Origin of the sequence: Flavobacterium undicola, from assembly GCF_009909155.2 — a bacterium.
Lineage (GTDB): Bacteria > Bacteroidota > Bacteroidia > Flavobacteriales > Flavobacteriaceae > Flavobacterium > Flavobacterium undicola.
Window position 1 is genome coordinate 1 of record NZ_JAAAPM020000017.1, and the last position, 57671, is coordinate 57671.

55 protein-coding genes and 1 pseudogene (1 of these 56 running past the window's edge) are annotated in these 57671 nt (G+C 33.1%); 32 read left to right on the forward strand and 24 right to left on the reverse strand.

The genetic code is table 11. The annotated features are described in order from the left end of the window. The 3 genes and pseudogenes from GTZ96_RS10930 to GTZ96_RS18325 all read right to left on the reverse strand — a co-directional run. A pseudogene (locus GTZ96_RS10930) lies at positions 1-1104 on the reverse strand (hypothetical protein); the annotation flags it as partial. Between the two features lie 674 nt (positions 1105-1778). Beyond that, positions 1779-2504 carry a sensor histidine kinase gene (locus tag GTZ96_RS10935; RefSeq protein WP_235972962.1) on the reverse strand — a complete coding sequence of 242 codons (726 nt, stop codon included), beginning with the start codon at positions 2502-2504 and terminating at the stop codon, positions 1779-1781. Continuing rightward, a complete protein-coding gene (locus tag GTZ96_RS18325; protein ID WP_235972964.1) occupies positions 2501-2755 on the reverse strand; it encodes a hypothetical protein in 255 nt (84 codons plus the stop codon). The genes GTZ96_RS10935 and GTZ96_RS18325 overlap by 4 nt, the downstream gene beginning before the upstream one ends. Positions 2756-2903: 148 nt before the next feature. Here GTZ96_RS18325 and GTZ96_RS10940 point away from each other — a divergent pair, with 148 nt between their 5' ends. Beyond that, positions 2904-3548: an SGNH/GDSL hydrolase family protein gene (locus GTZ96_RS10940; protein ID WP_161643977.1), complete on the forward strand. Its 645-nt coding sequence runs from the start codon at positions 2904-2906 to the stop codon at positions 3546-3548. Positions 3549-3558: 10 nt separating this feature from the next. After that, on the forward strand, positions 3559-4545 hold the full coding sequence (locus tag GTZ96_RS10945; RefSeq protein WP_161643978.1) for an aldo/keto reductase: 987 nt from the start codon (positions 3559-3561) through the stop codon (positions 4543-4545). 88 nt (positions 4546-4633) lie between these two features. Here the strand turns inward: GTZ96_RS10945 and GTZ96_RS10950 are convergent, their stop codons facing one another. From GTZ96_RS10950 to GTZ96_RS10960, 3 genes are all read right to left on the reverse strand, one after another. Beyond that, entirely contained in the window at positions 4634-5638 is a 1005-nt protein-coding gene (locus GTZ96_RS10950; protein WP_161643979.1) for a PorP/SprF family type IX secretion system membrane protein, read from the reverse strand. A 5-nt stretch (positions 5639-5643) separates the two neighbouring features. Further along, on the reverse strand, positions 5644-11511 hold the full coding sequence (locus GTZ96_RS10955) for a PKD domain-containing protein (protein ID WP_161643980.1): 5868 nt from the start codon (positions 11509-11511) through the stop codon (positions 5644-5646). 203 nt (positions 11512-11714) lie between these two features. After that, entirely contained in the window at positions 11715-12164 is a 450-nt protein-coding gene (locus tag GTZ96_RS10960; protein WP_207720178.1) for a hypothetical protein, read from the reverse strand. A 110-nt stretch (positions 12165-12274) separates the two neighbouring features. On the opposite strand from GTZ96_RS10960, the gene GTZ96_RS10965 reads away from it, so the two are divergent. The 5 genes from GTZ96_RS10965 to GTZ96_RS10985 all read left to right on the forward strand — a co-directional run bounded on the left by GTZ96_RS10965 (position 12275) and on the right by GTZ96_RS10985 (position 16669). Then, on the forward strand, positions 12275-12772 hold the full coding sequence (locus GTZ96_RS10965; RefSeq protein WP_161643981.1) for a YdeI/OmpD-associated family protein: 498 nt from the start codon (positions 12275-12277) through the stop codon (positions 12770-12772). Between the two features lie 100 nt (positions 12773-12872). Beyond that, positions 12873-13565: a hypothetical protein gene (locus GTZ96_RS10970; RefSeq protein WP_161643982.1), complete on the forward strand. Its 693-nt coding sequence runs from the start codon at positions 12873-12875 to the stop codon at positions 13563-13565. 264 nt (positions 13566-13829) lie between these two features. Beyond that, positions 13830-15242 carry a 23S rRNA (uracil(1939)-C(5))-methyltransferase RlmD gene (gene rlmD / locus GTZ96_RS10975; protein WP_161643983.1) on the forward strand — a complete coding sequence of 471 codons (1413 nt, stop codon included), beginning with the start codon at positions 13830-13832 and terminating at the stop codon, positions 15240-15242. Between the two features lie 79 nt (positions 15243-15321). After that, entirely contained in the window at positions 15322-15858 is a 537-nt protein-coding gene (locus tag GTZ96_RS10980) for a DUF6452 family protein (protein ID WP_161643984.1), read from the forward strand. Next, positions 15830-16669 carry a DUF6048 family protein gene (locus tag GTZ96_RS10985; RefSeq protein ID WP_161643985.1) on the forward strand — a complete coding sequence of 280 codons (840 nt, stop codon included), beginning with the start codon at positions 15830-15832 and terminating at the stop codon, positions 16667-16669. Before GTZ96_RS10980 ends, GTZ96_RS10985 begins: the two co-directional genes overlap by 29 nt. 159 nt (positions 16670-16828) lie before the next feature. On the opposite strand, the gene GTZ96_RS10990 is transcribed toward GTZ96_RS10985, so the two are convergent. Then, positions 16829-17065 (reverse strand): hypothetical protein, encoded by a 237-nt coding sequence (locus tag GTZ96_RS10990; RefSeq protein WP_161643986.1) that lies wholly within the window; start codon positions 17063-17065, stop codon positions 16829-16831. Between the two features lie 132 nt (positions 17066-17197). Continuing rightward, positions 17198-18355: a THUMP domain-containing class I SAM-dependent RNA methyltransferase gene (locus tag GTZ96_RS10995; protein ID WP_161643987.1), complete on the reverse strand. Its 1158-nt coding sequence runs from the start codon at positions 18353-18355 to the stop codon at positions 17198-17200. 136 nt (positions 18356-18491) lie between these two features. Between GTZ96_RS10995 and GTZ96_RS11000 the strand changes: the two genes are divergently transcribed. From GTZ96_RS11000 to GTZ96_RS11055, 12 genes are all read left to right on the forward strand, one after another. Next, entirely contained in the window at positions 18492-19256 is a 765-nt protein-coding gene (locus GTZ96_RS11000) for a class I SAM-dependent methyltransferase (RefSeq protein WP_161643988.1), read from the forward strand. Next, positions 19256-19951, forward strand: a complete 696-nt coding sequence (locus tag GTZ96_RS11005; RefSeq protein ID WP_161643989.1) for a ZIP family metal transporter — start codon at positions 19256-19258, stop codon at positions 19949-19951. Before GTZ96_RS11000 ends, GTZ96_RS11005 begins: the two co-directional genes overlap by 1 nt. 130 nt (positions 19952-20081) lie before the next feature. Beyond that, on the forward strand, positions 20082-21230 hold the full coding sequence (locus GTZ96_RS11010; RefSeq protein ID WP_161643990.1) for a PDDEXK nuclease domain-containing protein: 1149 nt from the start codon (positions 20082-20084) through the stop codon (positions 21228-21230). A 1-nt stretch (position 21231) separates the two neighbouring features. Beyond that, positions 21232-22053, forward strand: coding sequence for an N-acetylmuramic acid 6-phosphate etherase (gene murQ / locus GTZ96_RS11015; protein ID WP_161643991.1), 822 nt, complete (start codon positions 21232-21234; stop codon positions 22051-22053). A 70-nt stretch (positions 22054-22123) separates the two neighbouring features. Then, positions 22124-22345 carry a DUF6095 family protein gene (locus GTZ96_RS11020; RefSeq protein WP_161643992.1) on the forward strand — a complete coding sequence of 74 codons (222 nt, stop codon included), beginning with the start codon at positions 22124-22126 and terminating at the stop codon, positions 22343-22345. A gap of 27 nt (positions 22346-22372) precedes the next feature. Then, positions 22373-22606 carry a hypothetical protein gene (locus GTZ96_RS11025; protein ID WP_161643993.1) on the forward strand — a complete coding sequence of 78 codons (234 nt, stop codon included), beginning with the start codon at positions 22373-22375 and terminating at the stop codon, positions 22604-22606. Further along, positions 22591-22893, forward strand: coding sequence for a type II toxin-antitoxin system RelE/ParE family toxin (locus GTZ96_RS11030; RefSeq protein ID WP_161643994.1), 303 nt, complete (start codon positions 22591-22593; stop codon positions 22891-22893). Before GTZ96_RS11025 ends, GTZ96_RS11030 begins: the two co-directional genes overlap by 16 nt. After that, positions 22893-23465, forward strand: a complete 573-nt coding sequence (locus GTZ96_RS11035; RefSeq protein WP_161643995.1) for a pentapeptide repeat-containing protein — start codon at positions 22893-22895, stop codon at positions 23463-23465. Before GTZ96_RS11030 ends, GTZ96_RS11035 begins: the two co-directional genes overlap by 1 nt. A 215-nt stretch (positions 23466-23680) precedes the next feature. Beyond that, complete coding sequence (locus GTZ96_RS11040) at positions 23681-24058, forward strand: DNA topoisomerase IV (RefSeq protein WP_161643996.1); 378 nt, start codon at positions 23681-23683, stop codon at positions 24056-24058. 35 nt (positions 24059-24093) lie between these two features. Beyond that, entirely contained in the window at positions 24094-24864 is a 771-nt protein-coding gene (locus GTZ96_RS11045; RefSeq protein WP_161643997.1) for a TerC family protein, read from the forward strand. A 152-nt stretch (positions 24865-25016) separates the two neighbouring features. Next, on the forward strand, positions 25017-26954 hold the full coding sequence (locus tag GTZ96_RS11050; RefSeq protein WP_161643998.1) for a DUF294 nucleotidyltransferase-like domain-containing protein: 1938 nt from the start codon (positions 25017-25019) through the stop codon (positions 26952-26954). Further along, positions 26954-27607 (forward strand): 3'-5' exonuclease, encoded by a 654-nt coding sequence (locus GTZ96_RS11055; RefSeq protein ID WP_161643999.1) that lies wholly within the window; start codon positions 26954-26956, stop codon positions 27605-27607. Before GTZ96_RS11050 ends, GTZ96_RS11055 begins: the two co-directional genes overlap by 1 nt. 59 nt (positions 27608-27666) lie before the next feature. On the opposite strand, the gene GTZ96_RS11060 is transcribed toward GTZ96_RS11055, so the two are convergent. The 13 genes from GTZ96_RS11060 to ychF all read right to left on the reverse strand — a co-directional run bounded on the left by GTZ96_RS11060 (position 27667) and on the right by ychF (position 43973). Then, entirely contained in the window at positions 27667-29604 is a 1938-nt protein-coding gene (locus GTZ96_RS11060) for a KUP/HAK/KT family potassium transporter (protein ID WP_161644000.1), read from the reverse strand. Positions 29605-29718: 114 nt separating this feature from the next. Beyond that, positions 29719-30405: a response regulator gene (locus tag GTZ96_RS11065; RefSeq protein ID WP_161644001.1), complete on the reverse strand. Its 687-nt coding sequence runs from the start codon at positions 30403-30405 to the stop codon at positions 29719-29721. Beyond that, entirely contained in the window at positions 30398-31510 is a 1113-nt protein-coding gene (locus GTZ96_RS11070) for a sensor histidine kinase (RefSeq protein WP_161644002.1), read from the reverse strand. The genes GTZ96_RS11065 and GTZ96_RS11070 overlap by 8 nt, the downstream gene beginning before the upstream one ends. 155 nt (positions 31511-31665) lie before the next feature. Continuing rightward, positions 31666-34401 (reverse strand): DNA gyrase/topoisomerase IV subunit A, encoded by a 2736-nt coding sequence (locus GTZ96_RS11075; protein WP_161644003.1) that lies wholly within the window; start codon positions 34399-34401, stop codon positions 31666-31668. Positions 34402-34417: 16 nt separating this feature from the next. After that, positions 34418-34720, reverse strand: coding sequence for a nucleotidyltransferase family protein (locus tag GTZ96_RS11080; protein ID WP_161644004.1), 303 nt, complete (start codon positions 34718-34720; stop codon positions 34418-34420). After that, entirely contained in the window at positions 34720-35130 is a 411-nt protein-coding gene (locus GTZ96_RS11085; RefSeq protein ID WP_161644005.1) for a nucleotidyltransferase substrate binding protein, read from the reverse strand. Before GTZ96_RS11085 ends, GTZ96_RS11080 begins: the two co-directional genes overlap by 1 nt. 5 nt (positions 35131-35135) lie before the next feature. Then, positions 35136-36998 carry a DNA topoisomerase IV subunit B gene (locus GTZ96_RS11090; RefSeq protein WP_161644006.1) on the reverse strand — a complete coding sequence of 621 codons (1863 nt, stop codon included), beginning with the start codon at positions 36996-36998 and terminating at the stop codon, positions 35136-35138. A gap of 113 nt (positions 36999-37111) precedes the next feature. Continuing rightward, the gene (locus tag GTZ96_RS11095) at positions 37112-38155 is read right to left on the reverse strand and encodes an MBL fold metallo-hydrolase (protein ID WP_161644007.1); all 1044 of its coding nucleotides are present in this window, start codon (positions 38153-38155) and stop codon (positions 37112-37114) included. A 41-nt stretch (positions 38156-38196) separates the two neighbouring features. Then, positions 38197-38718, reverse strand: a complete 522-nt coding sequence (locus GTZ96_RS11100) for an NADPH-dependent FMN reductase (RefSeq protein WP_161644008.1) — start codon at positions 38716-38718, stop codon at positions 38197-38199. A gap of 70 nt (positions 38719-38788) precedes the next feature. Further along, positions 38789-40303, reverse strand: a complete 1515-nt coding sequence (locus GTZ96_RS11105; protein WP_161644009.1) for a response regulator — start codon at positions 40301-40303, stop codon at positions 38789-38791. Positions 40304-40306: 3 nt separating this feature from the next. Next, positions 40307-41449 carry an FIST signal transduction protein gene (locus GTZ96_RS11110; RefSeq protein ID WP_161644010.1) on the reverse strand — a complete coding sequence of 381 codons (1143 nt, stop codon included), beginning with the start codon at positions 41447-41449 and terminating at the stop codon, positions 40307-40309. Between the two features lie 300 nt (positions 41450-41749). Next, the gene (locus GTZ96_RS11115; protein ID WP_161644011.1) at positions 41750-42688 is read right to left on the reverse strand and encodes a YihY/virulence factor BrkB family protein; all 939 of its coding nucleotides are present in this window, start codon (positions 42686-42688) and stop codon (positions 41750-41752) included. Positions 42689-42878: 190 nt separating this feature from the next. Continuing rightward, positions 42879-43973, reverse strand: a complete 1095-nt coding sequence (gene ychF / locus GTZ96_RS11120; RefSeq protein ID WP_161644012.1) for a redox-regulated ATPase YchF — start codon at positions 43971-43973, stop codon at positions 42879-42881. A 314-nt stretch (positions 43974-44287) separates the two neighbouring features. On the opposite strand from ychF, the gene GTZ96_RS11125 reads away from it, so the two are divergent. Continuing rightward, positions 44288-45031 carry a class I SAM-dependent DNA methyltransferase gene (locus tag GTZ96_RS11125; RefSeq protein ID WP_161644013.1) on the forward strand — a complete coding sequence of 248 codons (744 nt, stop codon included), beginning with the start codon at positions 44288-44290 and terminating at the stop codon, positions 45029-45031. A gap of 38 nt (positions 45032-45069) precedes the next feature. On the opposite strand, the gene GTZ96_RS11130 is transcribed toward GTZ96_RS11125, so the two are convergent. Then, positions 45070-45420, reverse strand: a complete 351-nt coding sequence (locus tag GTZ96_RS11130; protein WP_161644014.1) for a 4Fe-4S dicluster domain-containing protein — start codon at positions 45418-45420, stop codon at positions 45070-45072. A gap of 136 nt (positions 45421-45556) precedes the next feature. Here GTZ96_RS11130 and GTZ96_RS11135 point away from each other — a divergent pair, with 136 nt between their 5' ends. The 6 genes from GTZ96_RS11135 (at position 45557) to GTZ96_RS11160 (ending at position 50380) form a co-directional block, all read left to right on the forward strand. Next, positions 45557-46615 (forward strand): acyl-CoA reductase, encoded by a 1059-nt coding sequence (locus GTZ96_RS11135; RefSeq protein ID WP_161644015.1) that lies wholly within the window; start codon positions 45557-45559, stop codon positions 46613-46615. 93 nt (positions 46616-46708) lie between these two features. Then, complete coding sequence (gene serC / locus GTZ96_RS11140) at positions 46709-47779, forward strand: 3-phosphoserine/phosphohydroxythreonine transaminase (protein WP_161644016.1); 1071 nt, start codon at positions 46709-46711, stop codon at positions 47777-47779. A gap of 101 nt (positions 47780-47880) precedes the next feature. After that, positions 47881-48831 (forward strand): D-2-hydroxyacid dehydrogenase, encoded by a 951-nt coding sequence (locus GTZ96_RS11145; RefSeq protein WP_161644017.1) that lies wholly within the window; start codon positions 47881-47883, stop codon positions 48829-48831. Between the two features lie 99 nt (positions 48832-48930). Beyond that, entirely contained in the window at positions 48931-49488 is a 558-nt protein-coding gene (locus tag GTZ96_RS11150) for a hypothetical protein (protein WP_161644018.1), read from the forward strand. 116 nt (positions 49489-49604) lie between these two features. After that, a complete protein-coding gene (locus GTZ96_RS11155; RefSeq protein WP_161644019.1) occupies positions 49605-50042 on the forward strand; it encodes a DUF6146 family protein in 438 nt (145 codons plus the stop codon). A gap of 32 nt (positions 50043-50074) precedes the next feature. After that, positions 50075-50380 (forward strand): DUF6787 family protein, encoded by a 306-nt coding sequence (locus tag GTZ96_RS11160; protein WP_161644020.1) that lies wholly within the window; start codon positions 50075-50077, stop codon positions 50378-50380. 1 nt (position 50381) lies between these two features. On the opposite strand, the gene GTZ96_RS11165 is transcribed toward GTZ96_RS11160, so the two are convergent. Together GTZ96_RS11165 and msrA are read right to left on the reverse strand one after the other, a co-directional pair. Then, on the reverse strand, positions 50382-50648 hold the full coding sequence (locus GTZ96_RS11165) for a hypothetical protein (protein ID WP_181033178.1): 267 nt from the start codon (positions 50646-50648) through the stop codon (positions 50382-50384). A 53-nt stretch (positions 50649-50701) separates the two neighbouring features. Further along, complete coding sequence (gene msrA, locus GTZ96_RS11170) at positions 50702-51247, reverse strand: peptide-methionine (S)-S-oxide reductase MsrA (protein ID WP_161644022.1); 546 nt, start codon at positions 51245-51247, stop codon at positions 50702-50704. Positions 51248-51374: 127 nt separating this feature from the next. Here msrA and GTZ96_RS11175 point away from each other — a divergent pair, with 127 nt between their 5' ends. The 6 genes from GTZ96_RS11175 to GTZ96_RS11200 form a co-directional block, all read left to right on the forward strand. Continuing rightward, complete coding sequence (locus GTZ96_RS11175) at positions 51375-52037, forward strand: ABC transporter ATP-binding protein (protein ID WP_161644023.1); 663 nt, start codon at positions 51375-51377, stop codon at positions 52035-52037. Positions 52038-52159: 122 nt separating this feature from the next. Continuing rightward, positions 52160-52924, forward strand: a complete 765-nt coding sequence (locus GTZ96_RS11180; RefSeq protein ID WP_181033179.1) for a TIGR02757 family protein — start codon at positions 52160-52162, stop codon at positions 52922-52924. Between the two features lie 180 nt (positions 52925-53104). Beyond that, complete coding sequence (locus GTZ96_RS11185; RefSeq protein WP_161644024.1) at positions 53105-53473, forward strand: response regulator transcription factor; 369 nt, start codon at positions 53105-53107, stop codon at positions 53471-53473. Between the two features lie 17 nt (positions 53474-53490). Then, positions 53491-54594, forward strand: coding sequence for a hypothetical protein (locus tag GTZ96_RS11190; RefSeq protein ID WP_161644025.1), 1104 nt, complete (start codon positions 53491-53493; stop codon positions 54592-54594). A 128-nt stretch (positions 54595-54722) separates the two neighbouring features. After that, on the forward strand, positions 54723-56027 hold the full coding sequence (locus tag GTZ96_RS11195) for a glycosyltransferase family 2 protein (RefSeq protein ID WP_161644054.1): 1305 nt from the start codon (positions 54723-54725) through the stop codon (positions 56025-56027). Between the two features lie 26 nt (positions 56028-56053). Further along, on the forward strand, positions 56054-57671 hold the 5' portion of the coding sequence (locus GTZ96_RS11200) for an LTA synthase family protein (RefSeq protein ID WP_161644026.1). 812 nt of this gene lie beyond the right edge of the window; the window shows 1618 of its 2430 coding nt (coding positions 1-1618); its start codon is at positions 56054-56056; its stop codon lies beyond the right edge, outside the window.

Consider the following 57671-nt stretch of genomic DNA (forward strand, 5'->3'; position numbering starts at 1 on the left):
AACATAAGTTTTATCTGCTTTTGTAGCGTCTTGTGAATCAACATAAGTTTTATCTGCTTTTGTAGCGTCTTGTGAATCAACATAAGTTATATCTGCTTTTGTAGCGTCTTGTGAATCAACATAAGTTTTATCTGCTTTTGTAGCGTCTTGTGAATCAACATAAGTTTTTACCGATTTCACACTTGGATATTTGGTATTGGAACCTCCATCTGCAGTAACATCAATTGATTTGTTGGCTGAATCTTCAGCAGTATAACCTAATGCGTTTTGTTTTCCATTCCAAATCGATTTTTCTGCATCTGTGGTAAATCTATGTGTAGCATCTTCTGTTATATTTACTGGGTTTGATGTATCCAAATTAACAACATTTCCTAAGCCAACCATTGCTTTATTAATACCTGATACCGTTCCTGTAAATGCTGGAGATGCTAATGGAGCTGCTCCAAGACTTGCTAAAGTTGGTAAAACTTGATCTCCTGTATTTGTTCCACTTAAATTAGTTGCAGAAATGGCTCCTGTAAATACTTGACCTGATATATTCGCTTTTAAATTGTCTGCATTGCTACGATTTGTAATTTCTGTAGCTAAATTGGTTGTAAGTGTTCCTTCCGCTGTCGTAGCTCTTGTAATTTCTGCTGCTAAAGCAGATGAAACTGTAGCTGCATTTTCGGCATATAAGGCATAAGGTACACTATTCAATTGTGTGGTACCCATATTTACAAAAGCTGCATCACCTGGTGCCATCATTTCAACTTGGATAAACTTAGTACCAGTACCCCAGCTTATAGCTGCTAAAGTGCCTGTAACTGCTGTGCCTGAACCAATATTTACATTAAATAATCCAAGATTGGTAGTCATAACAGTATGTGTTTCTTGAAACACAGTTGCACCTGTTGAAGTACTATTATGAATAGTAAATCGTAAACTGATGTTTTGTAAAGCTCGTATATCTCCACTGGCATTACGGGCTACTCCTTGATAGGGAATCGCTTGAGGGGCTTGAGCATAGGCTTTGTCTATTGTACCTATAAAACTAAACACACACACTATTATTAATGCTATTGTATGTAATAATTTTTCTTTTTTAGTAAAAATATTTTCCATAAAATTTATTTTTTATAAATGCAATTTGAATTCTTAAAATATTAAAGACTTCTCACTTCCCTAAAGAGGAAAGTTGTTGTACAAAAAAATTAATAAAATAGTACTGTAAAGAAGTACTAAAAATTTAAGATTTTGTTCAGTGGGGCACTCATACTGAACCAGTACTGCTATATTTGAGTTAATAGCAATAAGTTCTGCATTCTAAATACTATGGTAAAGAAATCTAATTTAATTGCTATCCGCTTAGAAAACTACTTTCATTAAAAATAGACATAGAGAATTTACTATAATCCAATTTGGGTATAGTTAATATCTTGCGAAAAATTTTATTTGTAATCAAAAAAACAAATACTAAAAAACGAGATTGGGGTATAATTGTTTTCATACGCAAAAGATTTAAATAAAAGATGTATACCAAACTGAAATATTTGAAATCAATAGAATTAGGTTTCTATTTATCTGAAAAACAATAGCGTTTTTCCCTGAATTTCATTTAACTCATTACTAATTTATATACAATAATCTTATTTATTTCACATTTCCGATGAAAGTGTTAAAAAAAACTATAAACTACATAAACCGCTGTTTTTAATCAATTTGAAGAATGTTTTTAAAAAACAATTGTAAAAACAGCCCCTTTATTTGTCCCTTCACTATTGGAAATTAACATCCCGTCATGTCTTTCTATGATTTGTCTGCTTAAATACAGCTATCCCTGTTGAGCCTTCGCTATTAGTCCCCAACCTACTCATTTTAGTAAATTTGGCAAACATCTTTTCGTTGTCATGCTGTTCAAAACCAATCCCTTGGTCAATTACGTCTATGTATGTTTTTTCCTTATCACTATAAACCTTTAAATAAATTTCAGAGTCTGCTAACGAAAACTTTATCGCATTATAAACTAAATTAAAAATCACCCGGGTCAATAATTCCTGATCTATTTTTAAATGGACTGTTGTAGTTTCTATATTTTTAATCAACTTAATTTTTTTCGAAATTACAGCCTGATTTACCTGATTTTCTATTGATTCAACTATCTCATCTAAGGCAATTATCTTAAATTCTAAATTGGCATTTAACATCTCATCCTGCTCTTTTAGCATTCTTCTGAAATTTTCAATATATCGAAATTGCTCCGCGGAAGAATCATAAATCAACTTTGCCAATTCTTTTACTTCATCTGATGGATTAGCATCCAAAATCATTTTAGCTAAGGATTGTGGATTTGAGGTAAAGGTTTTTAAATCATGCGAAAGCAAATAAATTAAATCTTTCTTTTCGGTAATAAATTTTTCACTTTCCAAAATCGAATCGTGAATATTAAACAATAACAAACCTGCTTCGTCTGAAAAATGATGCGGCAAACTCGTAATTATTCTATTTAATTTATAATCACTCATGCTTTCGAAGCCAATTCGATGGAATGAATTAATTTTTTTAAAACTACCAAAGTCACCACTGTGGCTATTAAAGTCATAACCAACGAAAAAAGCAATAAGCTTGCTGTTGAAAAATTCATTTTGGCATAAAGCACAAAAAGCAAAATTCCTATTAAAGGAATATGGATTCCTATAAAAGCAACAAAAAGAAACTTAAAAACATAGCTGCCTCTTAGAAAACTAATAGCCGATAATTTTTCATAAAATTTCATGATCTAAAATATTTAGAGGTTGAAAAATATACGAAAAAACTTTTCTTTCAAACCAACAAATTATCTCTTAAAACAAAAAACTTAAAGACTAACTTCAAAATAATTTTGCTAGTTTTGTTCCTAAGATACACAACATCAAAAACAGTTTATGGGAGGAAGCATAACAATGCAAGACTGGACTTATTTATCAAAATACCAAGAAGAAAACACAACACTTCCGCCTCCTGAACCCGATGAAAATAGAGTGGTATTTTTAGGCGATTCTATAACTGAATTTTGGAGTAAAGAACAGCCTATTTTTTTTCAAAATAAGTCCTATATCAATCGCGGGATTAGTGGTCAAACCACTCCTCAAATGCTGCTGCGTTTTCGCTCTGATGTAATTGCATTAAATCCTAAAATAGTAGTTATTTTAGCTGGCGGAAATGATATCGCGGGAAACACAGGACCTGCAACCACCGAAATGATTACCAATAACCTTTTTTCGATGATAGAACTGGCTCAAGTACATCATATCAAAGTGATTCTTTGCTCTGTTCTTCCTGCTAATTTTTTCTATTGGAATCCAAAAGAAAAACCTGCAGACCGAATTATTGAATTAAATACAATACTTAAGGAATATGCTCTTTTGAAAGAAATTCTCTTTGTGGATTATTATTCGGCAATGGTAGACGATCAAAAAGGTTTAAAAACAGTATTTTCAGAAGATAGGGTGCATCCCAATACGGTGGGTTACCAAATCATGAGTCCACTAATTGAAAAAGCTATTCAACTTACAATAAATAATCTATAAAACAAACAAAATGAACTATCGTAAACTAGGAAAAACGAACTTTGAAATATCCGAAATCGCTCTTGGCACCTGGCAAGTAGGCGGAAAATGGGGTTCTCCTTTTAATGACAAAACTGCCGATGAACTTCTAAATACAGCTATTGACAAAGGCATCAATTTTATTGACACTGCCGATGTCTACGAAAATGGTTTAAGCGAAACTGCTGTGGGTAGAGTAATTCGTTCCCGTTCAGAACGCATTTATGTTGCAACCAAATGTGGACGTCATATCAATCCGCATGTTAACGAAGGTTACCAACCTAAAGTTTTACAAAAATACGTTGAAGACAGTTTGAAACGCCTTCAATTAGACACTATAGATCTTATTCAACTGCACTGTCCTCCTACTGAGGTTTTTTATCGCCCAGAAATTTTTGAACTTTTTGACAAATTAAAACAAGAAGGAAAGATTCAGAATTTAGGTGTAAGTGTCGAAAAAGTAGAAGAAGGATTGAAGGCTATTGAGTTTCCAAATGTAACTTCGGTTCAAATAATTTTCAACCTTTTTAGACAACGTCCGTCTGAATTATTTTTCAAAGAAGCTAAGAAAAAAGATGTGGGAATTATAGCTCGCGTTCCATTAGCCAGTGGATTGTTGACAGGGAAATTTTCTTCAAAAACTATTTTTGACAGTCAGGATCACCGCTTTTTTAATCGCGAAGGAGCAGCATTTGACAAAGGCGAAACCTTCTCCGGAATTAATTACGAATTGGGATTAATAGCCGTAAACAAACTAAAAGAATTATTCCCTGAAGTTCAAAATTTGGCTCCTATTGCCTTACAATGGATTTTGAGTTTTAGCGAAGTAAGTTGTATTATTCCGGGTGCATCAACTGAAAGTCATGTTTTGTCTAATCTTTCAACTCTTGATTTACCGGCATTAACTCCTGAAAAAATTGCTGCTATGAATGCCATTTATGAGCAATACATCAAAAAAGAAGTACATCATTTGTGGTAATTTAATTCCTATAAATACTAAAATTCAACATAGGCATCTCATTTGTCTATGTTGAATTTCAATTTTAGCTTTCTAAAAAAACCACATTCTAATACTTACTTTCATAATTTGGACATCCAAAACATTTGACTCCAAAATCAAATTGATAGGTTAAAGACAATTCATAAATCCCACCTGTTTTCCCCATTTTAGATGTAGTGAAATCATGAGAAATACCAAATTTCAGATTTTCATATTGCAAACCTCCGTAAAAATTAACAGAGCTAACCAAATGACTATCTTGCGCTTTTGCCAGAGGATTCAAAGCGGTAGAAACTCCCAAAAAAAGCGTTCTAAACATAATAGAAGAACCTAAATCCAATCTGTTAAACTCTCCTTGATTCATATAATTGGCTGAGACCATAAACTTTGTTTCATAAGGAAAACTAAGAACATCCAAATAATCAACTACTAAAAATTCATATCCTACACTTGCCGAAAAAAACATATTCAGCGGTAGATTTTTTTCGTCAACCAAAGAAATATTAGGCTTATTAATGTGCTTTAATGACAATCCAATCCAAGCTTCATCACTATTGAATAACATTCCCGCTGAAAAATCGAAAAAACTGAATTTATCATGAAAATTCGAAGGGTCATTAGTTATTGGATTAATTGTTCCCGAATCAATATTAATTTGGTCTCCTAAAATTAAATTCTGAAACCCAAAAGACTTTGTTCCAAAACCTATCTCTATTGCAGGTCTAAAATCCCATCTGTCATTTAAAGCTACTTTGTAAGCATAATTAAGATTGAATTGAGTGAAATTGTAATGGGTATTATTTTCCCTATGACTTAATATACTTCCTCCAAAACCGCTATTACTACGTTCACTCCAAGTGTTGAGAAAAGCATAATCGGTATCAATTTTTAAATCTAAATCAGGCCATTGTGAACGATGAATAATACCTGCTGACGTAGTTTCTAAAAAACCGGAATAAGCCGGATTTAAGGTTTCAGGTACAATAAAATATTGTGTAAATATGGGATCTTGCGCTTTAACTTTTGAGAAAAAGAAACAAATACATATTGTAAATAGTATTTTAAACTTCATTTTTATTATTTTATAAGTACAAATGCGCCTTGATCTTTAATTGTTGCTCCATAAAATGTTTTAGCGGTAACTTTAAAATAATAATTACCATTTTCAGCATTTTGATCCTTAATTCTTCCATCCCAACCCTTAATTGTTTCTCCTGTTTCTGAATAAACTAATCCTCCCCAGGTATCATAAACATCAAATACAATAGTGGTTAAGCCTTTAAAAAAGGGTGCGAAATAATCGTTAACACCATCATTATTAGGAGTAAAAGCTGTTGGATGAATTAAATTATATCCTTTTTTTATTTCTAATTTCACCATATAATTATAAACACACCCCAAAGGATAAGTCACTCTTTGATTGACTATATAACTTCCTTCTTTTTTGAAAATATGAACCGGATTAATTTCATTTGAAAAAGAACCATCACTAAAATCCCATGAAATAGCTATAAAACCATCTGTTGCTGTATTGGTAAATTGAACCGGGTCTTCAATAGAATAAAAGCCATAGGTACTAAAACCAAAAGAATTGGTCGTAAACGAAGGACTCCCTAATGATGGTATATTTACATTAAAACTATAATTGGCTTTACAGCCTAAAGCATCCGTAACATCGAGTACAATAGTTCCATTTTGGTTGGTACTCATCATTTCATTATTGGCTCCACTTACAACACCACTGGACCAACTCAATTGGTATGGAGGTAAGCCTCCTGAAACCTGAGCTGTAAAGTTTTGTTTTACCTCTTTAGTATCACAATTAACATCTGTTTTTGTGGTAACGCCAATAACAATCGGCGGTGGTCTGTTTAGGGAATACTGAGCCGTTTTCACACAACCTCTTGCATCGGTTACTGTCACTAAATAATTTCCAGCCGGTACGTTAACTAAATCTTCGGTTGTTGCACCATTAGACCATGAATAAGTAAATGGTGCTGTTCCTCCTGAAACTAAAAGATTTATAGCCCCGCTATTGGCAATATCACAATCAAATGCATTAGTAACATTTGCTGAAAGCACTAAAAGTTGGGGTTCCTGAATGACAAATGTTCTAACAATTTGGCAAGGTGTTCCATCAGAAATTGTAGCGGTATAAGTTCCTGCTCCTAAATTATTTCTGGTTAATCCTGAGGTACTACCATCGCTCCAAACTAAAGTAATCGGTGCTTTTCCGCCAACCAAATTCAAAGCGATACTTCCATCGTGAGCACCAAAACAGCTGATATCTTTTTTTATTGGGTTAACCGTAAAAATAGGTGCATCAGGAATAGTAATGGTTTGTGACTTTTTACATCCTGCATTATCTGTTACCAAAATAGTATAATCTCCGGCTGATAAATTAGTCTGATTTAAAGTCGTTGCTAAGTTACTCCACGTATATTGATATGGAGGAATTCCGCCTGAAATAGTAGCTGTAATCGAAGCATTATTAGCTCCATAACACAATATGGCTGTCGTGCTATATGTAATTTTAATTTCAGTTGATTGCGAAATGGTAACAGTCAAATTTTTAGAACAAGATTGGCTATCAGTTACAACTACATTATAGGTTCCAGCTACAATACCGGATAAATTTTGAGTACTACTTGTAAATCCATTAGGCCCTGTCCAGGCAAAATTATATCCGGAAACTGAAGGTACTCCTCCTGAAACATTCACGTTAATGGCTGCTGTTGCATCTCCAAAACAAATAACATCTGTTTTATTAATCAAACTCACAACCAAAAGTGGCGGTTCAGTTATTGTAGAAGAGGCTGTTTTAGGTCCACAATTATTCGCATCTGTAACGGAAACAGTATAATTCCCCGGGCCTAAATTTGAAATATCTTGCGATACAGCAAAAGCAGCTCCGTTTTTTGTCCAATTATAAGTGTAATTTCCAGTTCCTCCTGTTACGTTGATATCAACACTACCATTATTACTGCCCAAACAACTGATGTCTTTTTTGCTAATCACTGCAATAACAATGTCAGTTGGTTCAGTAATAGTATAGGTTTTTAAAAAAGGACAATTTCCATTATCAGTAACTGTTAAATCATAATTTCCCGGTTTCAAATTCGAAATGCTTGTTGCCGAAGAATTGAATCCACTAGGTCCTGACCAAGATATAGTGTATGGAGAACCTGATGAAAAAGGAATTCCTCCTGTAATATTAGTCGAAATAGAAGCGGTATTTGTTCCAAAACAACTATTGTCATTTACAACTACATTTGGATTAATAGCAGGATTTACGGTTACAGCTACGGTAAAAGTGTTTCCTACACAAGTTCCCGAAGTTGGAGTAACAGTATAAGTAACCACCGAAGGATTTACAGATGTATTGATTAATGTTTGGCTAATATTCGTTTGTGGAGTCAATTGTGAGCTAGCTCCTGTAATGGTTCCAGCAGGGCTAATCGTTGGATTTGTCCAGATATAAGTGGTACCTATTGGAATAATATTTGTTCTCGAATTAGTCGGAGTAACTGTAAACGTAGCTGAACTACAGATTGTGGTACTTTCTGGAGCGATACTCGGTTTTTCATTTACAATTACAGCAGTGACATTTGTTGTCACAACAGAGCAACCTCCGGATAAAGAAGGGAAATTAATTACACAATAATAATACACTGTACCAGAAGTAGCAGCAGCAGGAAGATAAGTAGCGCTCGTTTTCCCTGTCAAAATAGTTCCTCCTGTATTTGAATTTGTAGTATTGGAATACCATTGATAAGCAGGAGCTCCTACTCCATTACTCACTGTAAAAGATAAGGTTGTTGGAGTACCTCCTACACAAACTGTACTTGAAACAGGTTGCGTTGTAATTGTTGGCGACACACTTACTTGAACCGATGCTGTAGCACTTGTAACACTACAACCCGCACCAGTTTGCGACAACACACAATAATAATATTGAGTTCCTGCAGTAGTTGTTAATGGTGAATAAGTTGCACTCGTTGCACTCGGAATTGCCGTACCTGAAGTTGTATTATTTACATTATTCTTATACCATTGGTATGAAAACGCACCATTTCCTCCTGTACCAGCAACTACCAATTGGGCAGCTGTTTCACCCTGACACAGTACTTGATTAACTATTAGCTGTGTTGTTACTGTAGGAGTACCTAAAACAGTTACTTGAGCAACATTACTTGTAATAGAACCACAACCACTTCCACTTATACTAACCTCAACATAGTAATAATAATCTCCTGCAACAGTATAAGCAGCTGGTGTGTAATTATTAGTTGTCACCCCCGAAATTAGAGTCCCTCCTGAATTAGAATTAGTAGTATTCGAATACCATTTATAACTTGCCGTTCCTGTCCCTCCGGAAGGAGTAACCGATAAAGGAATACTAATTGTTGCTCCTGTACATAAAGTTTGTGAAGCCACCGGTTGAGATATGCTAGGCAGTGGTGTAACCGTTATTGCTACAATAGAAGAAGTCAAATTAGAACAACCTCCTGAAGTTAAAGTAACCACACAATAATAATATAAAGTTCCTATCGTATTTGTTGGTGGATCAAAAGTGCTATTCGTAGCACTGGGAATCGAAGTACTCCCTGTAGTTGAATTACTAATGTTAGAATACCATTGATAAGTTGGCGTTCCAGCACTTCCTCCAAGCACTACTGCTAATTGAGTTGGTGTACCGTTTAAACAAACGCTACTCGGTACGGGTTGTGTAGTAAAACCAGGTGCTGGATTAACATTGATTATAAAATTTACCGGAGTACCCGTACAACTACCTATTTTAGGCGTTACCACATAAGTAATTGTTCCTGCCGATGAATTAGTAGTCGTAATAACTCCAGCGGGTATTGTACTGCCACTTCCTGTTGGCGCAAAACCTGAAATCCCTGCTGTTGCTAAAACCGTCCAGGAAAATGTTGTTGAAGCATCATCTGAAGTTAAACTAATAGCTGTAGATGATGTCCCTGAACATAGTGTCTGACTTAAATCGGTATTGGTAATTGTTGGGGTTTTGTTCACCGAAAAAGTTTGTGTTGCAGTTGTCGAAGCACCACATTCATTAGTAACCACCAATGAAACCGTATAATTACCTGTGGTACTATAAGTGATTGTTCCGGGATTAGCCGTAGTTGCTGTAGCAGGTGAGCCGTTAGGAAAACTCCAGGCATAGGTTAAAGTACTTGATGCCGGAGCACAACTAGTAACTGTTGCTGTTGGATTTATAGCGGCAGTACCACAAGTATTTGCAATTGCTGCAATAGTTGCCGTTGGTGGTTTTTTCACCTCAACTGTTTGTGATGTTACAACATTTCCACAAGAATTTGAAGCTGTTAATTTAATGGTATAAATCCCCGGTGTTGTAAAGTTATACGAAGCATTTTTAGTAGACTGATTTGGAATTGCTACAGCTGTTCCGCAATAAGCTGCTGCGTAAGTAACCGTCCATGAATAAGTAGGCGGCGAACAAGAGCTCGCTTCACTGGTAGTATTTGTAGTTGTAATTGCTAAAGGCGCACAACCTGAACTATTACTCAAGGTAAACGACGGCGTTAAAGGAGGTTCAATACATATTTGTTGTTGCTTAGTCACAACTGCTCCACATCTATTAGCGGTTTTAATTGTAATAGTATAAGTCCCTGCTTGTGAAAATTTCAAACATAAAGGACTTGAACCTGACAACCATAAATTAGGATCTGTACTCCCAAAATCATTTCCAAGAGATCCGCTCACAACAGTATACCCTGTAGATGGTGAAATTGTCCAAACAAATTTTGGATTTGTATTACATGAATTACTACTACCATTATTTTCAAAACCTCCCGTTGTTGTATTATTTATACAAATATTTGTATTGACACAACCATTTGATGGAATTGTAAAATCAGCCACAGGTGGTGTTGAAACATATATTGGAACAACACCTACAGCAGAAGTACCGCAAGGATTTTGTGCAACAATATTAGCTCTAAATGAATTAGGGTATGAATTAGTACCGTCCGAACTAGTAACACCACATGAAGATTTTAAAAAAGTATGCGATATACTTGATGGAGGTGGATGATTGTATACAATTGGTGATGAACCGTCATTAAATGTTATAGTATAAGTTGTTCCAGAAGGATTATTCTCTGTTCCTGTAATTGGAAATGTTAATTGTTCTGAATTACATATATCTGTATTTCCTGGATTTCCCAAAGAGACAGCTGGATTTGACCCAACAAAAACAACATATTTTTTTGATATAGGACAGCCATTAGTACTTTGAATTGTATAAGTTAAATTCCAATAACCAACAGCATAAGTATGAGTAGTTGAATTCCATGTAGTCGAAGAAAAATTAGAACTTCCATCTCCCCAATCTATTGTATAATTAGTATTTAAAGTTGATGATGTTGAAGAAGTATTAGTAAAAGTAAATATTGGTGTTGAATTACTACAAACTCTAAATGCAGGTATTCCATTAAATGTAGTTCCTGAACCAGTTCCTCCTAAAGAAGCGTCTGGTTGTGGAATAATAGTAACAGTTGCTGTCCCGGTTTGTGTAATTTCGCTAACAGGAGTTGTTGCATCGTGAAAACTCACTAAACTATAACTAAATGCCCCCGCAGTTGCAGTATCAACTGTTAGGGTCACAGAATCATCCGTTCCCGAAGTAACAATTGTTTGTGGCGCACCACCATTCAATGTATAAGTAAAAGTATATGGTGCGGTTCCACCAATTCCCTTAAAAGTAATTACGGGACTTGTTGCACCTTGGCAAACTGCTGTAGTACCAGATATGGTTGCTGTTGGTGAAACTAAATTAGCAGCTTTTTTATATTCCGTATTATGATGAGAATCTAAAGCAGGGATTTTATTTTCAGCATTTAATTTATTAATCGAAGTAAATAAAATTAAAAATAAAATAATCGTGTAGAGCTGTTTCATAATGCTTCCTTTTAAATTTCTGGGGAAAAATATTCAAAGTGCACAAATATACTCTAATCCTTTTTTACTGTTTACAGTTTATATAGTTAAAAAACTATTTTTAAATCTTTTAGACAGAAAATTACGACTCAAAACCGATATTCTAATTTTCAAAAAAATACTTATCAAACAAAGTCTGTCGATAGTTAAAACTTTTATTTAGCTTATTTTTTGATTTCTTCAAAAACAAACTCCGGATTAGAATAATCAATTGGATCTCCTTTTAAGTATGAAGGAATCCCCATATAAACTGAAATTACACCTTTGCCTAATAACAATTGATTATTTCGCTTTAACAAAGCAATAGGATATCTTTTTAAAACACCTCCACCATAAGGCTGGTAATAAAAACTCCCTTTTATGGTATCGCCAGAAATGATACCTCTTACTTCACCGGAATCTTTTCTTGATTGTCCATAACGAATTTCATATTGACCATAAAACCGATTGTCCTCCAGTTTTATAAAATTAAGAAGTGCTGTATCCTTGTCTTTTATCGCTCGATAATAGAATTGTTTCTCTTTTTTGTTGCCATCAGCACAACTAAAAACTATAACAGCAAAGAGAATACAAACACCTACTAAGCCTTTGCTTTTTTCCAATATCAGATTCATTATTTTTATTGCTTTAACAGCAAAGATAAAATTTCTATTTTAAGCTCAATTTATCAACTGAAAAGGGTGAATTAAATTCTTATTTTAGCAAATAGATAAAAGCCTGCTTTATGACATTGGAAACAAGCTATACTTTTTCGGCTACCATTGAAATTATAGGTATCAATCCTTTTGTTTATGTGCCTGAAGAAATCTTAAAATATATTTTTGAAAAAGCAGGAAAACCCAAAGGTCCTATTCCTATCAAAGGAACTGTCAATTCCATTCCTTACACCCAAACTTTAATGAAATTTAGAGGCGAATGGCGCCTGTACATCAATACCAAAATGCTTAAAAACTCTCCTAAAAGAATTGGAGAACAAATAGAAATAAGCATTAGCTATGATCCAGAAAAAAGAGAAATTCCCATTCATCCTAAACTATTACAAGCTTTAAACGAAAACATAGCGGCAAATACTGTTTTCCTAAATTTACGCCCTTCGTTACAGCATGAAATCATCCGCTACATTTCACATTTAAAAACCGAAGAAAGCATCGACAAAAATGTACCAAAAGCCATTGCATTTTTATTAGGCAAAGGAAAGTTTGTAGGGAGAGAAAAGCCTTAAAATTTGTAGCAGAAAACAGGAAAGAACTCTAATAAAAAACGAGCCTTTTAAGTTAAATATATAAGATTTTTCAATGTTTTTACAAAAATCAAAATACTAGATGGTAAAAAAAGATGACCTCAAAAAATTAATTATTGAAAACAAAAAAAGTACTTTAAAAAACCATTGGAAAGATGCTTTCTTTTGTAATACAATAAAATACAGTGGAGAAATTAGGCCTAATGAAATTTTACTTTGGTGTTCATCCGAATATTTAAGGGGAGCTTACCCAATTTTTATTTTAAACTTTGATCAAAACAAAAATTTAATAGAAATAAAAACAGAAAAAAATCCATATCATAAATTTAGGAATAAACAATCTACAGTTATTTTTTCTATTTTAATTTTGTTATTAGCTTATAATACAGATTTACGAGAAACATTAATTTTCACATTTGCGATCTCAATATTTGGATTCTTACTACATATCGTTTTATCTAAAGCAAGAAAGTACGAAACAAAACTTCTAACTAACGAACTCAGAGAAACTATTGAAAATATTGAAAGAATTAATAATCCTGAGTTAATTATAGAATCAAAAAAAGAAGAGGAAGAAGAATGGACGTCTTCAAAATTCATAACCAGATTACTACTATATCCTTTTTGTATCTTTCTTTTGGGGTTCTTCTTAATTATCATTTCATCCAAAGAAATCAACTTCAAAATAATTGCTGGTATAGCTATCGTTTTAACTTATTTAATTACTGATATACTTTTAATAATAAGAAAAAAAAATAACCAACATCATCATTAATTAATCTAAATCTTTCCACAACTCCCCTGCCCCCGATTACAGCGAAAAACCCGCAGTGTTGCTGGCAATATAACACTTGCCGTTAAAGAGCGACCAACGAAAGCTCCTTTAATGGCTTAGTGTTACTGCCAGCAAAGCGAGGATTTGTAGCGGAAAGCGGGAATTGGCTCAAATAGCAAGTCGAATAGAGATAAAAATCAAGACTTTTTAAAAATATTTCCCAATTTGAATTTATAAAAGCGAACAAACACTTATTTTTGCGCCATGGGTAAAAAAAATACAGACAAAGTTGTCTTTCATCAGATAAAAGTCCTTGATGCAGGTGCAAAAGGCGTTTCGGTAGCAAAGGCTCCCGATGGAAAAGTAGTGTTTATTCCGAATGTGGTTCCGGGTGATGTAGTTGATGTACAAACTTTCAAAAAACGCAAAGCATATTACGAAGGAAAAGCAGTAAAATTCCACGAGTTTTCAGAACATCGTGTAGATCCTATTTGTGAGCATTTTGGAGTTTGTGGTGGTTGCAAATGGCAAAACATGAACTACGACCAACAGTTATTTTACAAACACAACGAGGTAAAAAATCACTTGCAACGCATTGGAAAAATTGAACTTCCTGAATTCGACCCAATTTTAGGTTCGGAGAAAAAGTTTTTCTACAGAAATAAAATGGAATTTTCGTTCTCTAACAGCCGTTGGTTAACGGAAGCCGAAATAGATAGTACCGAAGATTTAGGAAATAGAAACGCTCTTGGTTTTCATATTCCAAAAATGTGGGACAAAATCCTGGACATCAAAAAATGTCATTTACAGGAAGATCCTTCAAACGCTATTAGAAATGAAGTCCGTGATTTTGCTAATGCAAATAATTTGACTTTCTTTAATCCTAGAGAACATTCCGGTTTGTTGAGAACCCTGATGTTACGTACGGCTTCGACTGGCGAAATCATGCTTTTGATTCAATTTTTCGAAAATGATAAAGCCAACAGAGAATTGTTGCTCGATCATCTTTACGAAAAGTTTCCTCAAATTACTTCGTTGCAATATGTGGTGAACAATAAGGCGAATGATACGCTTTACGACCAGGACATCAAATTGTACAAAGGACGTGATTACATTCTGGAAGAAATGGAAGGTTTAAAATTTAGCATCAATGCCAAATCGTTTTACCAAACCAACTCCGATCAAGCTTACGAATTATACAAAATAACGAGAGATTTTGCCGGATTAACAGGAAATGAAACCGTTTATGATTTATACACCGGAACGGGAACCATTGCGCAGTTTGTTTCTAAAAAAGCAAAAAAAGTAATTGGTATCGAAAGTGTTCCTGATGCAATCAAAGATGCTAAGGCCAATGCCGAACGCAATAACATTGGCAATTGCGAGTTCTTTGTAGGAGACATGAAAGTAGTTTTCAACGACGCTTTTATTGCACAACACGGTCAACCAGATGTAATTATCACTGATCCACCACGTGATGGAATGCACAAAGACGTAATTGAACAAATTATGAAAATTGCTCCTGAAAAAGTAGTTTATGTAAGTTGTAACTCGGCTACACAAGCACGCGATTTGGCTTTAATGGACGAGAAATACAAAGTAACCCGCGTACGTCCTGTAGATATGTTTCCGCAAACGCATCACGTGGAAAATGTAGTACTGTTAGAAAGAAGATAATTAGTTCTTGTACTAGTCCTTAGTTCTTTTTTCATAACTAACTAAGGACTGAGGACTATGGACTATGTACTAAAAAAATATGAAAAAAACGATACTGCTTTTATTAATTCTCTGTTTCTCCTTCTCCAGTTGTGAGAAAGACGATATCTGTGATGCTAATACCGTTACTACGCCTCGACTAGTGATTACCTTTTATGATTTCAACAATTCTACAATTGAGAAAAATGTAAGCAATCTAACCATTATTGGAGATGGTATGGAAAAAGGAATTACTTATTCAGGTAGTACCTTAATAAACGGAAGTACGGTTTCTATTCCGTTGAAAACAGATGCTGATGTAACTAAATTTCATTTTATTTTGAATTATGGAAGTACCAATGTAGCCGCATTACCTAATGAAGATATTATCCAATTCAATTACCGCACCGACAACATTTTTGTATCCCGTGCCTGCGGATTCAAAACCAATTTTACTCTGAATCCAAGCACACCAACAAGCTCACCTTTTGAACATACAGATGCAGCGACACCTGACTTAAAATGGATGCAATATGTTGCAGTTAAAAACAGTATTATAGCTAACGAAAATGAAACACATCTTGAAATATATTTTTAGTAGCTTACTTCTTTTGTCGTTGCTTTTTGCAAATGCACAAGACACCAAAGCTCCAACGCCAAAGTCAAAAAAGGATACCATTACAACTGGAGTTATTTCTGCTAAAACTGCTGTGGCTAGTAAAACAACTAAAGTTCCAAAAACCGATTCTATTGCTGCGCCAATAAAAACCAATCGTTATGGTGTGCGTGTGGGAGTAGATTTGTTTAAATTAAGTCGTAGTATTTATGATAAAGACTATAAAGGTTTGGAACTGGTAGGTGATTATCGTTGGGATAAAAAACACTATATCGCTGCCGAAGTAGGTAACGAAAACAAAACTACTGATGACGAACGCTTGAATTTTACCACCAAAGGTTCTTACCTAAAAGTAGGATTTGACTATAATGGCTACGAAAACTGGCTTGATATGGAAAATATCATTTCTATTGGTTTGCGTTATGGTTTTAGTACTTTTAGCCAAGAATTGAATAGCTATAAAATTTACAATTCTAATCCTTATTTTGGAGAAGTTCCTCCTATTGCCTCCGGTCAAAAATTCAATGGTCTTACGGCAAGTTGGATTGAAGTAGTGGCAGGAATGAAAGCTAAAGTATTCAACAATGTCTTTTTAGGTTTCAGCCTTCGTTTTAACCGATTGATTAGTAACAAACAACCTGGTAATTTTGAGAACTTATACATTCCAGGATTCAACCGAACGTATAACGGTGATTTTGGAGTTGGCTTTAATTATAGCGTGACTTATTTTGTTCCTATTTTCAAAAAGAAAGTCGTTCCTGTGGAAACAAAAAAAGATAAAAAGAAGAAATAAAACAGTCTGTAGATTTCAGAATGCAGAAAGCAGATTTGGCATTAACAAAAAAACCGCAAATTCGCAAATTATAATTTTTATAATTGCAAATTTGCGGTTTTTTACATTTCACTATTTCCATAGCAAACTGAACACTGCTATCTGAAAACTGAATACTTTTTACCCTATTTCTTTAATTCCTTTTATAAAGATCCATTTCATAAACAACTTTTCGCCATCCTTAGTTTTTACTGCTTGGAATTTTGGTGCTAAAAATGTTCCTAAAACAAAAGCAACAAATGGAACCCAAAAACCAGTTAAACCAGAATATCTTTCCACTAAATAGCGAAACAATACGAATAATATAGCAAAACAACCCAGCTGGTATAAAAATGCTCTTAATTGTAATTTTGTCATTTTTTTTAAAGTTGCTAAAGTTCTAAGAATGTAAGTTACTGAGAATTTAATCTTAGCTACTTAATTTTATCGAACCCTAAATTATTATTTTTTAATTATAAATCTTTCTTAGTCCCTCAGAGACTTAGTAACTTATTGCTGAAACTTAGTACGCTTACTTCCTTCGTACATCTCGTATTTTACTAAACGTGCTTCAAGTCCGGCGTTGAATAATTTGATTTTTCTAGATGGTCGCAAACCTACAAATTTCAAAGCTTCCAGATTTCCTGTGATAAACCAAGCATTCGTTCCCGGATAACTTTGCTTTAAAGTATCGCCAATACTTTTATAAAATTCTTCCATGTGAATATCCAAACGCTCATCATAAGGTGGATTAAACACAATATGCAATTTCCCTTCCGATGTTTTCTCGCTGTCAAAGAAATTGTCTTCTGTAATAGTTACATATTCATCTAAATTAGCATTTCTGATATTGTCTTTGGCTTTACTAACCGCAGATGGCGCTTTGTCATACCCTTTTATCGTATGATGAAACTCACGTACTTTCGCTAATAAACTATCGCTGATTTTGTCAAACAATTCATTATCCCAATCTTTCCATTTTTCGAAAGCAAATTCCTTACGGTTGATGTTTGCCGGAATATTACAAGCAATCATCGCTGCTTCGGAAAGAAAAGTTCCTGAACCACACATTGGATCCAAGAAATCCGTTTGTCCGTCCCAACCCGATAGCAACAAAATTCCCGCAGCCAAAACTTCGTTTATTGGCGCAATATTAGTAGCGGTTCTATAGCCACGCTGATTTAACGCATTTCCTGAAGTATCTAAGGCAACCGAAACTTGGTCTTTATCAATATGAATATTAATTCGTAAATCGGGATGGATTTTATCCACACTTGGACGTTGTCCTGTTCTTTCTCTAAATTGATCCACAATGGCATCTTTACATTTTTGAGAAACAAATTCGGAGTGATTAAAATATTCCGAATGTACCGTAGCATCAATCACAAAAGTTTGATTGGCATTGATAAACTTAGACCAGTTCACTCCCGTAACTCCTTTGTACAAAGCTTTTTCATTATTCGCTCTAAAAGAATAAATCGGTTTTAAGATTTTTAATGCGGTACGCAAAGACAAATTGGCCTTGTACATAAAGCCTTTATCTCCTTTAAAACTCACCATTCTTACTCCCTGCTCTACGTCTTGTGCACCTAAATTTTTCAATTCGGTTGCTAATATTTCTTCAAAACCAAAAAAGGTTTTGGCAATCATCTTAAAATTTTCTTCCATTTCTCTTTTAAATTCCAATAATTAAATTGCTATGCCAGTTCGCTTTCGCTCGTGTCCAAATTCCAAACAACCTGAAATAGTATATTTCCGCAAAAATACACTAAATTTGCGGGATAGAATTAATCGAAAAGAATAAATGTCCGAAGCATCAAAAACAACTAATACAAATCAAGACCAACCAAATCAAACTTGGTTCAGCTCTTGGTTTGATACTCCCTATTATCACATTCTGTACAAAGAACGAAATGACAAAGAAGCACAGCTTTTCATGGATAATTTAACGCATTATTTAAATCTTCCTGAAAAAGCTAGAGTCTTGGATTTAGCCTGCGGTAAAGGGCGTCACGCTATTTATTTGAACCAATTGGGGTATGATGTCATTGGCGCTGATTTGTCTGAAAACAGCATAGCCGAAGCCAGCAAAAATTCAAATGAAACACTGCATTTTAAAGTTCACGACATGCGTGAATCTTTCGAAGAAAAATACGATGCCATTTTTAATCTGTTTACCAGTTTTGGTTATTTCGAAAATGACGATGACAATTTAGCTACTTTAAAAGCAATCAAAAACAGTTTATCTGACTATGGTTTTGCCGTAATTGATTTTATGAATGTCAATCAGGTAATTGAAACATTGGTTCCTGAAGAAGTAAAAACGGTAGACGGAATCGATTTTCACCTGAAACGTTATGTTGCCAACGGGCATATTTTTAAAGAAATTGATTTTGAAGACCAAGGACAAAAATTCCATTTTACCGAAAAAGTAAAAGCCTTGACCTTACAAGATTTTGAATCCATGATGGAAGAAGCAGGTATTTATCTTTTGGACATTTTTGGAGACTATAAGTTGAAAAAATTCCACAAAACCGAAAGCGAACGACTCATCCTTATTTTTAAATAATGAATTACCTTTTACCATTACTTTCTGTACTTCTGGGGTATATTATTGCATTGATTTTAAAACCAAAAAACAAAAGCAATCTAAAGCTACTATTGGCTTTTAGTGGTTCGTTTTTGCTTTCTTTGACGGTAATGCACTTATTACCCGAAATCTATGAAAGTCATGAGCATATTATTGGTGAAAGTCACAATCACAATGCGGGAATTTTTATTATGCTTGGAATTTTGTTCCAAATTATCCTCGAATTTTTCTCTAAAGGTGCTGAACACGGTCACGTTCACGGACATCCTAATATGTCTCATATTCCGTGGTTGTTGTTTATCAGTCTTTGTATTCATGCTTTTCTGGAAGGATTTCCTGTGGGACATAATCACGATAATTTAGCGCTGGGAATTGCTATTCATCACCTTCCTATTGCTATTATTTTGACCACTTTTTTCATCAATTCACATTTAAATAAACAAGCAATTTTTGCCTTCATGCTTACTTTTGCATTGATGACACCACTAGGAACATTCGCTTCTGATTATCTTACTGGCTTAAACGAATACCATAACGAAATTACAGCAATCGTAATCGGGATATTATTTCATATTTCCTCAACTATTATTTTCGAAAGTAGCGAAGGACACAAATTTAATATTGCCAAAGTTTCGATGATTGTTTTAGGAATTGCCTTGGCTTATTTTTTATAGATTTTAATTTGTAAAAGAACTAAATAATCGAGCAATCATCAAAACACAAACATTTAGAAAAACAAATCTTAACATTCGTTAAAATCGTATTTTAGAGGTTTTTAAAATTAGTTGTTAGAGAAAAGTAATTATGCAAGAAATTCAAAATTTAGTAACCGTAATCAGTGAAACCCAAACCTATTTTAGGCAACAAGCTCAAAAACAGGTGAATATTGGGCTTACGTTGCGCAACTGGTTTTTTGGATTTTATATTGTAGAATACGAACAAAAAGGCAAAGACAGAGCGGTTTATGGCGAGAATTTGATTCAAAATTTATCAAAATTATTGGGAGAAAAGCAACTAAAAGGTTTTTCGGCAGTAAACTTAAGAATGTATAGGAGTTTCTATTTATGCTATCCTGAAATTCAACAGTCACTGACTGTTAAATTATACCTTAATGATTTTCAACAAAATACAATTTTGCAGTCAGTGTCTGCAAAATTGATAGCAGACCAAAATCAAGTAGAAAACAATGAAATTGTAATTTTCCAGTCAGTGTCTGGAAAATCTATATCAGATATTGAAAAAATGATTAATCATTTGAGTTTTACCCATATTGTAGAATTGATAAAACAAGACAATGAAACCAAACGCAGTTTTTATCAGTGGCAAAGTATTGATAATAACTGGTCAGTTCGTGAATTACAACGAGCAGTAAACAGTATGTTCTATGAGCGAACTGGCTTGAGTTTTGACAAAGACAAAGTAATTGAAAATCAAAAGAAACAGTTACCGATTCTTCCCGAAGATTTTTTTAAAAACCCATATATATTAGAGTTTTTAGAACTCAAACAAGAAACTTCCTATTCAGAAAACGATCTGGAACAGGCGATTATCAATCATTTACAAACATTTTTGATTGAATTAGGCAAAGGATTTTGTTTTGAAGCCCGTCAAAAACGAATTACTTTTGACAATACACATTATTTTATAGATTTGGTTTTTTACCATCGTATTTTAAAATGCAATATTCTAATTGACTTAAAATTGGGTGAATTCACACACGCCGATTCAGGGCAAATGAATGTGTATTTGAATTATTACAATGAAAATGAAAGACAAGAAAATGATAATCCACCCATTGGATTAATTTTGTGTGCAGGTAAAAACGAAAATCTGGTAAAATACGCCACAGCTAATTTAAGCCAACAAGTTTTCGTATCTAAATATCTGATCAACTTACCCAACGAAAACGATTTGAAAAAAATCATTGAAGAAGAACAAAAGAAATTTATTTAAAATGACATTCATAAAAACCACCGAACAATCCTCAAAATACGAACATTTAGAAAAGATGTCAGTTTCTGACTTACTTTCAAATATCAATAACGAAGATAAAACTGTTCCGCTAGCTGTTGAAAAAGCGCTGCCTAAAATTGAAATTTTAGTAACTCAAATTGTTGCTAAAATGAAATTGGGCGGACGTTTATTTTACATTGGCGCTGGAACTTCAGGACGTTTGGGTGTGGTTGATGCTTCTGAATGTCCGCCAACTTTTGGTGTTCCATTTGATTTGGTCGTGGGAATTATTGCAGGTGGTGACAAAGCCATTCGTAAAGCAGTAGAAAACGCCGAAGACAATGCAACCCAGGCCTGGATTGATTTACAGGAATTCAACATCAACGAGAATGATGTGGTAGTAGGAATTGCCGCTTCGGGCACAACGCCTTATGTTATTGGCGGTTTAGAAACTTGCAACAAAAACAATATCATCACAGGAAGTATTTCTTGCAATGCTGGAAGTCCGCTTTCGCAAACGGCACAATTTCCTATTGATGTTGTGGTAGGTCCAGAATTTGTTACTGGAAGTTCTAGAATGAAAGCAGGAACAGCTCAAAAGCTGGTTCTGAATATGATTTCGACTGCCACAATGATTCAATTGGGAAAAGTAAAAGGCAACAAAATGGTCGATATGCAATTGAGTAACAACAAACTAGTTGATCGCGGTACTAAAATGATTATGGGCGAAATTCCTGTAAGCTACGAAGATGCAGCTCAATTATTGAAAGAACACGGAAGCGTGCGTAAAGCAGTTGATTTCTTTAATGCAAATAAGTTATAAGTTAGGTGTTATGCGTTGTTAACAACCGCTCCCCCCTAACTCATAACCCATAACTCATAACCTTTCCAAAATGGCAACAAACAAAGAATTATTATCCAAAGGAATTCGATATCTGGCAGGCGCTTTGCCTTTGCTTTTTATTGGTCCGTCATTAATTTACAATGCCTTTATGAACCAGCAAAATGTTTGGCATTATCTGGTTTTAGGCATCGGAATCATTGCTTGCCTGGCATCCATGTATTTAATCTTTTTAGGATTGAAAACCATGATGAGAGCTTTATTTAACGACTAATTTGTATCTTTACTAAAAATTTAGATTATGGATATTCAAGCTGAAATAAATTGGATACATCAAGAAATTGACAAAGTAAAAGATCCTACTTTTGTTGAAAAACTAAAACGTCTTTTACTTACTACAAACTCTTCTTCAGAAACTACTACAGATGCTGATTACAATATTGATATTGAAAAAGCACTAGAAAGTATCAAAAAAGGGCATTTTCATACTGAAGATGAAGCAAGAGAAATTTCAAAAAAATGGGGAAGAAAATAATTTGGTCTTCCAATGCTTTGGAACAACTAGAAGACATTCATTTTTATATTCTTTTTGAAAGCAAATCCATTCAGGTTGCAGATAAAGTAATTGATAAAATTTTTGAAAGCACCGAAATTCTTAAAACCAAACCAGAAATCTATAAACTCGATTCAAAAAAAGACAACAATGACGGAAGCTTCCGAGTTTACTTCGTCTATGATTATATGATTTCATACCAAATTACTCCAGATTACATTCAAATTCTTCGAGTTAGACATACATCAAGAAAACCCAAAAACTTCTAATGGAAGACTTAATTCATATCCAGAAAACATTTGACAAAGTAGTTTTCATCGACAAAAAAGTAAGCAATCGCGAATTTGAGGATTGCATTTTTAAAAACTGTGACTTTTCCAATAGCGATTTTTCGAATAATACTTTTATGGATTGCGAGTTTATCAACTGCAATCTTTCGATGACAACTCTTGGCGGAACAAGTTTGAAAACCGTCCATTTTTCGAATTGTAAACTACTGGGAATTCATTTTAACGACTGTGCCGATTTTATGTTTGCCGTGAGTTTTGCTGATTGCATTTTAGATTATGCTTCTTTTTCGAATAAAAAAATGCCGAAAACTAAGTTCAATTCCTGTTCGATGAAAGAAGTGACTTTCATTGGAACAAACCTTTCCAATTCGATTTTTGACAATTGCAATTTAGAAAATGCCGTTTTTAATGACACTCAATTGAAAGAAGTAAATTTCCTGACAGCTTACAATTATAAAATTGATCCTGAGTTCAATCCGATGCGAAAAGCTAAATTTTCGATGCAGGGAATTCCGGGACTTCTAGACAAATACGATATTAAAATTCAATAAGCTTTTTGTAAGAACTGAAAAAAAATTATGAGATTTCAACTTTTATCAGATATTGGTGGATTTATTTATTGGATAATTATTAAATTTTGTAAATCTGATTTAGAAATTGAACTTGCAAAAGATAAGTGGGCGAGAAATATTTTAATTTTTTTAATTCTCTTTGTAATTATTATGTTCATTTCTGTAAAATTTCAATAAATATTTTAACCAAAACTATGAAAAAACTCATTCTACTACCCTTATTGCTGCTTTTTGCTTCTTGCTATAATGCCGAACACAATTGCAAAGATTTTAAAACTGGAAAATTCCATTTTGAATACGAAGTTGATGGTGTAAAAAAAGTTACACTTTTTGAACGCAATGACAGCATTGAAATTGAAACATTCGAAGGAAAAACAGATACCGCTTCTATTCGTTGGGTAAATGATTGCGAATATATCTTGAAAAAAATGCATCCAAAAAATATGGCTGAAGAAAAATCAATTAGTATGAGAATTTTGACAACCTCAAAAAATTCATATACCTTTGAATTTGGTATAGTAGGCGCTGATTTAAAACAAAAAGGTACTGTAACTAAAATTGGTGAATTGTAAAATTCCCTTCATTCTTTAATTCTTAACTTAATACTATGGAAGTATTTTTAAATGCTGATGCTTGGATTGCTTTATTAACATTAACGTTTCTGGAAATTGTACTGGGAATTGACAACATCATTTTCATCTCGATTGCCACAGGTAAATTGCCTCAGGAAAGTCGTAAAAAAGCAACCAAAATCGGAATGTTCTTAGCTATGTTCATGAGAATCGCATTGCTTTTAGGAATCTCCTATTTGATTGCCATGAAAGAACCATGGTTTACGATTGATTTTAGTTGGTTGAGCGCACAAGTATCGGGACAAAGTATTATTCTATTGCTTGGAGGTTTATTCTTAATTTATAAAAGCACCAACGAAATTCGAGAAAAAGTAGATGAAAAAGGGCATGAAGAAAAAGAAATGAGTAAAAGTGCTACTAAGTCATTCAGTAGTGTTATTGTACAAATCATATTAATTGACCTGGTTTTCTCTTTTGACAGTATTTTAACTGCTGTTGGAATGACTAATGGTGTTGCTGGAGCCTTATATATTATGATTACTGCGGTAATTATTTCGGTTTTAATCATGATGCAATTTGCTGTTCCAGTTGGAAGTTTCGTCAATAAACATCCTTCAATTCAAATTTTAGGATTGTCATTTTTAATCCTAATCGGAATGATGTTGCTTACCGAAAGTGCTCATTTATCGAATGCTTCCATATTTGGAAGTCATGTTACTCCTATTCCAAAAGGCTATTTGTATTTTGCCATTTCATTCTCCCTTTTGGTAGAAGTATTAAATATGAAAATTTCAAAAAAGAAATAAAATAAAAAATACAACCATAAAGAAGCTCCTTAATTAGGAGCTTTTTTGCTTTATAGAACATAAAAATTAATAAATTAGCATACTATAAAAGAAACTAATTGATGATTTTTATTTTCTTAAATCGAAACTAACTCAGCCTAAAATAATTTTTAATGAAGAATACAATTTCGCAAAGGGTAGCTGACTTTTTAAAAAACTTTCCTCCTTTTAATTTTTTAGATCAATATGACATTGAAGTACTTTCGGAACAAGTGTCTATAATCTATAAAGACAAAGGAGCTATCATTTTTACTGAAAACGAAGAAACCCATGATTCCTTTTATGTGGTTCACAAAGGAGCTGTTGAATTACGAAAAACAGCACAAAATGATATTCTGGATATGTGCGACGAAGGTGATATTTTTGGTTTACGTCCATTAATAGCTCACGAAAATTATAAAATGGAGGCAATAACTCACGAGGAAACCATTTTGTATGCTATTCCAATAGCGACTTTTAAGCCCTATGCTATAAAAAATCATAATGTTGGAAGCTTTATAATTGACAGTTTTGCTTCTAATACACATAACCCGTTTTCTAAAAGTCATAGTGGTAAATTATACGGTAACGCTTTTGATGATGAAAACAATGTAGGTGAAATTATCGATTCGGATAATAAGATTCTGGATTTACAACCTATTAAATATTCTAAAAAAATAATTACCTGCTCCCGGGCAGCTACGGCCAAAGAAATTGCCGTAACAATGACTAAGAAAAACATTGGAGCCATACTGGTGGTTGAAGACATGTTGCCCATAGGAATTATTACCGATAAAGATTTAAGGAATAAAATTGTAACCGGAGAATATTCTATTAATACTACAGCCGATGTAATTATGAATTCTCCCGTAATTACTTATTCTAAAAAAATGACCATTACTCAGGCACAAATGGCTATGATGAAAAGCAACATCAGCCATTTATGCTTAACAAAAGACGGAACGGCTAATACAAAAGCCATCGGAATCCTTTCTAAGCATGATGTCATGGTCGCCTTAGGAAATAATCCTGCTGTACTCATCAAAGCATTAAAAAGAGTAAAAAAAGCAAAGGCAATAAAGCCTATTCGTACTAAAATAATGCAATTACTACAAGGCTATTTAGATCAAAACATCCCTATTACACTAACTTCTAAAATAATTACAGAACTTAATGATGCCTGTATCAAAAGAGTAATCGAGTTGTCTTTAGCGAAAATGAAAACACCTCCTCCTGTGAAATTTTCTTGGTTAGCATTAGGAAGTCAAGGTCGAAGCGAACAATTGTTGCATACTGACCAAGACAATGCTTTAATTTACGAAGATGTTCCAGAAGAATTACAAGAAAAAACGAACAACTATTTTCTGGAATTAGCCGCTGATGTTAATAAAGGACTTTTTGAAATTGGTTATGAATATTGTCCAGCCGAAATGATGGCTTCTAATCCAAAATGGTGCTTAAGTTTAAACCAATGGAAAGAACTCGTACACGACTGGATTAGCAAACCCGGAAAAGATGAAATATTACTTTCTTTTATCTTTTTTGACTATAGCTTATCTTATGGCGATAGGGATCTTGCCAATCAGTTATCAGATTATATTTTTGAAGATATCGATGCTAATCCAATTTTCTATGTGCACTTGGTTAGTGGGGCTTTACAAAGTCCATCACCAACAGGCTTTTTTAGACAATTTTTAGTTGAACAAGACGGAGCGCATAAGGATTTCTTTGATATTAAACGACGTGCCTTGATGCCACTAGCCGATGCAGCCAGGGTGTTAATATTATCTCATTCGGTTAAAGGTATCAGCAATACCTATGAGCGATTTGAAAAACTAGCCGAACTGGAACCTCAAAACAAAGAGTTGTATTTATCTTGTTCCTATTCGTACAAAGCCTTACTTAAATTCCGCACAAAACAAGGACTTTTACACCATGATTCGGGGCAGTTTATCGAATTAGAAACACTTTCGAAATTAGAAAAAGTAAAACTCAAAGGAGCATTTAAAACCATCAAAGAACTACAAGAAGTGATTTCAATGCGTTTTAATCCTGGAAAAATTACATTATAATGACTATAAAAGAAAAAATAATTGAGTGCCTTCAAATTTTGGGGATTCTTAAAGAGCCCATTGATGAGAGTTTAAATATCCCAATAGAATCGGCACGCTTTGTAGTTCTAGATACTGAAACAACTGGTTTTGATTATACCAATGACCGTATTCTTTGCATTGGGGCCATTGTTTTACAAAATGGAACTATCAATGTGCAAGACAGTTTTGAACATTATATAGATCAGGAACATTTTGATAAATCCAGTGTCCAAATACACGGAATTATAAGAAGTGATGTATTGGATCACAAATCAGAAATTGAAGTATTGCAATTGTTTTTAGACTATGTAGGCGATTCGGTTATTATTGCACATCATACCATGTTTGACATTACAATGATTAATCATGCCTTAGAAAGAAATGGATTAGACAAACTCACTAACAAAACCTTAGATACGGCTGTTTTGTATAAAAAAACATTAATTAAATCAAACTTACTCGAACGCAAAGATCATTACACCTTAGACGACCTAGCGGATAAATTTGACATATCTAAAAAAGACCGACATACCGCTATGGGAGATGCTTATATTACTGCTATAGCCTTTCTGAAAATCTTAAAAAAACTAAGAGAAAATAATAGAACTCTGTTGTATCAACTTTACAGATAATATAATAAAGCTTCCGCCGCGGCGGAAGCTTTTACTTTTTTAATCAATCAATAAATTATCTATACTTTTCTTTCTAACTCTAATTTTATAATTGGTTGATAAACAATTGGGACTTCTTCAATTTCAACATCACTTTTATCCAATCCAAAAGCTCTTATATCCGAAAGCGAACAGTTTTTGAGCAAATAATAGGAATTCAATAATAAACTATCTTTAATAGTAAAATCATTTTCAACAGATAAGAATTTCTCTAAAATAATGAATTTAAAATCAGGTTCAGGATTGTATTTTGTAGATCCGTCAGGACGAATATGCAAATTTAGCTCTTTCTTTTCTACCAAATTCTGAACGATTTTCTTAAAATACAATTCTACTTTAGGCTGAATTCGAAACCCAATATTTAGGACAATTTTAATTACTTTATCATCTAATAATTCTATAACTTCATAATCCAATCTAAATGGTTCGTTAGTTCTATTGATATGAAAAAACCAATACACATCAGCTCTTTTGGGTTTTTTAGAAAAAATAGATTTCAATATCTTTTCTTCAATTTCATAATTTCTATCCGCTTTAGACAAATAAATTAAATGAGTAGAATATTTTGGAATACTAATGTCGTCACTCAGTTCTTGAAATTGTTGGGTATGCTCCGTAAGATTAGTGAATTTTAAAAATTTATTATTGATTTTTCTAGAAAAAAACCAAACATACATTGTCATAAAAATAAACAGTTCAAAAAACAAGAACATCCATCTTTCTTTAATTTTAACAATATTGGCAACAAAAAAAGCAATTTCAATAACAGCAAAAACAGTAATAATCCCTGCTATCAAAATTCTGTTTAGCTTTTTAATATAAATCAAATAATAATTTAAAAGCACTGTAGTCATCAGCATTGCAATGGTTATTGAAAATCCATAAGCAGCTTCCATGTTGGTAGAATTTTTAAAATATAAAATCATTAAAATACAGCCCACCCAAAGTATTGTATTTACAGAAGGAATATAAATTTGCCCTTTCAAATTGGTTGGATTACGCATGGTCACTCTAGGCCAAAAGTTAAGCGACATCGCTTCATTTATTAACGTATAAGAACCACTTATTAATGCCTGAGAAGCGATAATGGCAGCAAAAGTGGCAATAATTACTCCCGAAAGTAAAAACCATTGCGGCATAATGGTATAAAAAGGATTTCTTCCTTCGAGAAATGTATTTCCTTGAGTCATAAGCCAGGAAGCCTGTCCCAAATAATTAACAACCAATGCAATTTTTACAAAAACCCAGGTAAATCTAATGTTCTTTTTCCCACAATGCCCTAAATCTGAATACAGTGCTTCGGCTCCTGTTGTACAGAGAAAAACCGCTCCCAATAACCAGAATCCATGTGGATATTCTACTAATAATTCATACGCATACATTGGGTTTAATGCTTTCAATATTGCCGGATGCTCTAATATTTGGCTAAATCCTAATATAAAAAGCATAGAAAACCAAACTACCATTGCTGGTCCAAAAAAGAAACCTACTTTTTGTGTCCCAAAACGCTGAAAGAAAAACAGTCCGGACAAAATAACAATCACAATGGGTAATATGGGAATATTGGGCATAACATCTCCCAAACCTTCTACCGCAGATGCAACCGAAATAGGAGGAGTAATAATTCCATCTGCTAAAAGAGTAGTTGCCCCCAGAATTGTGGGTATAACAAGCTTTCCTTTTCCAAAACGTTTTACCAATGCATAAAGCGAAAAAACACCTCCTTCGCCATGATTATCTGCCGAAAGCGTTAAAAGAATATATTTAATTGTGGTTTGGAATGTAAGTGTCCAAAAAATACAGGAAATACCTCCATATACCAATAATTCTGATATTTGTTTTGTTCCTATTATTGCTTTCATAACATATAATGGACTTGTTCCTATATCTCCATAAATGATACCAAGTGCCACCAGAAGTGAGGCTGCCGTTACTTTTTCGATTGTTGATTTATTCATTGTTATTGTAATTTTTTAATTTTAAATGAGTTCATTTTTGAGCATAAGTATCCTCATCGCGATGAAACAACTATTCGCAATTCAATTATTTTTTTTAATTATTTTTTTAAAATTTTAACCCGTATTAAATCGGTATCCTACCCCCGATTCTGTAATTATAAGTTTTGGCCGATTAGGATCTTCTTCAATTTTTTTACGAAGTTGCGCAACAAAAACACGCAAGTATTGCGTTTGATCAGAATAGCTATTCCCCCAAACCTCTTTAAGTAAATACTGATGCGTGAGTACTCTACCTTCATTTTTTACCAAAATAGAAAGTAAATTATATTCAGTGGTAGTTAATTTTAAAATTTCATCTTTTTGCTTAACAATCCTAGAAGTAAAATCAATTGAAATTTTTCCAAACTCAATAATTGGTTCATTTTCGTTCTGATTTAAGTTTCTTAATGCAGTCCGAATTCTGGCTAATAATTCTTGTGTTCTAAACGGTTTTGTCAGATAATCATTGGCTCCATTATCAAGGGCTTTAACAATTTCCTCTTCAGTGTTTTTTACGGTTAAAATAATAACAGGCTTTTTATACCATTCTCTTAATCGTTTCAAAACAATCTGTCCATCCTCATCAGGTAAACCTAAATCTAAAATGATTAAATCAGGCTGATGATTAGCTGCAAGAGATATTCCTTCTTTGGCATTGACTGCAAAAAAAGTTTTATAACCATTTGAATCCAAAGCAATTTCAAGCAATTTTCTAATTTGGATTTCATCATCAATAATTAATATTTCAGCGGAATTATTCATTTGAAATTTCTTTAGTATTCATTACTAATGCAGGAAAAAATATTTTAAAAACAGAACCACCTTCTTCCTTATTTTCTAAAGTTACCTTTCCGTTTTGAGCTTCCACAAAACCTTTAACAATTGACAAGCCTAATCCTGTTCCTCCAGTTTTAGAATTTTGAAGTCTATAAAATTTATCAAAAACTTTATCAATTTCTTCCTCTGGAAAACCCATCCCATCATCAGACAATGTTATAATACATGTTGACGATTCATCTGAACTGTAATCAAAATCCACATTAGGATTATAATCGGCTTTTAATTTAATTTTAGCCCCTTTGGGCGTGTATTGTGATGCGTTAAAAACCAAATTGTAAATAATTTGCTCCATCAAACCATAATCCAATTTAAAAAGGGGTAAATTTTCATCCGTATTGACCTCTACTTTATGGAATTTTAAATCTTCTTTGAGACTATCTAAAACATTATAAAACAACTCATTTAGATCACACCAATCCATCTTAGGCTTAATTACACCCGATTCTAATCTGGACATGTTGAGTAAATTCTCTACTTGATGATTCAGTCGTAAAGAAGCTTTTTCAATTTCTGAATACAATTTTAACTTATTCTCTTCTGAAATGGTTACACTTTGACTTTGTATAGTGTCAATTGCTCCCATAATTGCAGAAATAGGAGTTCTCAACTCATGAGATAATGAATCTAATAATACATTATAGAGTTTCATGGTATTGGATCGAACCTCTTTGATTTGTAGTACCTTTTCTGCTTTCCTTATTTTATGAGTCAAAACACCATTAATAAGAGCAATCACAAAAAATAAAATCAACAATAAAGTATCTTCTGCATTACTAATATGAAAAGTATAATAAGGCTTAATAAATAGAAAATTTAAAATCAAAGCACTCAGGGAAGCGCTCAATAAAACAGGCAAAATTTCTAAAAACATCGCTAATAATGACACCACTACAAGCAATATATAAGCAGCAATTTTATAATCTAAATAATTTCTTGTAAACAAACACAATGCAGACACAATACATACAGCACATATGCTTATCAGGTATTGGTTTTTTATTTTTATTTGGTTTAAAATACTTTTCATTTTAATTACCTTATTATTTTCAAGACAAAGTTAAATGATAAGTTATAAGTATTTTATAATAAAAATAAACGAGATATAAAGATTTTATAAAGATTGTAATGACTGCTTGTTTTCAACACAGTCATTACAATTTAAATCCTTAAAAGGTAGATTTCTTAATCTAAAATTAAACCAATCTGACCATCATCTTCCAGTTGAATAGTAGTGTCATCAGCATTCAATTCGCCTCTTACTTCTATTTCTTCAGCAATAACTTCCTCTGGTGCTTCATAAGGCAAAGGTTCTAAATTATTGACCTGTTTTAATTTATCAGTAGTCAATTGATTTCCGAGTGCTTTAAATCCTTTTACAGCAATAAAACTCTCTACATCAACAGTTATTGTTTCTTTTTGTATCCCTTTAATTTTAGGAAAAACTAATTCCACCAAAGGACGGTAATCAGTTGATACTAATTCCAATTGGGAATTGGGATGTTCTGTAATAAAAACATCTTCTTTGTTTTCGGTTTCCACCAAGAAACGTTTCAAATAATAACGCTCTTTTTCTCCATCAAAATAAATCGCCGAAATTGGTTTTTTAGGAATCCATTTTTCCAAAACTATCATATCAGGTTCAAAATGAGTTGTCAATTCAGGAATAATCACTTTTAATTTACCTGTTTGTTGAACAATTAGAATTTTATCATTTGGTCTGAATTCACCCAATAATTCTCCTCTTGCATCTACATTCAACCGCTGAACCGTATCATCATACCAGATTTTTCTTGGCAACAAAGTCGAAATTCCTTTCTCCTTAATTTCAATTTTCTTTATCGGATGTTTGGTTACTAAGTTCCCTTTAGAAGCACGTCCTTTGATTGCCAAAGCAGCAAAATCAATATCAAACTTCAATTTCTTAATACTGCTTATTTGACGCAAAATAACGGTAATGACCTCAGCTTCTCCGTTAGGATTACAAGTAAAATACAGCACCTGAGAACCTTTAGTTCCATTTGTCAAATCATACGATTTATCTCTGGTAACTCCCGAAACATTAAATCGTTTGATATAAGAAGGTCCTGATTTTCCGTCGCGATACACCATGTTATAAATGGTACGTTTATCACTTTTGTCAAAAATAGCGATATGAATAATATCTTTCCCTACAAAGGTTTTCGCATCGACTTTAGTAATCATCATACTTCCATCACGCAGAAAAACAATCACATCATCAATATCCGAACAATCAGTTACATATTCGTCTTTTTTTAAACTCGTTCCGACGAAACCTTCTGTTCTATCCACATATAATTTGGTATTTCGTAACACCACCTTAGTTGCTTCGATATCATCAAAAATGCGTAATTCGGTTTGGCGTTCACGTCCTTTACCGTATTTCTCTTTTAATTTAGTAAAATAAGCAATAGCAAAATCTGTTAAATTCGCTAAATGAAACTCTACTTCTTTCATTTCATCTTCTAACTTCGCAATAAAATCATCGGCTTTATCAGAATCGAAACGAGTAATACGAATCATCGGAATTTGAGTCAATCGTTGCAAATCGTCATCATTTATTTCTCTAATGAATGATTTTTTGAAAGGCTCAAAACGATCGTACATGTATTTATACAAAGATTCTCTATCAGAATACAATTTGAATTCAATATACATTTCCTCACGAATGAAGATTTTCTCTAAAGTAGAAAAATGCCATTTGTTTTTTAATTCTTCTAATTGAATTTCTAATTCCTGACGAAGTAAATCGACTGTTCTTGCGGTCGAAATTTTCAACATCGCCGAAACCCCAATAAACAACGGTTTATTATCTTCAATCACACAACCCAAAGGCGCGACAGAAGTTTCGCAAGCCGTGAAAGCAAATAAGGCATCAATGGTTTTATCAGGAGAAACCCCTGGATAAAGATGAATTAAAATCTCAACATCGGCTGCGGTATTGTCTTCAATTTTCTTGATTTTGATTTTTCCCTTATCATTGGCTTTCAAAATACTATCAATCAAAGTCGAAGTATTCGTCGAAAACGGAATTTGGGTAATCGCCAAAGTATTTTTGTCAATTTGAGCAATTTTGGCACGGACACGCACACGCCCACCTCGCAGCCCATCATTGTAATTAGACACATCGGCAATACCCGCGGTCATAAAATCAGGATACAGCGTAAAAGGTTTTCCTTTCAATATTTTTATTGAAGCATCAATTAATTCATTGAAATTATGAGGTAAAACTTTAGTGGAAAGTCCCACGGCAATTCCCTCAGCTCCTTGTGCCAAAAGCAACGGAAATTTAACCGGAAGATTATTAGGTTCGGCACGACGTCCATCATAAGAAACACCCCAATCGGTAATTTTTGGAGAATACAAAACCTCTAAAGCAAATTTTGACAAACGCGCCTCAATATAACGTGAAGCCGCAGCTCCATCACCCGTTAAAATATTTCCCCAGTTTCCCTGGCAATCAATCAATAATTCTTTTTGACCAATCTGTACCATAGCATCTCCAATACTGGCATCACCGTGAGGGTGGTACTGCATCGTGTGACCTACAACATTGGCAACTTTATTATAACGACCATCATCCAACTCTTTCAAGGAATGCATGATTCGGCGTTGTACCGGCTTAAAACCATCCTCGATAGCAGGAACGGCACGTTCCAAAATTACATAAGAAGCATAATCCAAAAACCAGTCTTTATACATACCAGTAACTTTGGTAATGGTATCACTGCCATCTCCTTCTTCATCCTGATCGTAAAAATGCTCTCCTTCAAAGTGCTTAGCATCTACGTGAATAATTTCATCAGCATCGGCTCCATCTTGATTTCCATCAATAGGATTCTCTTCAGAATTATTTTCTTCGTTGTTTGGAATTATGTTATCGTCTTCTTCGTCTTTCATTTATGCTGAATTTATTTCAGTTTTTTCTTTTATAAAAAGTTTTACCAACTCTTTGAATATGTTCTATTAAACTTTCGGATTTTAAATCCTTATAAATCGATATGTCAAATTTATAAGGAATAAAACTATCATCTAATTTATGCCATAATTCGTTCAAATCATCTTTGGTTACATCTCCTTTTAATGTAATGTCAATGTCTGAACCTTCCCTATAATTTCCCTTGGCTCTGGAACCATAGATAACTACCTCATCAATTGAAAGACAATCTTCAAAAATCATCAAAATTTCCTGATAGCTTTTAGGATAAATTCCAAACATTATAAAAGGCTTTTCATTTTATTTTCAAAATCGATGAAAACAGGAAAATAATCATTCAAAATGATTTCTAAAATAGCCAAAACCTCTTTCTCATCATAAATATGAGAAGTAAGATTTCTACTTTTAATCATATCTAACCAAATATCTCCTTTAGAAATAAGTCCAACATTAAAAGCTTCTTTCACGGCATTTTTACTACCATACAAGTCTGTTTTTCCTTGTTCTTCCAGAAAATCTTTCATTACTTTCCAAGACAATTCTTGAGAAACCTCAAAGGCTTGAATTACCCCTTGTAGTTCTAATTCAGTAAAGCCTCTTTCTTCTTTAAGTTGCTTAGCATTTTTTAATTGCTTAAATGCATTTACAAAATGTTCAAACCTCTGTTTCCAACGAATATCTTGATTTTCCATAAATTCTAAGCTTCTTCAATTGTATCCAAATCCACCTTCAAATTCTTGATGATAAACTCTTGTCGGTCTGGAGTATTTTTACCCATATAGAATGACAACAACTGTTCTACCGAAGTATTTTTGTCCATCATAACAGGATCCAATCGAATATCTTCACCAATAAAAAACTGAAACTCATTTGGCGAAATCTCTCCCAATCCCTTGAATCGGGTGATTTCTGGTTTGGGTTTTAATTTTTCAATAGCCGATTTTCGTTCTTCTTCAGAATAACAATAAATGGTTTCTTTTTTATTTCGAACTCTAAAAAGTGGCGTTTGCAAAATATACAAATGCCCTTCTTTGATTAACTCCGGAAAAAATTGCAGGAAAAAAGTAATCAACAACAATCGAATGTGCATTCCGTCAACATCGGCATCGGTTGCAATTACAATGTTGTTGTAACGCAGGTTTTCCATATCGTCCTCGATATCCAAAGCCGCTTGTAATAAGTTGAATTCTTCGTTTTCATAAACAATTTTTTTGCTCATTCCGTACGAATTCAAAGGCTTCCCACGCAAACTAAATACGGCTTGTGTATTTACATCACGCGATTTAGTAATCGATCCGGAAGCCGAATCTCCCTCGGTAATAAAAAGCGTACTTTCTAAATATCTTGGATTCTTAATATCCGGTAAATGCACACGACAATCACGTAATTTTTTATTGTGTAAACTCGCTTTTTTTGCTCTGTCTTTGGCTAATTTTCGAATACCCGAAAGTTCTTTACGCTCTCTTTCGGCTTGCAAAATTTTGCGCAAAAGCAAATCGGCAGTTTCAGGATTTTTATGCAAATAATTATCTAAATTATTTTTGATAAAATCATTTACAAAGGTACGCACTGATGGCATTCCGGGATCTGAACCCATATCAGTAGAACCTAATTTGGTTTTGGTTTGTGATTCAAAAACAGGTTCCATTACCTTAACACTTATCGCACTGACAATGGATTTTCGAATATCAGAAGGTTCAAAACCTTTATTATAAAACTCACGAATGGTTTTTACAATTGCCTCACGAAAAGCCACTAAATGTGTTCCTCCCTGAGTGGTATTTTGTCCGTTTACAAAAGAATGGTATTCTTCGCTATATTGCGACTTACTGTGAGTCAAAGCTATTTCAATATCATCTCCTTTGAGGTGAATGATTGGATAAACCATATCTTCGATAGCAATATTCTCATCTAATAAATCTTTCAATCCATTATCTGAAAAGTATTTTTCGCCATTATAAATTATCGTTAATCCTGTATTCAGGTAACAATAATTTTTGAGCATTTTCACTACATATTCATTACGGAATTTATAGTTTTTAAAAATGGCTTCATCAGGGATAAAGGTAACCTTCGTTCCTTTGCGTTTGGTCGTGTCGACAACATCTTCTTCAATAACCAAATTACCAGCAGAGAACTCAGCCGCTTTTTGTTTGTCTTCTCTCACCGATTCTACACGGAAATAATTAGACAACGCATTCACTGCCTTGGTACCCACACCATTTAACCCAACAGATTTCTTAAATGCTAAGGAATCATACTTTCCACCAGTATTCATTTTAGAAACAACATCAACTACTTTCCCAAGCGGAATTCCACGTCCATAATCCCTTACGGCAACTGTTTTGTCTTTTATGGATACTTCAATAGTCTTACCGGCACCCATCACAAATTCGTCGATACAGTTATCGAGTACTTCTTTTAATAAAATATAGATACCATCATCTGGCGAAGAACCGTCTCCTAATTTCCCAATGTACATTCCGGGACGCATACGGATATGCTCTTTCCAGTCGAGTGACCGAATATTATCTTCGGTATATTTACTTTGATCTGACATTTAAATTTTGTGGATTTTGTGCTAATATAGTGTATTTCGGAAGATTTTTAAAATGATATTTATCAAAGTTATCAAGAATATTTTCGACAAAATTCAAGACCTTATATTAAATTCTACAGAACATTTCTGTACCAGAATTCAGTATTATTGCTACTTTTAGTATTAAACAATTCCCCCATTTCAGGAACAATAAAATTCAGCTTTTCACTTGCTGCTTTTTCAACAAATCGTTCCACAGGTTCTTTCCAGGAATGTTGAGCCAATGCAAATCCTACCCAATGAACCGGCATCATATTTTGCACTCCGGCATCAATTGCCGCTTGAACACTTTCTTCCGGATACATATGAATTTGGTACCAATTTTCATTGTATTGCCCACATTCCATAAAAGCAAAATCAAATGGTCCTAGTTGAGTTCCAATAGTTTTAAAATGATTACCATAACCACTATCGCCACTAAACCAAATATTTTCTTCTTCAGTTTTAAAAGCCCATCCTCCCCAAAGCGATTTGGCTCTATCTGTCAATCCCCTTCCCGAAAAATGACGTGTAGGCGTAAACGTAATTTTGATGTTTTCAAAAACAGATTCTTCCCACCAATTAAACTCAGTTATTTTTTCTGAATCAATTCCCCAGGAAACCAAATGTCTTTTCACACCTAAAGCCACATAAAATTGTTTTGTTTTGTTTTTAAGTTTCAAAATACTATCATAATCCAAGTGATCATAATGGTCGTGGGAAATTAAAACCAAATCAATTTCAGGAAATTCATCAATCAAATCTAAAGTTCCCTCACTGAAACGTTTTACTTTGAAAGGAGCAATAGGCGCCGCATCTGAACCAAACATGGGATCAATTAGAATAGTTGCATGATTCAGTCGCATTAAAATTTCCGAATGCCCATACCAAATACTCTTCATCAAATGATTTCCTGATTCGAATTTTTCTTTATCGAAAGGCAAAATCGGCAATGATTTCAAAGGTTCTCTGTCTGTCTTTTTACAAAATTGTTTATGCAAAAATTTAGGCAAATTTGACAAAGAAAATTCCATGGTGGTTTCTTCTAAATTTTCAAAAATTTTACCATTCCAATAAGTCGATTTAGAATACTTTTCTAAATCTAATTTTGAAGGCCTTGCTCCAAATTGTTTTCGCATATTCCTTTATTTTAATCCTAAATTATTCTATCAAAAAAAGATTAAATCCCTTTAACAATCCCCTTCAACTGATTATCAAATTCTTCATTAGAAATCTTTCCGTTTACTACGTCAAAATTAGCATCAAAACTAGGCAATGAAAATGTCGCTTTTATATCGGCTCCATAACGTGGAAAAGCATTTTTGGCAATTTCAAGAACATTTGACCCACCTCTTCCTCCTGGCGAAGTAGCCATAAGTAGCATCGGTTTTTGCTGAAAAACTTTTACAGTAATCCTGGAACACCAGTCGAATAAATTCTTGAAAGCTGCGGAGTAATTACTATTGTTTTCGGCAAGCGAAACCACTAAAAAATCAGCACTAGCGATTTTAGCTAAAAAAGCTTTCGCTAATTCATGTTGGCCTATTTCTACTTCGATATCCACACTAAACAAAGGCATTTGATAATCATTCAAATCCAATACTTCTACTTCGGTATTTTCGAAAAGTGAAGCAGCATAAGTAGCTAATTTTTTATTGATGGAATTTTTACTTGGACTGGCTCCAAAGGCTATAATTTTCATAGATATTTATTTTGATTAAAAGTAACAAAATTTAGATATCTATTGCACAAAAAGAAGGTTTCAAAAGAAATTATTTATAGTATTTTCTTAATTTCATATTTAATTCTTTTGGATTAAATGGTTTTATAATATACTCATTCAAACCAATTTTTAATCCCTTTTCAAGATAACTATAAGAAGATGAAGCAGTCAATGCAATAATTGGGATTAACGAATTGGTACTCCTTATGATCGCTGTTGCTTCATAACCATCCATTACTGGCATTGACAAATCCATTAAAATCAAATCGTATTCATTTGACTTATATTTTTCAACTGCAATAAGTCCGTTCTCTGCAGTATCAACATCTACACTCCATTGCTTTAATATTTTTTCTGCAATTTTGATATTAATTAAATTATCTTCCACCAGAAGAATTCTCAATCCGTCCAGACTTTCTTCTTTATAATCATGATGCACAATACTTTTCTTTAATTCCAAATTTGTAGAAAAAAAAGGTAATTCCAGAACAAAACTAAAATTAGATCCAACATCTATTTCACTTTGCAATTCGATATCTGAATTCAACAAATGGAGTAGTTTTTTTGTTATCGCTAACCCTAAACCTGTTCCTCCAAATTGCCTGGTTGTTTTCACTTCTGCCTGTTCAAATTTTTGAAAAATAGATTTAAACTTCTCTACATCAATTCCAATTCCGCTATCGATAATTTGAACTTTGAAAACAGAAATAGTATCCTTTTGTTTAATCTGGTCAACTTTAATTTGAATCAATCCATTTTTAGTGAATTTTATGGCATTCGAAACTAAATTTGTAATGATTTGACCAATCCTTAAAGGGTCGCTAATTATATTGGGAGTAAAATTGTCATCAATAATTACCTCAATCTTATTTAAATTTTCTGATGCTTTTATTTCTAAGGATTTTGCTATATGTGTAACCAATTCTTTAAAATCAAACGGAATTTTTTCAAGATCAATTTTCCCGGCTTCTATTTTATTAAAATCTAAAATATCATTTATGAGCATGTATAAATTTTGTGCCGAATACTTTAAAACCCCCAGATTTTCCTGGAAACTATTTAATGTATTTTCTTTCTCCATAATGTAAATCAAACCAATGATTGCATTTAACGGAGTCCTAATTTCATGACTCATAATGGAGAGAAAATCCGACTTGGCTTCATTGGCTTTTTCAGCATTCATTTTGGCCGAATACAATTCATTTTGAAAATCTCTTTTATATTCTATTTCATTACGCAAGATTTGCAACAAATTATTTGAATCATCCCCGTTTTGAAATTTTATTTCATTATTATTTAATTGCTTTATAGCTTGAATTAAGTTATTCTGTATATTTTCTTTTTTCCCTAATTCTGATTTTAATTTTTGATTTATTTTATAATATTCCAAATCATTCAAACGGGAAGATTGTTCAAACAACTCTGCATCTTTTTCAAAATTCAAATACGAAAGATTGACAACTTCAATAAAATTTTGAAGAGCCTCATTATTAGCAATGAAGTCATCCGAAAAATGTTTTTTTATTTGCCTATTAAGTTGTCTATGTATATTTTCTTTGTCCATTTATCATTCTTCGTAAATAGTTGCAATGGTCATCGTTTGGTTATGTAACTCACAGGCTACTTTTTTTAGTGTTGGAGAAATTTCACCATAAGAGTAAAAACCACAAACTAATGTGTCTTCCCCAAAAACTTCTTTTACCACTTCAAGTTCTTCTTCAATTCTATTACCCAGAACAATTTTTCGGCCTACACAACTCACCAACAAGGCTAATTTAGGCTTTGTTGATTGCTCCGAAAATGTCTGTAAAGCAGCGTTGTAAGAAGCATCTATAAGTTTATCCAAATTTCCTTTCATTAATCTAACAAAAGAACCCTGAGGAATATTACCTGCAAAAGTCATTGATTTTTTACCTTCATCTATTGATAAAATGGTTCTTACAACGGGAGTCGCTTTTATATTTTCTTTCATAGAAAGCGGAAAATATAATGATGAACTCGGCAATTCTTCGGCATATTTTCCAAGATATTCTTTATACAAGTCCAATGCAAACCGATCTCCTATTTTATACAATACATTCTTTTCTGAAAGCGTAACTTCCCTTTCCGGACCAAAATCGCTCCAACCTCCTTCAGAACCAAAACCAAAATGAATCGCATCGCCATAAAAACCAACAGCAACAACCTTTCCCTGAGAAGCATCACTGTTTAAGCCAACAATGGTTTTTTCGAATTTATATTCATCACCTGCCAGTCCTCCAAAAATTGGAATTTTCCCTTTGGTTTGTTTTATGAGTTCGTTTATGAGTTCCGTCCCATTAACAAAACTGCCTTCTGAAAGAATTAATATTGATTTGAGGTCTTCCTTAAAAAGATCTTTCTTAATCATCTCTCCTAATTCCTCAATATTAAAATTATTCAGAATATCAATTTCAGAAACCTTTATAGCTGTTTTTTCAAAATTTATTGCCGTGGCTACAATACTGTTTTCAACTAAACTGGTATTCGAAATTTGTCCTGAAGTAGAACAAATGACAATATCCGCTTCTGGATATAACTCTTTTATTTTTTTGTATGGTAATATATCATCTAATAAAACTCTTTCACCAAAAGCCAGCACCAGATTTGCTTTATTTGAATCAAAACCATCGGAAGAAAAAAGAACTTTACCTTCCTTCTTATCATTAATAATGATTTGTTGAAGTTTCATGGCTAAAATATTTGGGATTTGGACACATAAAGCAACGAAAATATTTCCACAAAAACAAAAAAAACCTACAAAATCAGTTTAACAACAGCTGTTTACGATATGATAAATTATTTTAAACTTTCTCAGATTCCCACATCACTCCTTTGCTACATTAAAATTAGCATCAAATCTAGGTAATTAAAAAGTTGCTTTATATTGGTTAACAAGGAAAGGTCTATTTGGTAGTCTCGAGAACGTTTTGCAAAAGCTCTTCTATATGGAAAAATAAGTAGCCATTATTAGGGTTTCCGCTAAAAGCGATTATTTTTTTTTATTTCTATTTAAAATTGGATCAATTTCTATGATTTCTTTTTTTATCCGTACCGAATACCTATTGGGTTGAATATCAACACCAAAATTCTTAGCATATACTTTTGTGAATTCAGCACCAAAATACAGAATTATTGCCGAATAATACACCCAAACCAAAATTATTATTACTGAACCCGCAGCTCCATACACCGTAGCGACTGATGAACTTCCTAAATAAAACCCTATGATAAACTTACCTATTATAAAAAACAACGAAGTAAAAGATGCTCCTATTAAAGCATCTCTCCTTTTGATAATTCCGTCAGGAAGTGTTCTGAAAATAATGGTAAACAACAAGGTAATTATAGCAAAAACTATGATAACATTAACTACGTAAAAAAAGTAAAAAGTGCTATCAGGAAAGTAATTCATAATCCGTTCACTCAATAAATCCAATACTGTATTAACCATTAAACTAACCAACATTAAAAATCCTACGGAAGCAATCATAGAGAAAGACATCAACCTGTTCTGGATAAATTTCTTCAATCCTCGTTTAGGTTTTGCACTAATTCCCCATATATAATTAATAGAACTTTGAATTTCAGCAAAAACACCAGAAGCTCCAATAAACAACATCACTACACCAAAAATACTCACAAAGACATTACTATCAGCAAGAGCCACATTCTTAATAGCATCTTGGATTTGGATTGCAGCATCATTACCTATCAAATCATTAATTTGTCCGTATAATTTACCCGTAACCGCTTCTTCTCCAAAGAAAAAACCACAAATTGTAATAATGATAATCAACAATGGAGGAAGTGCAAAAATGGTATAATAGGACAATGCAGCACTTAATTTGATGGCATTATCATCTAAGAAAGCAAAACCACTTTCTTTTAAAAGAAATCCTGTTTTCGATAAAAATTCTTTGGGTTTCATTTTTTCAATTTTTACAATCCTTTCAAATTTAAGCATTTCAGAATATAAAAATTTTCAATATTTATTTTAAAATTTACATTATAACCATGCGGTATTATTTCTGTCCTACGCATTTTTCCATAAAAAAAACTGCTCAATTGCTTGAACAGTTTTCTCTATTTTCTTTATTCTATTTTCTTTATTCCAAAAACTACACATTAAAACGGAAATGCATCACATCACCATCTTTAACGATATATTCTTTTCCTTCTACTTTAAATTTCCCTGCTTCTTTTGCTTTCGCTTCTGAACCGTATTGAACATAATCCTCATACGAAATTACTTCGGCACGGATGAATCCTTTTTCAAAATCAGTATGAATAACTCCCGCAGCCTGTGGCGCAGTAGATCCAATATTGATAGTCCAGGCACGAACTTCTTTAACACCAGCCGTGAAATAGGTTTGTTGTTTCAACAATTTATAAGCAGCACGAATTAATACAGAAGCTCCTGGCTCAGTCAATCCCATATCTTCAAGAAAAACTTGACGCTCTTCATAACTTTCTAATTCAGTAATATCAGCTTCTGCTCCCACTGAAAGGATAATAACTTCAGCATCTTCGTCTTTTACTAATTCACGAACTTGGTCTACGTATTTATTTCCGTTTACTGCTGAATTTTCATCTACATTACAAACATACAATACTGGTTTTGCAGTAATTAATTGAAAAGTTTCGAATAAAATTTCCTCATCATTATTTTGAGGCGTAACCGTTCTAGCCGATTTTGCTTGCAATAAAACCTCTCTAATTCTATCTAAAAGTGCTTTTTCAGTTTGCGCTTCTTTATTTCCTGTTTTAGCCGCACGATTTACTTTTTCCAAACGTTTTTCAACAGTTTCTAAATCTTTCAACTGTAATTCGATATCAATCGTTTCTTTATCACGAATTGGATTCACATTTCCATCAACGTGAACAATATTATCATTATCAAAACAACGCAACACATGAATAATCGCATTACACTCTCTAATGTTTCCTAAGAATTGATTTCCAAGACCTTCTCCTTTACTTGCTCCTTTTACTAAACCTGCAATATCAACAATATCAACAGTTGCCATTTGAACGCGTTCTGGCTTTACTAATTCTTCTAATTTGTTGATACGTGGATCAGGTACATTTACCACACCAATATTAGGTTCGATAGTACAAAACGGAAAGTTTGCACTTTGCGCCTTAGCATTAGACAAACAATTAAATAAAGTTGATTTCCCTACATTTGGTAATCCTACAATTCCTGCTTTCATGATCGTATTGTTTACAGCTAGCGTTTTATTGCTATGCGTTTTAATTTTGATTTTAAAAGTTGCAAATATAATATATAAAAATCTATAGATAGCATAATTGTAAAATTAATACTAGCCCACTATAAACGACGCATCCAATTTCTTTTTCGTCAAATTTATTCCCATCTCAACCCCTTGAAAATTAACTTATTTTAAACACACTAAAACAAAAGCTTTCAGCAAAAAACCTTATATTGCAGTTGATTCTTTAACAGAAATTGCATTCTGTTTTTTGGAAACAAAAAAGCGAATAACAGTACTAAATTGTAAATTTTATGACTAGTCTTTATCCAGATGAAATGGCCGAAATATATGACGCCATGTACCAAAGCTTTATAGACTACAACAAAGAATACACTTTTTACAACAAGCTGCTTCAAAAAAGCAATCCTAAAAGCATTTTAGAAATAGGCAGCGGAACAGGAAATCTCGCCAAACATTTTATTAAAAACAAACAAAACTATACGGGGCTTGATTACAGCAAAAGCATGATTGGCATTTCCCAAAAGAGAAATCCAGATTGCAACTTTATTCAAGGTGACATGCGTGATTTTAACCTCGAAGAAAAAGTAGATGCTATAATTATCACCAGTCGCTCGACAAGTTACCTCATTTCAAACAACGATATCAACGACACTTTTAACTGCCTGCACAACAATCTCAATACAGATGGTGTCATTATTTTTGATTTCATAGATGCCAACAGATTCATACCTTACATTAAAGAAAACAGCCCAATTGTTCACACAGCCCAACACAAAGGCATCAATTATAGTCGAAAAAGTAGCTGGGAAGTAAGTCAGCACGACAATTTTTTACTCGAATGGACTGCTAAATATTACAGCGATGAAATAGACGATAGTAAAGCAATTGCAAACGACTACTCTACTGTACGCGTTTTTACTTTAAACGAAATGCAATTATTCCTCTATCTCAATCATTTTGAAATTGTCGAAATCATTGACCGAAAAACCTATGCTTACGATACTTTTGTAATTGTAGCCAAAAAAAAATCCTGAGTTGTTCACTCAGGATTTTTTTTTAATTTATCTAATAACTATTCATTGTGTAAGAAAGCTTGTCTGTTCAATAAAGTTTCTTCATCCTCAACATGATTATCATCCGGGATACAACAATCAACAGGACATACAGCAGCACATTGAGGTTCATCATGGAATCCTTTACACTCTGTACATTTTCCTGGAACGATATAATATATTTCATCCGAAATAGGAGTTTGAGCATCATCTGCATCTACTTCAGTTCCGTCAGGAAGTATTACTTTTCCATTTAATTTTGTACCATCTTTATATCTCCAATCGTCAGCACCTTCATAAATTGCTGTATTTGGACATTCTGGTTCACATGCACCACAGTTGATACATTCGTCTGTTATGATAATTGCCATTTTATTCTGTGTTTATTTTTTTTGCAAGTAAAAATCTTATAGCCAAAAAACATTTGACATAAGACTTTTGACTTTCGCCTTATTAAATCTTACTTTTGTGCAAAATTACAATCAAAACATTTCATAAACAAACATTATGACATTAGAAACTAAAAAAAATGCGTTTATCGAATTAGGAAAATTCCTGAGTCAATTTTCTGAAGCCGAAAACAGTCCCAAAAAAGACGTTTTAGGCAATGCTATTTTTTTTGATTCTTTTGTTGATTTAATTCACTTATCTCAATCTCATAATGGCTGGTACACTCCTGAGCAAGTATACTATGCTCTTCAATCCTGGGCAAATGCCTTGAGTAAAGAGAACCTGGATACTTGGTTAGACGCCTATGACTTTACAAATGTAAAACCCAAAAAAATTGCATTAATACTAGCAGGAAACATTCCCTTAGTTGGTTTTCATGATTTTCTATCGGTTTTAATCTCAGGACATGATGTTTTAGTAAAAACATCTTCAAATGACCAGCATTTATTGCCTTTTTTAGCCAAATATTTGATTCATATTGCACCCGAATTAGCCAATAACATCACTTTTACCGAAGGCAAACTAGAAAATTTTGACGCTGTAATTGCCACGGGAAGCAACAACACCGCTCGTTATTTTGAATATTACTTTAAAGACAAACCCTCTATTATTCGCAAAAGCCGAAACTCTATTGCGATCTTGAATGGCGAAGAAACTAAAGAACAATTAGTTGCTTTAGGTGAAGATATTTTTAGATATTTCGGATTAGGTTGTCGTAATGTTTCCAAACTTTTTGTTCCAAAAGGATATCGTTTTGATACTTTTTTCGAAGCTATATTCGAATATCAGGATATAATTCACTACGAAAAATACGCTAACAATTACGATTACAACAAAGCGGTTTTCTTGATGAGCAATTTCAAATTACTAGACAATGGTTTTTTAACTATAAAAGAAGATGTCAGCCATGCCTCTCCTATTTCGAGTGTCTTTTATGAATATTATGAAAATCTTTCTGATTTAGAAAAAAAACTAGATTCAGAAGCCGACAATATTCAATGTATTGTAAGCAATAATTTAGTAAAAAACAGCGTCGCATTCGGACATACACAACAGCCTAAATTATGGGATTATGCCGATAATATCGATACTATATCGTTTTTGTTAATAACATAGAATAATTTTTAATAATTATTACGAATAATTTAATGCTTATTCGAGTCCTATTACCGAAATTTGCATTTTAATTTTTTGGACTTAAACTACACCATGAAAAAACACAACTACAGCGCAGGACCATCTATCTTACCACAAGAAGTTTTTGAAAAATCAGCAGAAGCTATTTTGAACTTCAATAATTCAGGATTATCAATTTTAGAAATTTCGCATAGAAGTAAAGACTTTGTTGCTGTTATGGACGAAGCTAGAGATTTAGCTCTTGAGTTACTTGGATTAGAAGGAAAAGGATACCAAGCTCTTTTTCTTGGAGGTGGAGCTAGTCTTGAATTCTTGATGGTTCCTTACAACTTGATGAAAGAAAATGGAAAAGCGGCTTATTTAGATTCAGGAACTTGGGCTACTGCAGCTATCAAAGAAGCTAAATTTTTTGGAGAAACTGTTATTGTTGCTTCTTCTAAAGAAGACAATTATACTTATGTTCCTAAAGGGTATGAAATTCCTGCTGACGCAGATTATTTTCACTGTACTTCTAACAATACCATTTTTGGTACTCAAATGAAATCATTCCCTAAAACTAATGTACCGTTAGTTTGCGATATGAGTTCAGATATTTTTTCCAGAGAATTAGATTTTTCTCAGTTTGACATTATCTATGCTGGAGCTCAAAAAAATATGGGACCTGCAGGAACAACTTTGGTAGTTATCAAAGAAGAAATTCTAGGTAAAAACGGTCGTGCTATCCCAAGTATGTTAGACTATGCTAAACACATTAAAGCAGATAGTATGTTTAACACTCCTCCTGTTTTCCCAGTTTACGCATCTCTATTGACATTAAGATGGATCAAGGAAAAAGGTGGAATTGCAGCTATTGAAAAATTAAACAACGCTAAAGCAGAATTGCTTTATAACGAAATCGACAGAAACCCATTATTTAAAGGAGCTGCTGTTAAGGAAGATCGTTCTAACATGAATATTACTTTCTTATTAACTAATCCTGAACACACTGAAACATTTGACAAAATGTGGAAAGAAGCTGGAATTTCTGGATTGCCAGGTCACCGTTCAGTAGGTGGTTACAGAGCATCTATCTACAATTCTATGCCAATTGAAAGCGTACAAGTATTAGTAGATACTATGCAAGCTTTAGAAAAAAACGTTTAAAACTAAACATATAAATAAACTGAACGATTAAAGGTCAAAAACTTTTAATCGTTCTTTATTTCAATCAAAAAAGAATTCCAATCTTTAAATAAAAAAAAGAAATGAAAGTATTAGCAAACGACGGGATTTCAAAAAGTGGAATCTTAGCTTTAGAAAAAGGTGGTTTTGAAGTAATCACTACAAAAGTGGCTCAAGAACAAGTAGCTAACTATATCAACGAAAACAACGTAAGTGTTATTTTAGTTCGTAGTGCAACTAAAGTTCGTAAAGATATTATTGACGCTTGTCCTGGTATCAAAATCATTGGTCGTGGTGGTGTAGGCATGGATAACATTGATGTGGATTATGCTAAAAGCAAAGGAATTCACGTAATCAACACTCCTGCTTCTTCATCAGAATCTGTAGCTGAATTAGTTTTTGCTCATTTATTATCTGGTGTTCGTTTTTTACATGATTCTAACAGAAACATGCCTTTAGAAGGAGACACAAAGTTTAACGACTTGAAAAAAGCATATGCTAACGGAGTTGAATTAAGAGGAAAAACTTTAGGTATCGTAGGTATTGGTCGTATTGGTCAAGCTACAGCTAAAATGGCTCTTGGTTTAGGTATGAAAGTTATCGCTGCTGATAGCTTTATTCCTCAAGTGGATATTAAAGTAGAATTCTTTGACGGACAATCAATAACTACAACTGTTGTTTCTCAATCATTAGAATCTTTATTTCAAGAAGCTGATTTCATTACATTACACGTTCCTGCTCAAAACGGTTACATCGTAACTGAAAAAGAATTTGCAACAATGAAAGATGGTGTAGCTATTGTAAACTGTGCTCGTGGTGGTGTTATCAACGAAGTAGATTTAGTTAACGCTTTAGACAGTGGAAAAGTAGCTTTTGCAGGTTTAGATGTTTTCGAAAACGAACCAACTCCAGCAACACAACTTTTAATGCACTCAAAAATCTCTTTGACTCCACACATTGGAGCTGCAACAGGAGAAGCTCAAGACAGAATTGGAACTGAATTAGCTTCACAAATTATTAGTTTATTGAGCTAATAAATAATAAAGCTTTTATAATACAAAAGGACTCATTGCAATGCTAATGAGTCCTTTTTTTTATTAAATTTGATAAATAATCTTATAAAAGCAAATCTCATGTTAGCACAATTGACACAATTAGTACAGGAATTTGGTATAGATGCAGTTATAAAAAACGAGGCGATTCCAAACGAACAAAATGAGGCAGTCCTCAAAGAAACCAGCAGTTCTATTTTTTCGAGCCTACAAAAAATCGCAAACGACGTTGATTTATCGCAAATTGTAGGCTTATTACAAAGTAAGGACATCGACAAGAACAATCCTGCTATTCAAAAAATAACCAACGAAGTATCTAATTCGTTAACCGAAAAATTAGGAATCAACTCCACTACCGCAAAAAGTACTGCAACAAGCATGATTCCTAAAGTACTTAGTTCCTTAATTAACAAAGCTAACGACCCTAAAGACACCAGTATTAACCTTTCCGGATTACTCGATTCCTTAACAGGTGGGGATAGTCCTGAGCATGCAAGTATTATGCACGCTATAGGCACTTATGGTATTCATTTTGGATTAGATCAAAATTCAGACGGAAAAATAGATGTTGATGATGCTGTTGAACTTACTAAAAAAGGAGGACTGAGTGGAATGCTTGGCAAACTTTTTGGAAAATAAAACTAAATAACACTCTCATTACAAAGCCATTTATCCAAATATAAATGGCTTTTTTTATTTAAACCAATCATAATTAGCTATTTAATTCGTAAATTTAGGTAGTTAATTTTACTGTCATGAAAAATAGTCTTTACATACTCGCAATGTTTCTAGGACTTATCATAATAAGCTGTAATGCAAATAAAAGTATCATTACAAAAAACAAAAGTACAGCACCCAAAACCAGTGACACTATCAAGATTGCCAATAAAGATATTGAATACGAAGTTATCATTATCGACCCTGGATTCAATACTTGGCTCAATAGCTTAGCTTACCCAAGAGGATTTTATGACCAAAGCTATTTAGAAACAAAAAACCAACAATACATCAACGAATGGAACTATCGTTTTTCGCAACCACAACAATACAACCGGGATTTATATGAAATGAGTATCGATTATGATTCCACCATTAATTATGGTTACGAAGTAAATTATTTGATATATAATTACATGGTTTATTTCCAAAATAATTACCGTCAAAAACTTTCTGGTCGCGTTCCCTTTAGATAATCTTCACTACATTTGTAATCATTACAAATAAAATGAAGAAATTAAAAGAACGTTGGAAAATAGAGTCTAACTTTCAACTCACAATCATTTTTATCGTTTTTGCTATTACAGGATCGGCTTCGGCATGGATTTCAAAACCCGTTTGTATCTGGTTAGGAATTTTAAAAGAAGATTTCGGTTTCTGGCATACTCCTGTCCGCTTATTAATAGTCTTACCGTTATACCAAATCCTTCTTGTTCTTATTGGTTTTTTATTTGGCCAATTTAAATTTTTCTGGGCATTCGAAAAGAAAATGCTTCGAAAAATGGGATTAGGTTTCTTATTTAAAGACGAATAAATCAGCTTTCTTTTTTTATCACATAGCAATAAATCCAGGTTAACGTAAAAGTGGGAATGAAATCAGTAAAAGGGAAAAATTCTTCCACAAAAGAAATAATACCACCAACCTTCCCTATCCTGCCTTTATACATTTTAGTCATTAAAAAACCCGAAGCTGGAGCCCAAACCACATCTGAAAATTCACCTATAAAAGGAATAGAAAACGACAGCATCCCTACAACATCGAAAACAATTCCTAAAAAAAGCTTTTTATACCTATATTCCATGCGTCGTTGATTTACTTGAAAGAATTCCGAAACTTAAAAAATAAAAGGATAAGTTATTTTAATTTTTCTTTAAAATACTGTCGCACTTTAGCAACCTTAGGAGTAATCACAAAGGAGCAATACCCTTGCGATTTGTTTTGATTGTAATAATTTTGATGATAGTCTTCCGCTTCAAAAAATGTCGAAGCTGGAGAAAGCTGAGTGACTATTGGTTTACCAAAAACATCTTCTTTAGTTAAAAACCGGATAAAATCCTCAGAAATTAGTTTTTGTTCTTCATTATGATAAAAAATCTCACTTCGATATTGTGTTCCCACATCATTTCCCTGACGGTTCAAAGTAGTAGGATCATGGGTTGCAAAAAACAATTCCAATAATTCACCAAACGAAATGACTTCAGGATTAAAACTAATTTGTATCGCTTCGGCATGCCCTGTATCTCCTTGACAAATTTCCTTATAAGTAGGATTCAACGTTTTCCCTCCTATATAACCTGAAACAATAGCCTCAACTCCTTTTAACTCTAAAAAAACAGCCTCAGTACACCAAAAACAACCACCAGCAAACGTTGTCATTTCCATTTTTATATCTTTTTCCATAACTACTTTTAAAATATAATTGCAATAACTGCGAACTCTATTACATTAACTCAAATTTATCACTTTTTATACCGCAACCAATTTTATAATCATTAAAATCTTTGTTTCTTTGTAAAAACAGCCAACAATGATACAAGCCAAAAACTTACATAAATATTACGATCAACTTCACGTTTTAAAAGGAGTTGATTTACATATTCAAAAAGGAGAAATCGTTTCCATTGTAGGTGCTTCAGGAGCTGGAAAAACAACGCTTTTACAAATCTTAGGTACATTAGACAAACCCAATAGTGATATCGATATTGAACTTCGAATCAATAATGAGGATATTTTGTCTATGAATGACAAAAACTTATCAAAATTTAGAAATTTAAATTTGGGATTTATTTTTCAATTTCACCAATTATTGCCTGAATTTACCGCTCTGGAAAACGTATGTATTCCCGCTTATATAGCTAAAAAACCTAAAAAAGAAACCGAAGAAGAGGCCTTGAAACTACTAACCTACCTAGGTCTTTCGCATCGAATTAATCACAAACCAAACGAACTTTCGGGTGGTGAACAACAGCGTGTGGCTGTAGCCAGAGCATTGATAAACAAGCCTGCAGTAATTTTTGCTGACGAACCTTCAGGGAATTTAGATACTCATTCAGCTGAAAATTTACACCAATTGTTTTTTAAGTTAAGAGACGAATTTGGACAAACTTTTGTCATTGTTACTCATAATGAAGACTTAGCCAATATGGCCGATAGAAAACTGATTATGATTGACGGATTAATTAGCAATTAGGAGCTATATCCAGCTGTACGCTATATCTTTTATGATCTCGTTAAAAAAAAAACGAGACCATAAAAGGATGCCGCTTCCATCTGGGCTAGGGAGCCTGAATAACAAGAACTTTCATTTTAAACATGAACCAAACCGAACTCAAAGATTTTCTTGACGAAAAAGTACTGCAATACAACACACTCGATTTTATCGAAAGTGATCCTGTACAAATTCCACATTTATTTACCTCAAAAGAAGATATTGAAATTGCCGGATTCTTAAGCGCAACCATTGCTTGGGGCAATCGCAAAATGATTATAAAAAATTCCCATAAAATGATGGAGTTCATGGGCAATACTCCTTATGACTTTGTGATGTCACATTCTGATAATGATTTAGAACGACTGGAAACTTTTGTTCATCGCACATTTAATGGTCAAGACTTTATAGGTTTTATCAAAAGTCTACAAAACATCTACCAAAATCATAGCGGACTGGAAGCTGTTTTTGCAAAAAATCAAGAAGCGAATTCGATGCAAAAAAGCATCTCTGAATTCAAAAAAATATTTTTTGAAATTCCGCATTTGGCTAGGACACAAAAACACATTTCAGATCCTTTGAATAATTCGGCAGCCAAAAGAATTAATATGTACTTGCGCTGGATGTGCCGCCAAGACAACAAAGGAGTCGATTTAGGCATTTGGAAAACTATTCATCCGTCAAGCCTTTCTTGTCCTTTAGATGTTCATTCGGGAAATGTAGCTCGAAAACTAGGTTTACTTACTCGAAAACAAAACGATGGTAAAGCCCTTTTTGAATTAGACTCTAAACTTCGAGAGTTTGATTCAACAGATCCTGTAAAATATGATTTTGCTCTTTTTGGATTAGGTGTCTTTGAAGGATTTTAATTATCCTTAATTAAAAAAGCAAAAATATCAAACATTAATTCTGTAATACTTTTATCCAAATTTTACCATAAAAATGTATTTTATCGGTTTTTTTACGCACTTAATCGATATTATTGAATTTTATTTATTACATTTATCTTGTAGAAAACCCTATTACAAAACCCTATAACCTACAAGAAAATGAATCTTACAAAAAAAATTGTTTTAGCAGAGGATAACTCAATCCTTTCAAAATTGTTACAATTCAAATTAGAAAAAGAAGGTTATCACCTCTTAATAGCTACCAATGGTAAAGAAGCTGTTGATCTAATTGAAGACAATAATCCTGACATGATACTAACTGATATTATGATGCCTTTCATCAGCGGATTGGAAGTCATTAGTCACGTTAGAAACAAGCTAGAAATGAAAACTCCCATAGTTGTATTTTCTTCTGCAGGTCAGGAGGAAATGGTTTTGAATGCTTTCAATTTAGGTGCAACCGATTTTATGAGCAAACCTTTTAGTCCAAACGAATTGATTATTCGTATTAAAAGGTTGATGCAGTAAAGCTAAAATCAACTATTATGTTAGACTTACTCCAAAATAGTATTGATGCGTTCAACAATTCGCATCCACTAATTCGATTTTGTATTTATTTGTCATTGCTTTTTATAGCGACCATAGCACTATTGCTTGTCTATTTAAAAAATCTTAGAGACAGATTAAGAATAAAAGGACGAATAGAGGCCACGTATCAAAAGAAATACGAATCGGATCTTATAGAATATCTATATGCAGGAGATGATAAAAACATAAATGCAGAACAACAAAAAATAGTTGATTATTTAAAACAATGTGGTGAAAATCGTTTAAAAAGAAAGTTAATAATTGCGACTCTTTTAAAACTAAAGAATGAAATTTCGGGAGAAACTGCGGATGCAATTCAAAATTTATATTATAAAACGGGATTTATAAACTCAGCAACTTCTAAACTAAAAAGTAAAAAATGGGACAGCGTAGCTAGGGCTATTAGAGAGTTAACGCTATTTGAAATTAAAGAAGCACATGATGAAATTATTCAATTAATAAACCATCCTAAGAAAGAAGTGCGTAATGAAATTCAAAAATATTTAGTGCAATTATTTCGTTTTGACGGACTTGAATTTTTGAATGTATTAGAAAATCCACTTTCGGAATTGGACCAAATTCAATTATTAGAAATTTTAAATAAATTTAATAATATGGAAGTTCCAGATATGAATAATTGGTTGCGCTCAACAAACAATTCTGTTATTTCATTCACACTGAAACTTGCCAAAATATACAATCAATACGGTGCTAAAGACGAAATTATTGCGCTCTTTAATCACCCAAATACTGAAATTAGAATCGAAGCGATTAATGTTGTTAATCATTTAGGAATTTTTGAAGCTGTAGAAATCTTAAAAGAAGATTATTTTACAAGAACTTTAGAAGAGCAAATTGCATTTTTCAAAATGATGGAAGAGATGTCAATGCCAGACGATGTTTCGTTTATTAGAGAACACATTCAGCATGATAATTTTCACATTCGAATTTCAGTAATGAAAATCATGAACTTAATTACAGTTGACAGCGACAACACTTTTAAAGTCAATACTGTAACTCCTGATTTTACAATCGATAAAGATCTAACCATAGCCAGTTAATTATGATTCAAAATTTACCCGAACTACTGATCAACTTTTTTGATTACATTTTTTTTGGTTTCGCAATGGCTGCGATATCATCCTATATTATTTTAGCGATAATATCAGCTTTTGAAACAGTAAATTATATGAAGAAAAATAGTTTTGTAAACTATACCGAAATATTATCTTCATCTATTTCTCCATCCATTTCTATCATTGCTCCAGCTTATAATGAAAGCTTAAACATAGTAGAAAATGTGCGCTCTTTGCTTTCTAATCATTATGTAAATTACGATGTAATTATCATAAATGATGGTAGTAAAGACGATAGTTTAGAGAAATTAATTGCTGCTTACGACTTGGTAAAAGTAGATTATTTGATCAATAATCAAATTGAGACAAAGCCACTCAGAAAAGGTGTTTTTAAATCTACCAATCCTGCTTTTGAAAAATTAATTGTGGTTGACAAAGAAAATGGAGGAAAAGCCGATGCGCTAAATTTAGGTTTAAATATTAGTACTAATAAATATGTTGCCTGTATTGATGTTGACTGTTTATTATTAGAAGATTCTTTGCAAAAGATGATCAAACCTTTTCTTGAAGCTACTGATCATAAAGTTATTGCCGCGGGTGGAGTGATTAGAATTGCTAATTCTTGTATCATAAAAGACGGAAAACTACTCGAGATTAACTTTCCTAAAAACAACATTGTAAGAGGACAAATTTTAGAATATTTAAGAGCTTTTCTATTAGGTCGAATGGCTTGGAGTAAACTCAACGGATTATTAGTTATTTCGGGAGCTTTTGGTTTATTTGATAAAAAAATTGCTCTTGAAGTAGGTGGATACGACACTAAAACGGTGGGAGAAGATATGGAAATCATCGTGAGAATGAGACGCCATATGGAAGAGAAAAAAGAAAAATACAGAGTGGCTTACATTCCGGATCCTCTGTGCTGGACAGAAGCTCCTGATAATTACAAAATTTTTATCTCTCAAAGAAACAGATGGACTCGTGGTACCATTGAAACACTTAAAAAACACCGAAAAATTGGATTCAATCCAAAATACAACTCATTAGGGACACTAAGTTATCCGTATTGGTTTTTATTTGAAAGACTAGCCCCTATTGTAGAAATCCTAGGCTTATTTTACTTTTCAATACTCATTATTACTAATAATGTAGTTTGGAGTTATGCTATATTATTTCTTATTTTAGCCTATCTGTTTACCGTAATATTTTCTATCATTACCATTATAACCGAAGAACTTACTTACCATCAATACACTAAAAAAGGAATGGGCTTACAACTAATAAAAACTGCTTTTACAGAACCGATACTCAATCATCCATTCATTTTATATGCGGCGTTAAAAGGAAATTTCGACTACTATTTTAATAAATCAATTAAATGGGGCGAAATGACGCGCAAAGGAATGAGCAATATTTAATTTAGAAATTACACAAATTATCTTCAATGGACAATAATCAACAAGTAAAGAATCAATTCAATTACGGCTATTTATGTTTTTCAATGGTATTCGTTTTTTGGTTGATTAGCATTTTCGAAATATGTGCTAAAATCTATACTGGAATTGAAATATCGAATACTGCAATTGCATTATTTTACAAATTAATTAATGATTTTTGGACGGTTCTCCTAATTAGTCTTTTAGTTCTGCCACTTTATTTAGTTTTGCATTACAGCAAAATAAAATGGAAAGACACTCCCATAAAGATTCTTTTCACACTAATTATCATTGGTCAATTTGCACTGACTAAATACCATTTAACAACACTAGTTAATCTAGGAGCTGATTTTTTAGGGTATTCGCCTGATGACATGTACACAACTGTTACAGCATCAGAAACATTTTCTATTTTATATTTTGTGCCTTTTATTGCATTTCCGTTATTATACTGGGGAATTAATAAATTCATTTCAAGTAAAATAATTGAAAAAAAACTGTTTGTAATTACCGGAATAGCTGCTGTTATTTGTCTTCTAATAAAATTTTTAATTCCCGAAGTAGCAGATACGCTGTATCAAAATAAACTTGCCTATTTCACAAACGATATCATCCGATTTCAAAATGAAAAAAAGCAATTCAATGTAGCAGATTTAAAGTATAAAAAAGAATATCCTTTATTAAAACCTTTCTCAGCCACTCCTGATGTTCTGGCTCCTTTTTTCGAAATTAAAGAAGAGAAACCAAACATCGTAATAATTATTGTAGAAGGTTTAGGTGATGAGTTTATTGGCAAAAATGAATATCGTGGCTTTACACCATTTTTAGATTCTTTAATCCCAAAGTCATTGTATTGGGAAAATTTTGTTAGTAATGCGGGACGAACTTTTGGTGCCTTGCCTTCTATTTTAGGTTCATTGCCTTACGGCGAAAAAGGTTTTCTGGAAATGAAACCCTTACCAGCTCACAGCTCACTTATTAGTATTTTAAAATCGAATGGCTACAACACTACTTTTTATTGTGGTGACGAATCCAGTTTTGACCACCGCATCAATTTCTTAGAATACAACAATATTGATGACGTTATAGACATCAATAAATTTGGCCCAAGCTATAAAAAAACAAAAGCAAACTCTGGAGGTTTTAGTTGGGGTTATCCTGATGCCGAAATTTTCAAAAAGACGCTTACTGAAATTGACACTAAAAAAGGCCCACGCTTAGATGTAGTGATGACATTGACCAATCACGAACCTTTTGAATTTCCGGAGAAGCCAGAGTATCTAAAAAAGGTGGACCAAATTATCAATACAAACAAAACACTCGACCTTTCTAAATCGGAAGTTGAAACCTACAAAAACATCTACGCCAGTTTGTTGTACACCGATCATTCGATTCAAAAATTCATGGAATCTTATGCAAAAAGACCGGATTACAAGAATACAATTTTTGTAATAACAGGAGACCACCGTTTGATTCCAATTGCTCAAAAAGACAAATTATGTCGTTTTCACGTGCCATTGTACATCTACAGCCCGATGCTAAAAAAAGCACAGACTTTTAAATCGGTTTCTTCTCATTGGGACATTACTCCAAGTTTACTTTCGTTTTTAATGAATAATTACAAAA

Coding starts and splice junctions, on each gene's coding strand:
- GTZ96_RS10935 (WP_235972962.1), bottom strand. CDS start 2,504: ATGAGTGATTATAAATTAAATAGAATAATTACGAGTTTGCCGCATCAT.
- GTZ96_RS18325 (WP_235972964.1), bottom strand. CDS start 2,755: ATGAAATTTTATGAAAAATTATCGGCTATTAGTTTTCTAAGAGGCAGC.
- GTZ96_RS10940 (WP_161643977.1), top strand. CDS start 2,904: ATGGGAGGAAGCATAACAATGCAAGACTGGACTTATTTATCAAAATAC.
- GTZ96_RS10945 (WP_161643978.1), top strand. CDS start 3,559: ATGAACTATCGTAAACTAGGAAAAACGAACTTTGAAATATCCGAAATC.
- GTZ96_RS10950 (WP_161643979.1), bottom strand. CDS start 5,638: ATGAAGTTTAAAATACTATTTACAATATGTATTTGTTTCTTTTTCTCA.
- GTZ96_RS10955 (WP_161643980.1), bottom strand. CDS start 11,511: ATGAAACAGCTCTACACGATTATTTTATTTTTAATTTTATTTACTTCG.
- GTZ96_RS10960 (WP_207720178.1), bottom strand. CDS start 12,164: ATGAATCTGATATTGGAAAAAAGCAAAGGCTTAGTAGGTGTTTGTATT.
- GTZ96_RS10965 (WP_161643981.1), top strand. CDS start 12,275: ATGACATTGGAAACAAGCTATACTTTTTCGGCTACCATTGAAATTATA.
- GTZ96_RS10970 (WP_161643982.1), top strand. CDS start 12,873: ATGGTAAAAAAAGATGACCTCAAAAAATTAATTATTGAAAACAAAAAA.
- rlmD (WP_161643983.1), top strand. CDS start 13,830: ATGGGTAAAAAAAATACAGACAAAGTTGTCTTTCATCAGATAAAAGTC.
- GTZ96_RS10980 (WP_161643984.1), top strand. CDS start 15,322: ATGAAAAAAACGATACTGCTTTTATTAATTCTCTGTTTCTCCTTCTCC.
- GTZ96_RS10985 (WP_161643985.1), top strand. CDS start 15,830: ATGAAACACATCTTGAAATATATTTTTAGTAGCTTACTTCTTTTGTCG.
- GTZ96_RS10990 (WP_161643986.1), bottom strand. CDS start 17,065: ATGACAAAATTACAATTAAGAGCATTTTTATACCAGCTGGGTTGTTTT.
- GTZ96_RS10995 (WP_161643987.1), bottom strand. CDS start 18,355: ATGGAAGAAAATTTTAAGATGATTGCCAAAACCTTTTTTGGTTTTGAA.
- GTZ96_RS11000 (WP_161643988.1), top strand. CDS start 18,492: ATGTCCGAAGCATCAAAAACAACTAATACAAATCAAGACCAACCAAAT.
- GTZ96_RS11005 (WP_161643989.1), top strand. CDS start 19,256: ATGAATTACCTTTTACCATTACTTTCTGTACTTCTGGGGTATATTATT.
- GTZ96_RS11010 (WP_161643990.1), top strand. CDS start 20,082: ATGCAAGAAATTCAAAATTTAGTAACCGTAATCAGTGAAACCCAAACC.
- murQ (WP_161643991.1), top strand. CDS start 21,232: ATGACATTCATAAAAACCACCGAACAATCCTCAAAATACGAACATTTA.
- GTZ96_RS11020 (WP_161643992.1), top strand. CDS start 22,124: ATGGCAACAAACAAAGAATTATTATCCAAAGGAATTCGATATCTGGCA.
- GTZ96_RS11025 (WP_161643993.1), top strand. CDS start 22,373: ATGGATATTCAAGCTGAAATAAATTGGATACATCAAGAAATTGACAAA.
- GTZ96_RS11030 (WP_161643994.1), top strand. CDS start 22,591: ATGGGGAAGAAAATAATTTGGTCTTCCAATGCTTTGGAACAACTAGAA.
- GTZ96_RS11035 (WP_161643995.1), top strand. CDS start 22,893: ATGGAAGACTTAATTCATATCCAGAAAACATTTGACAAAGTAGTTTTC.
- GTZ96_RS11040 (WP_161643996.1), top strand. CDS start 23,681: ATGAAAAAACTCATTCTACTACCCTTATTGCTGCTTTTTGCTTCTTGC.
- GTZ96_RS11045 (WP_161643997.1), top strand. CDS start 24,094: ATGGAAGTATTTTTAAATGCTGATGCTTGGATTGCTTTATTAACATTA.
- GTZ96_RS11050 (WP_161643998.1), top strand. CDS start 25,017: ATGAAGAATACAATTTCGCAAAGGGTAGCTGACTTTTTAAAAAACTTT.
- GTZ96_RS11055 (WP_161643999.1), top strand. CDS start 26,954: ATGACTATAAAAGAAAAAATAATTGAGTGCCTTCAAATTTTGGGGATT.
- GTZ96_RS11060 (WP_161644000.1), bottom strand. CDS start 29,604: ATGAATAAATCAACAATCGAAAAAGTAACGGCAGCCTCACTTCTGGTG.
- GTZ96_RS11065 (WP_161644001.1), bottom strand. CDS start 30,405: ATGAATAATTCCGCTGAAATATTAATTATTGATGATGAAATCCAAATT.
- GTZ96_RS11070 (WP_161644002.1), bottom strand. CDS start 31,510: ATGAAAAGTATTTTAAACCAAATAAAAATAAAAAACCAATACCTGATA.
- GTZ96_RS11075 (WP_161644003.1), bottom strand. CDS start 34,401: ATGAAAGACGAAGAAGACGATAACATAATTCCAAACAACGAAGAAAAT.
- GTZ96_RS11080 (WP_161644004.1), bottom strand. CDS start 34,720: ATGTTTGGAATTTATCCTAAAAGCTATCAGGAAATTTTGATGATTTTT.
- GTZ96_RS11085 (WP_161644005.1), bottom strand. CDS start 35,130: ATGGAAAATCAAGATATTCGTTGGAAACAGAGGTTTGAACATTTTGTA.
- GTZ96_RS11090 (WP_161644006.1), bottom strand. CDS start 36,998: ATGTCAGATCAAAGTAAATATACCGAAGATAATATTCGGTCACTCGAC.
- GTZ96_RS11095 (WP_161644007.1), bottom strand. CDS start 38,155: ATGCGAAAACAATTTGGAGCAAGGCCTTCAAAATTAGATTTAGAAAAG.
- GTZ96_RS11100 (WP_161644008.1), bottom strand. CDS start 38,718: ATGAAAATTATAGCCTTTGGAGCCAGTCCAAGTAAAAATTCCATCAAT.
- GTZ96_RS11105 (WP_161644009.1), bottom strand. CDS start 40,303: ATGGACAAAGAAAATATACATAGACAACTTAATAGGCAAATAAAAAAA.
- GTZ96_RS11110 (WP_161644010.1), bottom strand. CDS start 41,449: ATGAAACTTCAACAAATCATTATTAATGATAAGAAGGAAGGTAAAGTT.
- GTZ96_RS11115 (WP_161644011.1), bottom strand. CDS start 42,688: ATGAAACCCAAAGAATTTTTATCGAAAACAGGATTTCTTTTAAAAGAA.
- ychF (WP_161644012.1), bottom strand. CDS start 43,973: ATGAAAGCAGGAATTGTAGGATTACCAAATGTAGGGAAATCAACTTTA.
- GTZ96_RS11125 (WP_161644013.1), top strand. CDS start 44,288: ATGACTAGTCTTTATCCAGATGAAATGGCCGAAATATATGACGCCATG.
- GTZ96_RS11130 (WP_161644014.1), bottom strand. CDS start 45,420: ATGGCAATTATCATAACAGACGAATGTATCAACTGTGGTGCATGTGAA.
- GTZ96_RS11135 (WP_161644015.1), top strand. CDS start 45,557: ATGACATTAGAAACTAAAAAAAATGCGTTTATCGAATTAGGAAAATTC.
- serC (WP_161644016.1), top strand. CDS start 46,709: ATGAAAAAACACAACTACAGCGCAGGACCATCTATCTTACCACAAGAA.
- GTZ96_RS11145 (WP_161644017.1), top strand. CDS start 47,881: ATGAAAGTATTAGCAAACGACGGGATTTCAAAAAGTGGAATCTTAGCT.
- GTZ96_RS11150 (WP_161644018.1), top strand. CDS start 48,931: ATGTTAGCACAATTGACACAATTAGTACAGGAATTTGGTATAGATGCA.
- GTZ96_RS11155 (WP_161644019.1), top strand. CDS start 49,605: ATGAAAAATAGTCTTTACATACTCGCAATGTTTCTAGGACTTATCATA.
- GTZ96_RS11160 (WP_161644020.1), top strand. CDS start 50,075: ATGAAGAAATTAAAAGAACGTTGGAAAATAGAGTCTAACTTTCAACTC.
- GTZ96_RS11165 (WP_181033178.1), bottom strand. CDS start 50,648: ATGGAATATAGGTATAAAAAGCTTTTTTTAGGAATTGTTTTCGATGTT.
- msrA (WP_161644022.1), bottom strand. CDS start 51,247: ATGGAAAAAGATATAAAAATGGAAATGACAACGTTTGCTGGTGGTTGT.
- GTZ96_RS11175 (WP_161644023.1), top strand. CDS start 51,375: ATGATACAAGCCAAAAACTTACATAAATATTACGATCAACTTCACGTT.
- GTZ96_RS11180 (WP_181033179.1), top strand. CDS start 52,160: ATGAACCAAACCGAACTCAAAGATTTTCTTGACGAAAAAGTACTGCAA.
- GTZ96_RS11185 (WP_161644024.1), top strand. CDS start 53,105: ATGAATCTTACAAAAAAAATTGTTTTAGCAGAGGATAACTCAATCCTT.
- GTZ96_RS11190 (WP_161644025.1), top strand. CDS start 53,491: ATGTTAGACTTACTCCAAAATAGTATTGATGCGTTCAACAATTCGCAT.
- GTZ96_RS11195 (WP_161644054.1), top strand. CDS start 54,723: ATGAAGAAAAATAGTTTTGTAAACTATACCGAAATATTATCTTCATCT.